This window comes from Kitasatospora sp. NPDC001309 (genome assembly GCF_042896295.1).
In the GTDB taxonomy this organism is placed as follows: domain Bacteria; phylum Actinomycetota; class Actinomycetes; order Streptomycetales; family Streptomycetaceae; genus Kitasatospora.
In genome coordinates this window covers 167060-210958 of the sequence record NZ_JBIAXC010000012.1, presented here as the reverse complement: position 1 = coordinate 210958, position 43899 = coordinate 167060, and the positions used below count along the sequence as shown (strand labels likewise).

The window sequence follows — 43899 nt, the reverse complement described above, 5'->3', positions numbered from 1 at the left end:
CCGCGCGGGGGCCGCCCCGCCCCCCCGGCCGGGGCCCGCCGCCCGGGGCCCCCCCCCCCCCCCCCGGGGCGCGGCCCCCCCCGCCGCGTCGACCTACCGGCCGCTCAGCGCCTCGCCCCGCAGGACGGGCAGAACGCCGCCCCGTCGGGCACGTCCTTGTGGCACTGCCCGCACTGGACGGGCTGCGCCAGCTTGAACCCGCAGCCGGGGCAGAACGGCGTGCCGTGGGTCTCCGTGTGGCACTGCGGGCAGACCAGTTGGCGCGGCGTCCGCACGTCGTACTCCGCGCCGGACTGCTGGCCGACCTGGTAGGCGCGGTCCGAGACCATGTCGTTGAGGCCGCGCCGCTGGGCCGCGGCCGCCTCGGCGGCGGTGTCCGGGGCGCAGTCGAAGCACAGGCCCTGCTCCGGGTTGAAGCAGCGGCCGCAGACGTAGCGGGTGCAGCGGGCACAACGGTTGAAGTGCGACTGGGCGTTGTCGATCGCGCGCTGGAACGCGGCGTCCCGCGAGGTGCCCCAGGTCTGGCCGGCCAGGCCGTCCGCGGCGTTGCTGATCGTGTTGGCGTTGCCGCCGATGAGGTTCCACGCCGCACTGACGCCCTTGCCCAGCCAGCCCGCCACCTGACCGGTGGTGAACCGCTCGAACGGCGAGCGCCAGGTGTCGGAGCAGCGGTAGCAGGAGAACTCGAACTGGAAGCCCGCGCCCGTCCCGTACTGCTCGCACAGGTCGCGGTAGTTGTTGTTGAAGTAGATCTCGGAACTCACGTCGTCCCCGGTTGCTGAAAGTGGCCTAGTCGGCGTTCGCTCCCAGGGACGACAGGGGTCCTCGAACGGTTCCGCCAAGAACTCCTGACACTCTCTTCACAACCCGGAGACCGGGAGCAGCCGTACCCGGTCGGGTTCGAACGGCCGCCAGTCGGCGGGCAGTCCGCTGCGGCCGACCCGCAGCCGGCACCAGTTCCGCCCGGTCGGGTCCTGCCACCAGCCGCTGATCCGGCCGGGCGCCCAGTGGCCGTCACCGAGGTCGACCTCGACCGGCTGGTACACCCACCGGACCTCCCGGTCCATCGGCGGCACGGGCACCTCGGTGGGCGCCGCGGGCACCGCGGACGACACGGCGGGCGCCGCGGGCCCGTTCGAACGCTCCACCACGGTCCCGCCTCCGATCCGACCGGTGCGACCGCGCCCGACGCCGCGGCCCGTCGCCGGAACTCTACAGCCGTGTAGAACACGGCGGGCGGAGTTCCGGCGGAGCGGTACCGCTCAGCGTCCGGTGCGCCGCGCCCGCCGGCGCCGCCACAGCGCGATCGGCACGACGCCCGCGAGGGCGAGCACCGCCGGCGCCGGGGGCGCCTCCACCGGGCTGCCCGCGGCCCGGGAGGGCACCTTGTCGAAGGTGTCCGGGACGGGCAGGGTGGACCAGTCGGAGATCGGCCACGCCACCACGAACGCCCGGCCGACCACGTTGTCCACCGGCACGAAGCCGTCCCCGGTGAGGTTCTGGTGCGGGCGGGAGTCCCGGGAGTTGTTCCGGTGGTCTCCCATCACCCAGAGCTTGCCCTTGGGCACGGTGACGGTGCCGACCGGGTCGTTGTCGCAGGGCGTCGCCCCGGGGAAGAGGTACGGCTCGACCAGCGCGACGCCGTTCACCTTCACCGGGCTGCCCGCGTTGCACTCGACGGTGTCGCCGCCGACCGCGATGACCCGCTTGATCAGGTCCTTCTCGTCCGCCGAGGGCATCAGGCCGACGGTGCTCAGCGCCTTCTGGACGGTGCCCATGACGCCGCCGGAGCTGGTCGTGGGGGTGTCCTCCAGCCAGCCGCCCGGGTCGCGGAAGACCACCACCTCGCCGCGCTCCGGCTCGGCGCCGAACCACGGGGTGAGCTTGTCGACCAGCACCCGGTCGCCGATCTGCAGGGTGTTCTCCATCGAACCGGAGGGGATCGAGAAGGCCTGCACGAAGAAGGTCTTGATGCCGAGCGAGAGCAGCAGGGCGATCACCAGCAGGATCGGCAGCTCCTGCCAGAACGGGCGCTTCTTGCGCGCGGGCTTCGCACCGGCCGCGGTGGACTCCTCCGGTCCGGCGGCCCGCCCGGCTTCCGGCTCCGGCGGCTCCTCCGTCCCGGCTCCGGAACGGGTTCCGGGGGCGGCGCCCGGCCCGGTGGCGGGCCCGGCACCGGGGCCTGCGCCGGGGCCTGCGCCGGGGCCGGTGCCGGCCCCCTCCGGCGCGGTCCCCGGCCTCTGCTCGGTTCCGCCGCTCTCACCGGACTCCGTGCTCTGCTGCACACTCATGTAATCGGCCCCTCCCGACGGCCTGCGGGGGAGCCCGAAGCGGAGACCCCCTGTCAGGGAACGAACCTACCGAACAGAGGTTCCCGGTCGCGCCCTGATGTGGATGCGTTCGCCCTGCGGACCGAACAGGCTGAGGAACTCCACCGGCTGCGAACCGGCGTTGCCGAAGCCGTGCGGGGTCCGGGTGTCGAACTCGGCGGCCTCACCGGCGGTCAGTTCCAGGTCGTGCGGGCCGAGCACCAGCCGCAGCCTCCCGGACAGCACGTACAGCCACTCGTAGCCCTCGTGGACCTTCAACTCCAGCTCCGGCCCGGCGTTCCGGCCCGGCGGCACGATGTGCTTGTACGCGTGCAGACCACCGAGGTGGCGGGTGAGCGGGACGACGGTCTGGCCGTTCCTGGTCACCGGGCGCGGGTGGATCCGCGGGTCCCCGGTGGCCGGGGCGCCGACCAGTTCGTCCAGCGGCACCCGGTACTCCCGGGCCAGCGGCAGCAGCAGCTCCAGGGTCGGCTTGCGCTGCCCGGACTCCAGACGGGACAGCGTGCTGAGCGAGATCCCGGTCGCCGCGGCCAGCTTGGCGAGCGTGGTGCCGCGCTCCCTGCGCAGGGCCCGCAGCCGCGGGCCCACCGTGGTGAGGACGTTCTCGAACTCTTCGTCGGCCATGCCTGCTATTCGCCGGGACGGCAAGGGTGCTTGTCAATCCGGCACACCGGTGACGGCCCGTCCCCACCTGCCGAGGGCCCGGTGGCGGTCCGCCGACCGCCACCGGGCCCCCTCCTCCGGCTTCCCGGATCACGGCCTTCCAGTCCTCCCCCGTCACCCGGTCGTCGGGCCGCGCGCCACCGGCACTCGCGCCACCGGTACGCGCGCCACCGGCACTCGCGCTACCGGTACTCGCGCAGCCGGGGCCGCACCCCCAGCGCGGTGAGCGCCACCGCCGCCGCCAGGACGACCCCGCCCAGGGCCGCCGAGGTGCCGTCGAGGTCGCCGTCGGTCGCCGCGAGGGCCGAGTCCATCGCCTTCTGGTTGACGTCGATGGTGTCCTGCATGGCCGCGCCCAACTGCCCGAACTGGTAGTTGGACTGCCCCTCGGCGAGGCCGGTGTTGAGCGTGATCGCGTCCTTGAGCTGCCCCGCGCCGCGCAGCACGCGCATCCGGTGGTCGATCGCCTGGTACTCCTGGAAGGCGCTCAGGACCCGCTCGGCGGCCGCCTGCTCGCCGGGGAAGGTGATGTTGTTCAGCTCGGCGCCCAGGTACCCGCCGAAGGGGACGGTGGAGCGGTCCTGGTGGTGGCGTTCGACGGCGGTCTGCAGCCGGGTGCCGTAGGTGTCCAGGGTCGCCCCGTCGAGGTGGACGATCGCCTGGCTCTGCTCCAGGTAGGCCTGCTCCCACACGGCCGCCCGGCTCGGGTCGATCAGGTAGCGGCTCTCGTCGGCGTTCATGTCGTACGCGACGGCCCGGGAGCGGCTGAGCGCGATCACCGAGTCATAGGCGTCGCTCTTGGCCGTCACCAGGTGGTCCGAGGTGCGGCCCACCAGGGCCAGACCGGTCACCAGCACCACGCCGGTCAGCAGGGTGACGCCGGCCAGCGCCGGGTTGAACACCCGGTGGTAGCGCACGAGCAGCGCGCGCTGGAGCCCGACCAGCGCGGCGAGGGCGAGCAGTCCGGCGCCGAACAGCCACCACCAGCCGGTGCCCAGGGCGTCGCGCTGCTCGCCGTAGACGCGGTCGACGGTCGCCTCGTTGGCGGCGGTGACCTGGTCGGCGGCGGGCAGCAGCTGGCTGCGCAGCAGGTCGGAGGCCTGCCGGTAGGCGTCCAGGGCGGCGGGCGAGGGCTGGCCGGCCGGGGCCTTGGCCTGCTCCTCCAGCAGCTGGGAGCGGGCCACCAGGGCCTCGTAGCTGCCGAGCCGGCCGAGCACCAGTTGGACGGCGCGCTGCCCGGCCGGGTCGGCGGCGGCCGCCTGGGCGGCCTGCTGGAGGTCGTCGTCGGCCTGGTTGCGGCGCTGCTCGTAGGTGTCCAGGGTCTGCTTGCGCAGCGCGGCGTAGTCCTGGTCGTCGCCGACCAGCAGCAGGTTGGCGGCCTGGGCGTCCATGTCGCTGAGCGCGAAGTAGAGGTCGGCGGCGCGGGTGGCCTGCGGGGCCGCCCGGTGGCCGATGGTGTCGGTGCCGTCCCGGGCGCCGCCGAGCACGGCGGTGGCGGTGGCGCCGAGGCCGATCAGGGCGGCCAGGCTCAGCGCGGTGAGCGCGCGGACCAGGCGCGGGGTGGTCCAGTAGGAGCGGCTGCCGACCGTCCGCAGGCCCTGCCCGAGCCGGGCCAGCGGCCCGGGCGGCAGCCACGGTCCGGTCGGCGGCCGCGGTCCGGCGGGTTCGCCGCTCCCGGCCGGTTCCGGGCCGTCGTCCCCTCCGGCGGCCGCCTCCTCCGAGGTGGCCGATCTGCCTGCTGTCGAGGTGGTCATGACCACACGTCCCTTTCCCCCGTGGCACGGTCCGCCGGGGCTCCCGGTGGGAACCGAACACAGAACCGTTTCTCTCCGCCGCGCGACGCTAGTGCCGCGCCACCGGCGGTGGGACGCTCCCTGACGGCTCCTTGACACCGGCGGACGGGGATCTTGACGCTTCCTTAGCACGGGGGTCGCCGGTGGCACCCGGACGGCCCGGAGCGGCGCCCGGCAGCTGCCCGGCCCGGGGCCGTCAGAGCCAGTCGCGGCGCTTGAACACCAGGTACAGCCCGGTGCAGACCAGCGCCATCAGCCCGACCGCGAACGGATAGCCGAAGGCCCACTTGAGCTCCGGCATGATCTCGAAGTTCATCCCGTAGACCGTGCCGATCAGGGTCGGCGCGAACAGGATGGCCGCCCAGGAGGAGATCTTCTTGATCTCGTCGTTCTGCGCGTGCCCGGCCTCGGCGAGCTGCTTCATCTCCTCGTTCTGCCGCTGCGAGACCAGCGTCGCGTTCACCGTCAGGATGTTCTGCAGCATCTGCCGGAAGCCGTCCACCCGCTCGGCCGCGTAGGTGGCGTGGTCGGCGACGTCCCGCAGGCGGCGCTGGAGCTCCTCGTCGGTGCCGTACTTGCCGAAGCCCGCCTCCAGGCTCCGCATGATCTCCAGCAGCGGCCGGGTGGCCCGCTGGAGCTCGATCACCTCGCGGGACAGCTCGTAGATCCGGCGGGAGACGTGCGGGTCCCCGCCGAACACCTCGGTCTCGATCTCGTCGATGTCGTGCTGGAGCCCGGCGATCACCGGCGCGTAGCCGTCCACCACGGCGTCCAGTACCCCGTACAGCACCGCCTCCGGACCGAGCGCCAGCAGCTCCGGGTCGTCCTCCAGGCGGCGGCGCACCGCGGAGAGGTCCGGGGCCTGCGAGTGGCGCACGGTGATGACGAACTCGGGGCCGACGAACAGGTGGATCTCGCCGAAGTCCACCTCCTCCGCCTCGTCCAGGTAGCGGGCGGCGCGCAGCACCACGAACAGGGTGTCGCCGTAGCGCTCCAGCTTCGGCCGCTGGTGGGCCACGATGGCGTCCTCGACGGCCAGTTCGTGCAGGTTGAACCGGTCCGCGGCCTCCAGAAGCTGCGCCTCCGCCGGGCGGAACAGCCCGATCCAGGCCATCGTGCCGGGCCGGTCGGGCAGTTCGCGGTAGATCGCGGCGAGGTCGGCGGGCGCGTCCGTGCGGCGGCCGTCGCGGTAGACCGCCGCGTCCACCAGGGAACGCTCCAGCGCCCCCGGCTCGACCGGCTGGTCCGGACGCGGGTCCATCGAGTGCTCGGGCGCGGACCGGGGGTCGACGGGCCGGCGCTCGGCCGTCGGACGGGAGAACGGACGCCTGCTCGCGCGCACGGCGCGCACACGCCAGTCGGACATGCGGGGAACCTCCACGGTGGGTGCCCGGCCACCGCCGTGCTCGGCACGGTGGGCCGGAGGCGCCCGGCCCGCCGCCACGCGCACGGCGCGACCGGCGGCGCGCCCCGCCGGTGGCGGGGTCAGCCCTGCGCGGGAGCCGTACGGGAGGAGGAGTGCCGGGGGCCGCGAATCCTGCGGGACAACCGGGGGCGGGGCCGACTTCGACCCGTACTACTGCACTCCACGGCTCTCACCTCCTCGAATCCGCGCGCCCCGGGGGACGCCGACGCAACCCCACCCGATGTTAGTACCCGCACGACCGACCCTCTCCACCGCCCCTGACCACCGCCCCTCTCCACCACCCTTCCGACCGGACACACCGGCGGCCCCGAGGCCGTCCGGACCGGGCCTCAACGGACTTACGCCGTCGGCCCGTTCGTCCAGCTGGAACGATTACGGTCCGACGCCGCCACCACTACGCTACGTCGCATGAATTCTTCGGAGACGGCCCCCGGGCGGGGCACGGCGGTGGTGATCGGCGGCGGGCTGGCCGGCGTGGTGGCGGCCTGGGCGCTGCGGGGGCGCGCCGAGCGGATCGTCGTGGTGGAGCGGGACCGGTACCCGGACACGCCGGCGTTCCGGGCCGGGGTGCCGCAGGGCCGGCACGCGCACCTGGTGCTGGAGGCGGGGCACCGCGCGCTGGAGGAGCTGATGCCCGGCATCAAGCAGGAGTTGACCGACGCGGGCGCGCACCGGGTCTCCACCTCGGGCGACCTCCGGTGGCTCAGCTCCGCCGGCTGGATGGCCGACTACCCGGCCCGACTGGCCTTCCTCTCCTGCACCCGGCCGGTGCTGGACAAGGTGGTGCTGGACCGGGTCCGCACCGAACCGTCGATCGAGTTCCTGGAGGGCACCGACGTGGTCGGCCTGCTCGGCTCGGCGCAGCGGGTCACCGGGGTGAAGGTCCGCGAGCGCGGCCGGGAGCGCGGGGACGTCCAGGGGCGCGGCGAAGTCCGGGAGATCCCGGCCGAGTTGGTGATCGACGCGGCCGGCCGCTCGACCTCGGTGCCGAAGTGGCTCGGCGAACTGGGCCGCCCGGTGCCGGAGGAGCGGGTGGACGCGGGCGTCGCGTACGCCTCCCGGCTGTTCCACCGACCGACCGGCGTCGACCTCGGCCACCAGGCCGTCTACCTCCAGACCAAGGCCCCGGACAAGCCCCGGATGGGCGTCCTGCTGCCGGTCGAGGGCGACCGCTGGATCGTGAGCCTGGCCGGGATGCGCGGCGCGGAGCCCGCGCCCGGCACCGAGGGCTTCACCGAGCACCTGTCCCGGCTGCGCGACCCGGCCCTCGCGGAGATGCTGCGGGGCGCCGAACCGGCGGGCGAGGTACGCGGCTTCCTGCCCGGCCCGGGCGTACGGCGGCACTACGAACGCGGCGCCCCGGACGGCCTGGTGGCGGTCGGCGACGCCGCGAGCACCTTCAATCCGGTGTACGGGCAGGGCATCACCGTGTCGCTGTTCTGCGCCCAGGTGCTGCGCCGCACGGCCGCCCGGCACGGCGGCGTCGGGCCCGCCACCGCCCGTGACGCGCGCCGGGAGATCGCGGCGGTGTCCAAGACCGCGTGGATGATGTCCAGCGCCGAGGACGTCCGCTTCGCCGCCACCACGGGCGGGCCCTCGGGCGCCCTGATCAGGCTCCAGCACCGCTACCTGGACAAGGTGCTCCGGGGCGCCACCCACAACCCCGAGATCACGGCGGCCTTCCACGAGGTACTGTCGCTGGTCGCGCCACCGACCCGGCTGTTCCACCCGGCAGTGGTGGCCGCCGTGCTGCGCGGCTGACGGCCCGCGCGGACGCACCCGCCAAGCGGACGCACCCGTTAATTCGGGTGCGTCCGGACCGGCCGCCCGTTACCCTGGCCGACATGTCTACGCCCCGCATCTCCTAGCTGACGGACCGCCTCCACGCCACCCGTCTGTCCGCTAGTCGTTTCGGAGCGTTACCCCATGATCACCACCCGTGGTGTCGACGTGCGCGTCGGCGCCCGTCTGCTGCTGTCCGACGTCACCCTGCACATCGCCCCCGGCGACCGGATCGGCCTGGTCGGCCGCAACGGCGCCGGCAAGACCACCCTGCTCTCCACCCTCGCCGGGCACCTGCCCCCCGCCGCCGGTACGGTCACCCGCACCGGACCGGTCGGCTACCTCGCGCAGGACTCCCGCGCCGCCGACCCGGCCGTCACCGTCACCGACCGCATCCTGTCCGCCCGCGGCCTGGACACCGCCCTCCGCGCGCTGCGCGACGCCGAGCGGGCCATGGCCGTGGCCGGCTCCGCCGCCGAGGAACGCCGGGCGATGGACGCCTACGCGCGCGCCGACGCCGCGTTCCAGTCCCGCGGCGGCTACCCGGCCGAGGCCGAGGCCGCCCGGGTCGCGGCCGGACTCGGGCTGCCCGCCCGGATGCTGGACGCCCCCGTCGGCACCCTCTCCGGCGGCCAGCGCCGCCGGGTCGAACTGGCCCGCATCCTGTTCGCCGACCACGGCACCCTGCTGCTGGACGAGCCCACCAACCACCTGGACGCCGACTCGGTCGGCTGGCTGCGCGGCTTCCTCGCCACCCACCGGGGCGGACTGGTGCTGATCAGCCACGACCTCGACCTGCTGGCGGAGACCGTCAACCGGGTCTTCCACCTGGACCCGCAGCGCGCCGCGCTCGACGTCCACAACACCGGCTGGCGGGCCTACCTGGCCCAGCGTGCGGCCGACGAGCGCCGCCGCACCCGGGAACGGGCCAACGCCGAACGCAAGGCCGCCGCCCTGCACGCCCAGGCCGACCGGATGCGGTCCAACGTCGCCACCGCGACCAGCGCCCGCAGCATGGCCCGGCGCGCCGACCGGATGCTCGCCGAGCTGGAACCCGTACGGCAGACCGAGCGCGCGGCACGCATCCGGCTGCCCGAGCCCGCGCCCTGCGGCCGGACCCCGCTCGGCGCGGTGAGCCTGGCCAAGGCCTACGGCGGCCGGACGGTGCTGAGCGGCCTGGACCTCGCCGTGGAGCGCGGCAGCCGGACGGTCGTGCTCGGCCTCAACGGCGCCGGCAAGACCACCCTGCTGCGCGTCCTGGCCGGGCGGGAACGCCCGGACTCCGGCCGGGTCGTCGCCGGCACCGGCCTGCGGCTCGGCTACTTCGCCCAGGAGCACGACACCCTGGACCCCGCGCTCAGCGTGCGCGACAACCTGGCCGCGGCCGCGCCCGAGCTGACCGACGGCGAACTGCGGACCGTCCTCGGCGCGTTCCTGTTCCGCGGGGACGACGCCGACAAGCCGGCCGGCGTGCTGTCCGGCGGCGAGAAGACCAGGCTGGCGCTGGCCGCCCTGGTCCACTCCGGCGCCAACGTGCTGCTGTTGGACGAGCCGACCAACAACCTCGATCCGGCCTCCCGGGCCGAGGTGCTGGCCTCGGTCGGCACCTACCCGGGCGCGATCGTGATGGTCACCCACGACCCCGGTGCCATCGAGGCGCTCCGGCCGGACCGGGTGCTGCTGCTGCCGGACGGCGACGAGGACCTCTGGCACGACGCGTACCTGGACCTGGTCACCCCGGCCTGCGCCACCACCCCCGCCCGTAGCGGTCCGCCGGTCCCCGGCGGACCGCTACGGCCCTCCGCGCCTCGGCCGACCTGAGAAAGGGAGGCGGTCGTGGCCATTGACGGCGGACCCGGCCACCCGGATCCTCTCCCCTACGGCCCGGCCGCCGGCCCGGCCGCACCGACGATCCGGGGGTGGTCACCGATGGCGAACCAGTTGGCGGACGAGCGGATGCCGACATCACTCAAGTGGGTGGTAGCGGGGGTCTGGCTGCACGCCGTCGGCAACAGCGCGGCTGGGATCTTCCTCCTCGCACTGATCCACGGCCAGCACGGTGAAGGCGTCGCCATGGTGACGTTCATCGCCTTCCTCTCGATCCTGATCGGCGTCCTGCTCGGCACCTGCGCGGCCCTGGCGCCGGGTGGGGCCCGGTGGACCCGGAGGACCGTACTGGTGATCGAGTGGCTCGCGATCGTCAGCGGCGTGATCCAGCTCTTCTCCGGCTCGATCATCTCGCTGGCCGGTATCGCGATCGCGGGCATCATCGTCCGGGCGTACAGCTCCGCCGAGGCCAAGGAGTGGTTCACGGTCTGAAGGGCCGATCGTCATCACCGGTCGCTGAGCGCGATCCTGCCGATCACGCGCAACAGCCGGCCGCGCTCCGGCCCGTCCGCTCCGACGGACCGCGGGCGTCTGGAGACGCATTGCGGAGTCCCTGAGACGCATTGCTGATTCCAAGGCAGGAACCCCGTCCTACCGTGGAAAGCACACGGGGAGCCCGCCCGGAACCATGAACGGTGCGGGAGGACCGATCCGTTCCTGACCCCCCTTCACCAAGAGGAGCATCATGCGAATCGGCACGCGCGTCATCGGAACCGCCCTGGCCGGAGCCCTCCTGGCCGTCGGAGGCGCATCCCAGGCCATGGCACAAGCGAAGTACAACGCGTCGACGTCGCTCTCCAACGGCCGCCTCAGCACGTCCATCTCCCAGGAGGACAAGACCCAGCCCGACGGGTCCGCCTTCTGGCAGCTGCAGGACGTCTACGAGAAGACCGGCGGCGGCACCATCACCGCACAGTTCGGGTTCAACTACCACGGCTACTCCTACAACCGCGACTGGAGCGACCAGTCCGTCAACCAGACCAAGGACGCGTGGTTCTGGGACCTCGGGTTCAACGACTGCCAGAACGTGATCGGCTGGATGGCCGTCAAGGGCCAGAACACGTTCTACAACGCGCCCGTCACCATCTGCTAGCAGCCGCCCGCCGTCACGATGGGCCCGCGCCCGAGGGCGTGGGCCCATCGCCGTGCCCACTGGAGTGCCACCAGCATGATCCGCGCGATCCTCCACCACGAGCCGGGACTGCTCTGGACCGTCCTGGCGGCTCTGATCGGCGCCGCCGCCCTCTCGGCGGCCGTCGCCGGACGGCGCTCGGCCCCGAGGCCGCTGTCCGCGCTCGCCGGAGCGTCCACCGCCCTGGTGCTCGTCGCCACCCTCTACCCCGTGCACCCCGACGCACCGGCCCCGCTCCGCTGCACCGCCGGGCTCGACCTGACGGGTGCGATGTCGGGCACCCAGGGCCTGATGAACATCGCCCTGTTCGTCCCGGCCGGCTTCTTCACCTCCCGCCTCGTTCGACGGCCCGTCAGCACCGGCATCGCCCTCACGCTGCTCTCCGCAGCCGTCGAGGCGACCCAGGCCCTGACCCCCGGCATCGGCCGCAGCTGCGATTCCGCCGACCTGTGGGACAACGCGCTCGGGGCCGTGCTCGGCTGTGGCCTCGCGTACCTGTGGAGCCGCCGGACGGGCGACCGACCGCTGGGCACCACCAGGCGCGAGCTCGCACGCGGGGCGGTCGCCCTCGTGGGCGGAGCCGCAGTGATCGCGGCCGTCCTGGTGCCCTCCGTGACGGTCGTCGCACCCGACCCCACGGAGAACACCGCGGCCGGACCGGCCCAGCGGGCCGCCGCCACCAAGGCGTTCCGGGAGTTCTTCGGGTCGGCCGCCGAGATCGCGTCCGTCCAGTACGTCGAAGGATCCTCCGGCCACCCCGGGACGGTCAGCGTCACCGGCCGGCAGGGCAGCCTCGAACTGGCGTGGCCGGGCGGCGAACCGGCCTCCGGGCTCGTCGGGCCGACCCCCGACCAGGCACCCGGCGAAGTCAGCGACGACGTCGCGGTCGACGCCGCCACCCGCTTCGCCCGGACCCACTTCCCCTGGGCCCTCACCGACAGCTACCCCAGCACCGACCCCCAGCCCAATTCCGGCGGCGCCAGGACCGTCCAGTGGCGTTCCCGCGTCGACGGCGTCCTCATGCCGATGCGACTCGACCTGCTCGTCACCGGCAACGGCCGGGTCAGTTCGTTCTCCGCCCGGCACGTCGACCCGCCCGCCCTCCCGAAGGCGACCGTCACCGAGGCGACCGCCCGGAGCACCGCGGCCACCGCCCACCCCGGCTTCACCACCAGCAGCACGATCCTCCTCGCCCAGGCGGACCGCGACGGCACCTGGCACCCGCGCTGGCTGGTCGGCATGAAGCCGCCGGAGGACCAGCAGAAGAAGGGCATCCTGGTGGTCACCATCGACGCCGCCACCGGCGCCTTCGTCACGACCTAGCCGGCAGCTGCGCCCCCGCCTCAAGCAAACCGGGCATCACGTCACGTGCCGCCCCCTCGAGCACCCGGCTGCCTCGGGGACAGCGTCACCGCCTCGGCAGGACCGGTGCCGGTGCCGGTGTCGAGGACACGGGCGCGGGGTGGGCGCCGGGCAGGGCCAGGGCCAGGGCGGCGCCGAGGAGGCAGACCGCGAGACCGACGGTGCAGGCGACGTGGAATCCGTGCATGAAGGAGCTCTGGACCGCCGCCCGCAGCGCCTCCCCGGAGCCCGGAGGCGTGGCCGCCGCGCTGCGCAGGGCCTCGGCCACCGAGCCCTCGGCCGCGCTGAGGGTGCCGGCCGGGAGGGTGGAGAAGGCGGTGGTCGCGAGGTGGGAGGCGTAGAGGGAGGTGAAGACGCTGCCGACGACGGCGACGCCGAGGGTCCCGCCGGCCTCCCGGGTCGCGTCGTTCACGGCCGATCCGACGCCCGCCTTGGCGGGCGGCAGGACACTGAGGATCGACTCGGTGGCCGGTGCGGTCGTCAGGCCGAGGCCCAGTCCCATCAGGATCATTTGACCGACGATCAGCCCGTAGGACTGGAAGGCGGGCGAGAGGGCGATCCACCCGAAGGAGGCCCCGAGCAGCAGGAGCCCGGAGGTCACGACCGCCCGGGTCCCGGCCCTGGCGGCGAGCGCGACCCCGCCGAGCGAGCCGAGCGCGATGGTGAGCGCGACCGGCAGGATCCGCACGCCGGTGGAGAGGGCGCCGTAGCCGCGGATGAACTGGAAGTACTGCGTCACCAGGAAGATGAAACCGAAGAGCGCGAAGAACGCGACGGTGACCGCTCCGCTGGCGGCGGAGAAGGCCGGGGTGCGGAACAGGGTGATGTCCACCATCGGGTGGCTGCGTCCGCGTTCGATCACCACGAAGAGGGCGGCGAGGGCGGTGGCGGCGGCGAAGCCCGCGAGGGTGGCGGGCCGGTCCCAGCCCCGGGTCGGCGCCTCGATGACCGTGAAGACCAGCAGGCCGACGGCGGCCGAGGCGGTGAGCAGGCCCGGGGGGTCCAGTCGGGCGCTCGACGGGTCCCTGGACTCCGGGACCCAGAACCAGGTGGCGGCGAGGGCGACCAGCGCCACCGGTACGAGCGCGAGGAAGACCGAGGGCCAGGCGAAGTGGGCCAGCAGGAGTCCGCCGGCGACCGGACCGACGGCGACGCCGAGGCCGGTGACCGCGCCCCACAGGCCGACCGCCTTGGCGCGTGCGCGGCGGTCGGGGAAGGCGTTGGTGATGACGGACAGGGTCGTGGGGAAGATGACCGCCGCGCAGGCGCCCATGGCGAAGCGGACGGCGATCAGCGCGCCGGACGACCCGGTGGCGGCTCCCAGCGCGCCGGTGAGCGCGAAGCCGCCGAGTCCGGTGAGCAGCGCGGGCCGTCGTCCGAACCGGTCGCCGAGCGAACCGGCGGTCAGGACGAGGGCCGCGAAGGCGAGGTTGTAGCCGTCGACGATCCACTGGAGGTCGCGGGTGGTGGCGTGCAGTTGGCGGCCGAGGTCCGGGAGGGCGACGTTGACGATCGTGGTGTCCAGGTTGATCGCGAAGGCCGCGAGGCAGACGGACGCGAGGGCCAGGGAGCGCCGGGGCGCGGGACGGTGGGGCATGGCCGCCTCCGACCAGGTGGGGCGGATGGTGCGGGCTAGGTCGACGGAGTGGATCCCGCGATGTTGACAGCGGGAACATGTGGACATCTGCCAGCATTCCACCGCAAAGTGGACACTGTCAACACCGGAAGGGACGGGAGGGCGGGAACGTGGCCACGAGCCGGCCGTACCACCACGGAAACCTGCGGGAAGCACTGGTCGCCGGCGGGGTCGACCTCGCCAGGACCGGCGGACCCGCCGCCGTCGTCCTGCGCGCGGTCAGCCGGAGGGCGGGCGTCTCGCACAACGCCGCGTACCGGCACTTCGCCGGCCACGAGGCCCTGCTGGCGGCGGTCGCGGCGAGCTGCATGAACCGCTTGGGGCGGCTCATGCTCGCCCGCTCCGCGGCCGTGGACCTGCCCGACGAGGTGGCGGCGGCCCGCGCGCGGCTGGACGCGATCGGCCGGGCGTACATCGACTTCGCCCTGACCGAGCCCGGCTGGTTCCGCACCGCCTTCTGCGGGACCAGCGCCGCCCCGCGCGGGGAACCGGATCCGGCATCGGGCCTGGCATCGGGCGGGGAACCGGGCCCGGAGGGCTCCTGCGGCGCGGACCCCTACGCCATCCTGTCCACCCACCTCGACGACCTGGTCCGGCTCGGCGCCTTCCCCACCGACCGCCGCCCGGGCGCCGAGTACGCGGCCTGGTCGGCGGTCCACGGCCTGTCGGACCTGCTGGTCGAGGGCCCACTGCGGGGCCTGTCCGGAGCCGAGCTGCGCACCGCCGTCGAGGCCGTCCTGTCGACCGTCGCCCGCGGCCTCTGAGTCCGTAGGTCGCGCGGCGCATCATTCAGTAGCAGGTCTACTTCGCAGGACCAGCTAACGGTGAGCGTGATCGTCTGATCGTCTGCACTGACCAGGATCCGGCCGGACGGGGAGGCGTCGTAGGTTCGCCACTTGGAGGGGAGCCACCAGGCCTCCAGGGCCAGTTCTGCGACCACGACGCAGAGCGCCGCGGCCACCGCTGTGGCAATGAGGCGCGCGCGTCTCGATAGACGCGGCATCTTGATGGCCTGTCTCACCGCTCCACGGCGCAGACGACGGCCGGGTAACCAGCCAGTCCGATGCACCCAGGCCGTCCGAGGGTGTCCGCTGAACGACTTGACCTACCCGGAGGGCATCTGGGACGGCCATGCGACAGAGCAGGCCTCAGCCCTTGAGTCCCCGTGGAATTCCGACTCCTTTTCGTAGCGGACTTCCGCCCCCCGGCCGCCCCCGATCGGCTGCACTCGATGCCCTGACCGCACGACCTTCGCCGAAATTCCTCGTAATAAGATGAGCGCACGTTGATCAGTCTGCGGGTGCCGTGCCCGTGCAACGGCTGAGCGGCATCACAGTTCGCTTACCCCCACGACCCTCGTCTGCGGTCCCGAGGGAGAGCGGGCGTATCGACATGATCGGACTCCGGCCAGTGCTCCACGAACCCACGTCACCGCCGACCCGCCTGCAGGCCCGGGATGGCCTTGCACGGGCAAGAGCCCTGACTGTAGGCCGTGGTCGGGGTGAGCCAGGAGCCCGGTTGGCCGTCGTCGACGGCATGCGGCTGCTCGCCGCGCTCGCCGTCACAGGATTCCACTACCTCAGCGCGATCTCGCCCACCCTGTGGGGACCGTCCGCGAAGGAGTTCGCCTACCCGCTGCACCACGCATCGATGTACGGCTGGCTCGGTGTCGAGGCCTTCTTCCTCATCAGCGGATTCGTCATCTGCATGAGCGCCTGGGGGCGCACCGCAGGACAGTTCGCCGCCTCACGGATATCCCGGCTCTACCCGGCCTACTGGTGCGCTCTCATCCTGATCGTGGCCAGGATCGCGCTGATTCCCATGGAGACCCACGACGTCGGCGCGGTGATCCACCCCCGGATCGTCCTGGCCAACCTGACCATGTTCCCTGACGCCCTCCACGCAACCCTCCTGGACGGCGTCGCCTGGACCCTCGCCGTCGAGGCCCACTTCTACCTCCTCATGGCCGTCCTCCTGGCCTTCGGCACCACTTACCACCGGGTCATGGGGTTCTGCGTGATCTGGCTGGCCGCCGGGATCATCACCTCGGAGACGAAGAGCAAGTTCCTGGACGACCTCGTCCTCAGCCAGTACGCCGGCCTGTTCGTCGCCGGCATCGCGGTCTACCTCATGTACCGCTTCGGGCAGAACCTCATGCTCTGGATACTCCTCGGCTTCGCCTGGTGCTACGAACTGACCATGCTCCCCGCCCGGTTGACCGGCCACTACCGGGAGTGGGGATCCCAAGCACTCTGCTCCTGGACCGTCGCCAGCGCCCTACTGACCGCCTTCCTGGCCCTGCTGCTCCTGGCCACCATCGGCCCCCTCGCCCGCATCCGCTGGCGCTGGCTGATGACGGCCGGTGCGCTCACCTACCCCTTCTACCTGATCCACCAGAGCCTCGGCCTGCCCATGGCCGCCGAACTCACCGCCCACGCCCACTGGCTCGGCCCCTGGGGCCGACTCGCCCTCACCACCGTCTCGATGCTCCTCCTCGCCGCAATCATCCACCGAGTGGTGGAGAAGCCCATCGGCCGTGCCCTCCGTCGCCGCCTCGACCAAGCCCTCGACCGACACCCGAGCAACCCACCGGCACCGCGCCCGGAACCCGCACAGTGACCCGCCACTGATCACCGCGTCGTGCCGGCCCAGCCGTAGCGCGAGAAGGCGGGCCCCCGAACGTGGTTAGACGACGAGCGCTTGTGCGGCCGTGGGGAACGCGGGTTCGGGAGGGCGGTCCGCGGGGATCCAGCGGGCGGTGAGGTGCTTGTCGGATCCGGTGTCGGAGAGGTCGCCGGTCCACACTCGCGGCAGCGAGGACGAACAGAACGGACTGTCCGGCCTGGTCCCTGCCCTCAATCGGTGATCTCGGTCGGCAGTACGTCGAGGTACGTGCTGACTCCGTTCCTGGCGGCGTGCAGGAGTGGTGCCCCGCCTCTGCCACAGTGCCGACCCACCAGGCGACGAGTGCACGCGTGGACCTGACGCCGATTCCCTCCGGCCTGACCACGCGCTACTGGGTCATCAGCGAGGCTTGCCTGCCCGATGTCGACAGCGGGTACTTCGTCCCACTCGACGGACCGCCAGCCAGCTCTGATCATCGGCCGGAGCACAGACCGCTCTGCTACTTCCCGTGAACGACGGCACCCCCGACGTCATGCGCGCGAACGTTCCTGGGAACGCGCTCGCGCGTTCTCGACGGTCACGCGGACCTGTGGCCGAACTGCGGTGACGGAGTTCGCGCAAGCCCCCGGCTCGTGGCGGCCGTTCGCGGGAACGCGGCCACGCGGAGCGGGCAGGTCAGACCAACGGTGCGTTCACGGTGCTGCCGCCTCTCATCCGCCGGCCCTCGCCCAGCCTCCGCCGGTCCTGGCGCGACCTCGACCGTCTCGACCCGGTGCAGCGTCGCCGCCTCAAGGCCCGCACCCGTAAGGACCCCGCCAGCACATACGGGCCGAACGCCGGACAACACCCCACGTCCAGCCAGGTCGGCGTGGCGCATCAGGCTTCCGTCGCGGGTTCGCGGTGGGGGCGGCCGGTCAAGTCGGCCGCGGTCCGGGTGAGGTGCTGGGTCAGTACCTCGGCCGCGGTGTCGGCGTCGCGGGCCAGCGCCGCCTCCTCCAGCCGGCGGTGCTCGCCGACGGCGTCCCGGCCGGGGTTGTGCTGCGCCGACCAGCGGCGAGCCAGTTCGCTCGCGGTCCACGTTCGGTCGAAGGTCTCCAGCAGGACGGGGTTGCCGCAGCCCTCCAGCAGGGTGCGGTGGAAGACCCGGTGGGCTTCGGACCATGCGGCGCTGTAGTACTCGCCCTCCTCCGGCACGTACGCCGGGGTGCGGGCCAGACGGTGGTGGGCGGCTCGTACGCGGGCCTCCCAGTCGACGTCCCCGCGCTCGATCGACATGCGCAGCACGACCGGTTCGATGGTCCTGCGGGCCTCCGCGATCTCCTGCCAGCGGCGGTCGGAGACGGCCGGGACGGCGAAGCCGCGGTTGGGCAGCCGGTCGGCGAGGCCCTCGCCGACCAGCCGCACGAGCGCCTCACGCACGACGGCCAGGCTCACGCCCTGTTCCTTGGCGAGGTCCTGCGGTTTGAGGGCGTCGCCGGGGGCGTGGTCCCCGCGCATGATCGCGTCCCGCAGGTGTGCGTAGACCTGCTCGGAGAGCATCAGCTTCCCCGGTGAGGTCGAGGTGTGGGCCGTCTGAGTCATGCCTCCAGCATAGACGATCCCGCAGATAATCGATTATTAGTGTTATGGTCGATTCATCGACCGAGGGAGCGCGGCGGTGCAGCCACGCGAAGCCGTGGGCTCCGTCCGCCGCACCACCACCGCCCCACAGCACACACCGAAAGGAACGACGCGATGAGCGCCAACGACCCCTTCGCCCGCCTCCCCGAGGCGGACTTCTTCACCGTCACCAGCACCGCCGTCACCGACGGCGCCGCCTGGCCTCCCGAGCAGCACTCCTCCGGCGTCCCCGGCGGGAAGGACGTCTCCCCGCAGCTGTCCTGGAGCGGCGCCCCGGACGGCACCAAGAGCTACGCCGTCACCGTCTACGACCCCGACGCCCCCACCGGGTCCGGGTTCTGGCACTGGGCGGTCGCCGACATCCCCGCCACCGTCACCGAGCTGCCCGAGGGCGCCGGCGACGACACCGGCTCAGGCCTGCCCGAGGGCGCCTTCCAACTGCCCAACGACGCCCGCGCGGCCCGCTTCATCGGCGCCGCACCGCCGGCCGGGCACGGCCCGCACCGCTACTTCGTCGTGGTGCACGCCCTCGACGTCGAGTCCATCGGCGTCCCGGTCGACTCCACCCCGGCCGTCCTCGGCTTCACCATGGCCGGCCACATCCTCGGCCGAGCGGTCCTGACCGCCACAGCCGAAACCCCCGCCTGACGAACACCATGTCCGGACTCATCGACACCACGGAGATGTACCTCCGCACGGTCCTGGAGCTCGAGGAGGAAGGCGTGGTCCCCATGCGCGCCCGCATCGCCGAACGCCTGGACCAGAGCGGCCCCACCGTCAGCCAGACCGTCGCCCGCATGGAACGCAACGGTCTGCTGCACGTCGCCGACGACCGGCACCTGGAGCTGACGGAGGAGGGCCGGCGGACCGCCACGCGCGTGATGCGCAAACACCGGCTCGCGGAGTGCCTGCTCGTCGAGGTGATCGGACTGGAATGGGAGCAGGCCCACGCCGAAGCCTGCCGCTGGGAGCACGTGATGAGCGAGGCCGTCGAACGCCGCGTCCTCGTGCTGCTGCGGCACCCCACCACGTCGCCCTACGGCAACCCGATCCCGGGCCTGGAGGAACTCGGGGGGCAGAGCACCGTGGATCCGTTCCCTGCCGAGAGCATGGTCAGCCTCAGCGACCTCCAACCCGGGCCGAACGGCGCGACCGCGGTCGTACGGTGCATCAGGGAGCTGGTCCAGACCGACCCCCGACTGATGCACACCCTCAGGCACGCCGGGGTGCGGCCCGGCGCGGTCGTGAGCGTGACGTCCTCGTCCGGCGGTGTGACGGTCAGCAGCGGCGGGGCGGCCACCGAACTCCCCACGCAGACCGCCGCGCACGTCTTCGTGGCCGAGCGCTGAGCCCACCCGGGTGCCGGCCCATGCCGTAAGGCCCGTGCACCCGACGAGGACGGCCCTCGACCACGACGGCGGGTTCCAGCGATCCCCGCAACACCCCGACCCCAGGGAGTTGCGGGGATCGTGGATGTTGAGGGCTTGAAGGCGGGTTCTTCGAGCCACGCCACGACGGGGAGCCGTTGCCCCGCAGGTCGCGGGACTTCGATGAGAAGGCTCTCATCAGCCCGTGTCACCGTAGGACGCCCCGGCGGAGGCCGGACGGGAGCGAGGAGACCCCGATGGCGGGCGGTGACGGCACCGGGACGGTGCTGGTGGTGGACGACGACGACATCATCCGCAGGTCGCTGGAGCGCGGCCTGCGGCTCAGCGGGTTCACGGTACGCACGGCCGACGGCGGGCGGACGGCGCTGGGCCTGGTGGCCGACGAGCCGCCGGACGTGCTGGTCCTCGACGTCTCGATGCCCGACCTGGACGGCAGCGAAGTCTGCCGCCGGCTGCGGGAGCAGGGCATCGACACGCCCGTGCTGATGCTCTCCGCACTGGACGAGCTGGCCGACCGGGTGGCCGGCCTCCAGGCGGGCGCCGACGACTACCTGGTCAAGCCGTTCGCGCTGGAGGAACTGGTGCTGCGCCTGCACGCCCTGCTGCGCCGCCGAACCCGGGCCGGCGCGTACGGCCGGCCCGCCGGGCCGGGTGGTGAGGTGCTGCGGGTCGGGCCGCTGGAGATCGAACCCGCCGCCCGCGAGGCCCGCCGGGACGGGCAACCGCTGCGGTTGACGCGCCGCGAGTTCGAGTTGCTGGAGTACCTGGCCCGCAACGCCGGGCTGGTGCTGACCCGCGACCAGGTGCTGGACCGGGTGTGGGGCTACGACTTCGAGGTCCGCACCGATGCCGTCGACACGTTCGTCAGCTACCTGCGCCGCAAGCTGGAGGAGGGCGGCCGTTCACGGTTGATCCACACGGTGCGGGGCGTCGGCTTCGTGCTGCGGACTCCGGAGGCCCACCGGTGAGCGGCACCGCCTCCGCCCGGCGCTCGATCAGCCTGGCCACCCGGATCGCGACCGGTGCGGCCCTGCTCGTCCCGCTGCTCGTCCTGGGCACCGGCGCACTGGTGCTCGGGCTCGTCACCCACGATCTGCGCGCCCAGCAGGACACCAGGCTGCGCGACCGCGCCGCCGCCGTGCTCCCCGCCGCCAAGGCACTGCTGAGCGCCACCCGGCAGGACCGGCCCCGGGTCGAGCAGAACCAGCGCCGCAACCTGCTCGACGACGCACTGGACGTCGGCATCCGGGTGGCGGACGCGAACGGCGACCGGGTCACCGAGGGCGGCCCCGTGCCGGGCCCGGCCGCGGTACTCCCGCACCCCGCCCCCGCGGGCACCGGCGGGCCGGTCACCGTACGGGCGCAGGGCCGGGCCTGGCGGGTGCTGGCCCGGCCGGTGGCGGGCGCCGACCCCGGCACGCTCTGGGTCACCGCACCGGTGTCGGCGACCGACCCGCAGGTGGACGCGGTGCGCGGGCGGATCCTGTGGGCCGCAGCGCTGGCCGCACCGCTCTCCGGACTGCTCGCCTACGGCCTCGCCCGGCGGGCCACCGCGCCGCTCAGCCGCCTGGGCCGACGCGCCGCCGCGCTCGACCCGCGGGCCGGCGCCGTGGGCTTCACCCACCGGCACAGCGGGGTCCGCGAGGTGGACGAGCTCGCGCTCGCGCTGGAGAGCGCGCTGGCCCGGTACGACCAGCAGGTCGCACGGACCGGCCAGGCACTGGAAACCGCCCGCTCGTTCTCCGCCGCCGCCTCCCACGAACTGCGCACACCGCTGATGAGCCTGCGGACCAACCTGGACGTCCTCGGCGCGCACCCGGACCTGCCGCCGACGGACCGCGCGGAGATCCTCTCCGACCTCCGCGACGACCACCGGCGACTCCTCGACCTGCTCACCGCACTGCGGACGCTGGCCCGTGGCGACCTGGTCGAGGAGGAGGCGTTCACGGTCCTCGACCCGGCCGACCCGGCCGCGGCCGCCGTCGCGGAGCTGCGCCGGCGGCGGCCGGAGGTGACCGTCGACCTGGCCGGTCCCGGCCTCACCGGGCCGGACACCGGCGGGCCGGACGTCGGGCCTGGCACCGGCGGGCCGGACGTCGGGCCTGGCACCGGCGGGCTACGGGTGCACGGGTGGGAGGCCGGGCTGCGGATCGTCTGCGACAACCTGCTCGCCAACGCGGCCGTGCACGGTCACCGGCCCGGGGAACCGGCCCGGATCGCGGTCGGACTGCGCCGGGACGCCGGACAGGCGGTGCTGACCGTGGACGACGACGGGCCGGGCATCCCGGTGGCGGACCGGGCGGCGGTCTTCGACCGCTTCCGCCGGCGCCGGGACAGCCCCGGCTCGGGACTGGGACTGACCCTGGTCGCCCAGCAGGTGGCCCTGCACCGCGGCACCGTCACGGTCACCGAGCCGCCGGGCGGGACCGGCTGCCGCGTCGAGGTCCGGCTGCCCCTGGTCGGCGAGGACGCCCCGACCCCGCCCCTGCCGGCCCGCCGCGAATGGATCAGCTCCACGGGTGCGAGCGCCTGACGCGCCACGGGCGTCGGAGCACCCGCGAAGCGGTGGGCCGGCTCGTCGGCTCACAAGGAATCCACAAAGAGGGTCCTTATCGTCCTGCTCAGCCGGACCGCCCGACGCTCCGGCCGGACCTGCCACCCGTGGCAACTGGAGGACTTCGCCATGCACCCGCACCGCAAGGCCGCTGCCGTGATCGGCGCTCTCGCCCTGGGCACCACCCTGGTCGCCCTCACCGGACCGGCTCAGGCCGCCACGCCCAGTGCCACCCCGGTGGCCTCCCGGACCCCGAAGGTGCTGCCGACGCCCGAGGGCGACGGAGCGAAGGGCATCTGCAAGCGGCTGCCGAAGGCCGACCAGCGGATCAAGAACGCCCTGGACCGCCTGAACGGTCCGGTCACCGAGGCCGGCTCGATCGCCCGTCTGCAGCAGCGGGTGAACAACGCCAAGGCCGCCGGCCACACCGCGATCTACAACGACCTCAACGACCGGCTGACGTACCGCAAGAGCCTGGTGCCGACGCTGACCCAGCGCCAGAGCGACCTGAACGCCGTCGCCACCTGGTGCTCCTCGCAGGGCCTCGGCACCCCGACCGCACAGTGACCGACCGCGCAGTGACCGCCGGCGCAGTGACCATTCCCGGCACGGCGTCCGACCCGGTCGGCGGCAGGTCGGTGGCTGCACCGGTACCAGCCGCCCGGCTGTCGCGGCGAACCGCTGCCGTCACGGCCGCCCTGCTCGCCACGCTCGCCCTGACGGCGTGCGGCACGAACGGGACCGGCCCCGGCCGGACCGGTGCACCCGCCGCCGGGTCACCGTCCGCCGGCGCGAGCGGGTCGGCGGCGAGCGGGTCGGCGGCGAGCGGTGACCGACTCGGCGAGATGCGGAAGAAGGTGGACGCCGCCGACAGCGCCGCCGCCGCTGCCGAATCGGACGCCGCCAAGGACACCCAGGACACCTCGACTCCCTGACCCCACAAGCTCTCCGGCTGTTCCCCGTCGAAGCAACGGGGAACAGCCGAAGCCGCCTGTGAAGCCTGTGAGATCGAACGAAAGGGCTCCGGGCGTGCTCTCCGGCACACGAGCACCGCCTTCGCCGGGACCGGCGGGGAGCACCGACAGCATCCGCAGACCGGGCCCGGCACGGGTCCCGGCGTCGGCCCGGCTGCGGACTGGCGCCCGTTCGTCGCACGGGCCGGACCTGTGTCCCTACCGGGCCCGCCGGCGGGGAGGGTCAGGAGGTGGGCATCAGGACGGTGTCGACGATGTACACGGTGGCGTTGGCGGTCTGGACGTTGCCGCACAGGACCTTGGCGTCGCCGTTGACGGTGAAGTCGGGGCTGGCACCGGTGACCGTGACGTTGCCGGTCTCCAGGGTCTTGTGCGCGCCGGTGAGGTCGCCGGGGGCGAGGCGCTGGGGGGCGACGTGGTAGGTGAGGATCTTGGTGAGCTTCTCCTTGTCGGCGAGGACGGCGTCCAGGGTGGCCTTGGGGATCTTGGCGAAGGCGTCGTTGGTCGGCGCGAACACCGTGATGTTCTGCGCGGAGTTGAGGGTGTCGACGAGCCCGGCCTGCTTGACGGCGGTCACCAGGGTGGACAGCAGCGGGTTGTTGGAGGCGGCGGTGGCGACCGGGTCCTTGGCCATGCCGGTGAAGGACCCGGCGCCGTCCTTGGGCACGGCGGCGCAGGCCGTCCCGAACGGCTGGTCACTCATGGCGGCACCGGCCGCCGTCGCGGGGGCGGCGGCCGAGGACGGCGCGGCGGCGGGGGCCTTGGAGGCGGAGGACGATCCGGAGCCGCTGCTGCAGGCCCCGAGGCTGAGGGCGAGCGCGGTCACGGCGAGGAGCGCGGTGACCGCGTTGCGGCGCGGGGCGGTGACGTTCATGGAAGGAATCTCCTTGTGAGGATGGAACGGTCAGCCCCTGGGGCGGACCGCACCGGCTGGTGCCGGTGTCATGAAGGTGGTCTGGTGGTCTGGTGGTCTGGTGGTTTCCGGGCGGGCCGGTCGGGGCCCTCAGGTGACGGTGACGACGACGCTGTGCCAGCCGGTGGCCCCGGACGGGAAGGGGGCGGCCCGCTCCTCGGTCTGGACGGCGCCACCGGCATCGGTCGCTCGGACCTCGATCCGGTGGGTGCCGGGAGTGGCACCGGCCCATGTGCAGGTCCATTGCCGCCAGAGATCGGGGCCGGCGTCGGTGGCGAGCAGCGCGCGCTGCCAGGGGCCGCCGTCGACGCGGACCTCGACGGCGGCGATCCCCCGGTGCGTCGCCCAGGCGGTTCCGGCCACCGTGACCTCCCCCGCGGGAACACGGGCGAACGGCGCCGGGACCTCGATCCGCGAGGCGGTGCGGACCGCGCCGGTGCGGTCCCAGCCCCGGCGCACCCAGTACGGGTCGTACGCGGCGAAGGTGGTGACGTCCAGGTCGACGAGCCATTTGGTGGCGGAGGTGTAGCCGTAGAAGCCGGGGACGACGCTGCGGCAGGGGAAGCCGTGGGCGACGGGCAGGGCTTCGCCGTTCATCGCGACCGCCAGCAGCGCGCGCCGGCCGTCGAGTACCAACTCCAACGGTGTGCCGATGGTCATGCCGTCCTGGGAGTGGCCGACCAGTTGGTCGGCTCCGGGACGCACCCCGGCACGGCGCAGCAGGGCCGGGAGGGAGGCGCCGAGCCAGCGGGTGGTGCCGGCGTAGGGGCCGCCCACCTCGTTGGAGACGCAGGTCAGCGTGTGGTCCAGTTCCTCCAGCGGTTCGTGCAGGAGGTCGTCGAAGGTCAGCAGGAGCGGGTGGTCGACGAGGCCGCGGATGCGCAGGGCCCAGTGTCGGGGATCGATGCGGGGAAGGGTGAGCGCGGTGTCGACGCGGTAGAAGTCCGTGTTCGGGGTGACGAACGGGGACAGGCCCGGGACCTTGGGCCGCACCGCGGCGGGCGGTGGGGGCAGGGGTTGGGCGGCGGGTGGGATCCGAACGGCCGCGCGCAGTGCCCCGGTGTCGTAGCGGCGGTCCGCCAGGATCCGGCCGCCGACACCGGCGAGTGCGCCGACGGCGATCGTCGCGCCGGTGGCGGCCAGCACGGCCCGGCGGCTGGTGTCCTGGGTCGGGGCGGGTTGCTCCTGCTGCGCCGGGTCGTCGTCCGAATTCGCGGTCGGCGCGGTCGACGCGGTCGTACGCGCCGGGGGCGCGGCCGCTCGGCGCAGTCGTGACAGGCCGAGGACGGTGAGCGCGCCGACCGCGCCCGACGCGAGGGCCGGTGCGGCGTCCGCGGCGCCCGCACCCGACCGGGAGAGAGCGGCCCAGGCGCCCAGGAGTCCGAAGGCCCCGAAGACACCTGCTCCGCTCTTCGGACGGCGGGCGGACAGCCATCCGGTGAACGCGGCCAGCAGAGCCGTCGTCAGGAGGATCCCGCCGAGCAGCACCGCCTTGTCCTGGGTGCCGAAGGTGCGGACGGCGTACTCCTTCAACGGAGTCGGCGTCAGGTCGATCGCCGCCGAGCCGACCGCGATGGCCGGCGCGGTACCGGGGCCGGTCGCCGCGGCGACCAGTTCGCCCACCCCGAGCGCGGCCACCGCCGCGGCCACCCCGGCCGCGGCGGCCGCACCCGCACGCACCGCCCGCGTCCGACGTCGGACCGAAGGGGGCGGGGGCGGGGCTGCGTCGGTGTTCACACCCGCCATTCGGCGGCCGCCAGGGCCCGGATGGGTGCCAATTCCGGAACACCCTCAGGGGTGAACCCAGCCGAACGAACTGACGAGGTGGGCACGGGTGCCGGAGGGCGGCGTCCGGCCGGTACGGCAGGTCGCCGTCGACGAGGTGTGGTCGGCCCTGCGGTTCCGCCCGGCCTGCCCCGGATACCGGCGGCCGGTGCCGCCACGGACCCTCGCGTATGGAACGACGGGGGCTCGAACCTTGGATCGGAGGAACCTCCGCCGTCCAGGTGCCGGCGCCGTCAGGGTCAGAGGCATCCGCGGGTACGCGGGGGGCTGGAGACGGTGCGCGGATCATCTCGCCGTAGTCTCCCCCGCACACCCGCGCCGCCCGGGCCCGCGTCGAGCGGCCGGACGCCGCAGCGTCGGCCGGAACGTGACTATCCGGTGGTGACGTGGACGGCGTCGCCGCCGAGTGCGGTGTAGAGCTCGGTCCAGTGGCGGTCGGTGTCCGTGGGCGGTCTGCCGTCGCAGTACGTCTTCGTGCCGTTGGCGGTGTAGAAGCGCATCATCTCCAGCACCGACTTCGGGTCGGACTTCTCCCGGCCCGTGTACGCGCTGCCGGGGTCCTGGCTCTGGTGCTGGATGCAGCTGGGGGACGGGGTGCCCGCCTGGGCGTCGAACCTGCCGTCCGGCTCGCCGCCGCAGCCGGCCAGGGCGGTGACGGCGGCCAGGGCGGGTACGAGAAGGCGAACTGCTCTGCGTGGGGTGAGGGCGTTCACGGTGGCGGGCCTCCGAGGTGGGACGTCAGATGGTGGCGGGCAGGCTGCGGACGGCCAGTCCGATTCCCACCGTGAGGATGAGCAGGGCGGTCAGCAGTGAGCTGTAGGGGGTGAGGCGGCGCAGGCGGCCGAGGAGCGGCCCGTCGGTGGCGGCGGCGAGTCGGTCGCCCAGACGGACCAGGAGCAGGCCGACCGCGGTGAGGGTGGCGGCCATGCCCAGGCCGTAGGCGACCACGAGGGCCGCGCCGAACAGGGTCCGGCCGAGCGCGATGGCTCCGAGGAGGACGACGAGCGCCGACGGGCTGGGGACCAGGCCTCCGGCGATGCCCAGGCCGATCAGCCCGCGGCGGCCGGGCGGGGCGTGGTGATGGTGGTGACCGCCGCCGAAGAGGCCGTGGCGGTGCCCGTGGTCGTGATGGTGCCGAGCCGCGTGGTCGTAATGGTGTCCACCGGCATGATCGTGGCCGTGGCCCTGGTCGTGGCCGTGGCCGTGGCCCTGGTCGTGGTCGTGGCCCTGGTCGTGGCCGTGGCCCTGGCCCTGGTCGTGGCCGTGGCCGTGGCCCTGGTCGTGGCCGTGGCCCTGGTCGTGGCCCTGGCCCTGGTCGTGGCCGTGGTGCTCGGCGTGGCCGTCGTGGGCGTGGCCGTGCGGGTGGGCGTGGCCGTGGTGCTGGGCCGGGGAGGGGGCCGCCGCCGAGTGGGCGAGTTCCCTGGCCCGCTCCGCCCCGGGCTCACCCGTGTCGTGCGCGTGGTCCGGGAGGGGGTCGGGGTGCGGACCGCCGCGCGCGCGGCGGGTCGCGTCCCGCAGCAGGCCGAGGCCGACGACCGCGACCAGGGCTCCGCTGGCAACGCCGAGCCAGCCCAGGACGACGTCGCCGGCCAGCGAAGCGGACGCGGTCAGGGCCAGGCCGATCACGAGGACGCCGGCGGTGTGGGTGAGGGTGACGGTGGCTCCGACCGCGACCGCGTCCCGGGTGCTCCCGCGCCGGCCGGCCAGGTAGGCGGCCATCACGGTCTTGCCGTGCCCGGGCAGCAGCGCGTGCCCGGCCCCGAGTACGATCGAGAGCAGGACGGCCAACAGGCCGATGGGAACGGTGAGTTGACGGGCCGCCCCGAGGCCGGCGAGTCGGCTGTCGAGGCCGGCGAGCCAGGCGGTGAGGCCCGAGCCGTCGTTTCGGGAGACGGTCCCCGCCCCGGCGGCCGGGCCGCCGCCCGGCAGGGCGCGGAACTGTGCGCGGGTGACGCCGCTGGGGCTGTTGAGGAGGTCGCGGGGGTAGTCCCGCAGCTCCTTGGACACCGACTCGGCCGGCACGTCCGTCGGGTCGAGCCGGGTGTCCTCGCCCCGCGCGGTGATCTCGTTCCAGCCGACCCGGCCGGGGTCGCTCCCGCTGGAGACCCGCACGGTGGTTCCGCCGGCCGGAACGCTCAGGGCCGCGTCCAGCACGCACTCCAGCCGGCTCGTGGGCAGACCGGCGGAGCCGTCCTCGTACCGGAACCGCGCGGACCGGGTCGTCCAGCGCAGCGCCGTGGACGCCTGCTCCGTCGTCACCTCGAGGCGCTGGGCGGTCTGTGCGCACTGCTCGGCCGCCCAGGCGGAAAGCTCCCCGTCGTCGATCGCGCCGTCGCCGTTGCGGTCGACCCTCGGCCGTTCCTGGAGGGTGGGGATCTCGGCGGCGTCGGTGACGGCCAGGGCCTCGATCCGGTCGGGGTGGACGGTGAACCCGAGGTAGTGGTTGACGGAGAAGTTCCCCAGCGGGTGCGCGTGAGCGGGCGCCGCGAGGCCGAGCAGACACAGCGCGCCCACCGCCCCCGCGCCCGTCCGAACCACGCGTCGCGGCAGCACCACGTCATTGCCTCCGGGGAGAACGACCCGCCACCACGGCCGAGAGGGCCGACGGCCGGGATGAGGATGAGGGCGAGCGCCCGAGCGGTAACCCTGGTGGCCTCGTCCGGCGGACGGCACGTCACCACTCCGGCGAAGTCCACGGGATCACTCGCACGGGGCACCCGCCCCGAATGCACAGCCCCCTCCCGAACGCGAGTGCCCTCACTGCACCCCCGGCGCTCTCCCTGCCCCGGACCGTTGCCGCTCAGAGCACGGACGGGTTCCACCGACCAGGTGGTCCGGCTGGGCCGGGCGGGTGAGGCGACCAAACCTCACCCGCCCGGCGCGCGAAGCACGAACAGGATCCGGTTCACAGTGCCCCTTGCGGCTGCCCAGCCGGACCTGCGCCGGGGCCGGACGGGCCCCGGGCGGACATCGACCGTCACGGAAGCGAGAACCCGACCCCCAATGAACGTCACGCGCCGACCTTCCCGCAGAACCCGGATCGCGCGCAGCGCGGCCATCCTCACCAGCATGAGCCTGGCCATCGCCAGCACCGCGCTCATCGGCCCCGGAGCCGGAACCGGCAACGCCTCCAGCCACCGCGAAGCGCCCCTGATCGCCGCCGACCCGCAGGTCGACAACACCGACGTCTACGCCTTCACCAGCCCCGACAACCCCGACACCGTCACCCTCATCGCCAACTGGCTGCCCTTCCAGGAGCCCAACGGCGGCCCCAACTTCTACCCCTGGGCCGACGGCGCGCACTACGACGTCAACATCGACTCCCAGGGCACCGGAAAGCCCGACATCACCTACCGCTGGACGTTCCACACGGACGACCAGCGCGGCACCAACACCTTCCTCTACAACAACGGCGTGGTGAACAACCTCACCGATCCCACCCTCCTGTTCCGCCAGTACTACACGCTCCAGGAGCTGCGCCCGGGCTGCGAGCCCGTGACGCTGGTCGAGCACGGCCAGGTCGCCCCCTCGGACACCGGCAAGGCCTCCATGCCCGACTACGGCCGGCTCCGCAACCAGGCGACCGTCCAACTCCCCGGCGGCGGGCAGACGGTGGCCACTCAGGCCGCCGACCCGTTCTTCCTCGACCTGCGGGTCTTCGACCTGCTCTACGGCGGCAACCTCTCCGAGGTCGGCCAGAACACCCTCGCCGGCTACAACGTCAACACCGTCGCCCTGCAGATCCCCAAGAGCCGCCTCGCCTTCAAGGGCGACCCCGGCCGCAACCCCGTCATCGGCGTCTGGTCGAGCACCGAGAAGCAGACCCTCAAGCTCAGCCCCGGCAAGGCGGACCCGACCGGCCGGCACGTCCAGGTCTCGCGCCTGGGCAACCCGCTGGTCAACGAGGTCGTCGTCCCGGCAGGTCTCAAGGACACCTTCAACTCCCTGCCGCCGTCCCAGGACCACAACCAGCCCGCGCTGGTGAACAAGGTCCTGAACCCGGAGGTGCCGCAGCTCGTCCAGGCCATCTACGGCATCCCGGCCCCCGCCACCCCCCGCACCGACCTCCAGGAGATCTTCCTCACCGGCATCGCCAAGGCCACCAACGGGCCCCTCGCCGTCGACCTCAACTCCCAGCTCATGAACCAGGACATCGACGCGTCCAAGTTCGTGCCCGCCGAGGAGCTGCGCCTGAACATGTCGACGCCCGTCACCGCGAATCCCGACCGGCTCGGCGTCCTCGACGGCGACTTCCAGGGCTACCCCAACGGGCGCCGCCTGACCGACGACGTCGTCGACATCGAACTCCAGGCGCTGGAAGGCGCGACCCCCGGCCACCTCATCCCCGCGCTCGCCGCCGGCGACAAGGTCGACCACGCCGACAAGCCGTTCTCCGCCGCGTTCCCGTACGTCGCGCTGCCCTACGCCAAGGCTGTCAACCAGCCCAACTAGCAGCATGGTTGCGGGTGGTCGGCAACGACACCGTCGGCCACCCGCCGCCCCTCCCCCTCCGCCACCACCAGAGGACCCCGATGCGCCGCCTGCCGCTCCTGCTCACCACCGCCGCCCTCTGCGGCGCCCTGGCGACGGCCGGGGCACTGCACCACCCGACGGCGGACCACACCGGGTCCTCGGGCGACGACGCGGCGCACGCCGCAGGCCCGCGCACCGCGGGCAGCTCCCTCACCCGGGCGATCACCGCCGAACAGCAGCGGCTCAAGGCACTGCCGAACGACGCCCCCGGCTGGGCCCGGCTGGGCGCGGAGTACGTCGAACAGGCCCGGCTGACGGCCGACCCGTCCTACTACCCGAAGGCCGACGAAGCCCTGCACCGCTCCCTCACGCTCGCACCCGACGCCAACACCGAGGCCCTCACCGGCCTGGGAGCCCTCGCCAACGCCCGCCACCTCTTCGACCGGGCACGTGACTTCGCCGAACAGGCCATCGCCGCCTCGCCCGCGCACTGGCCCGCCTACGCCGTCCTCGCCGACGCCCGCACCCAACTCGGCGACGACACCGGCGCCACCGACGCCGTCCAGCAACTCCTCGACCGCCGACCCGGCACCGCCTCCTTCACCCGCGCCGCCTACGACCTCGAACAGCACGGCCACCCCGACCAGGCCCGCGCCGCCCTCGACAGCGCCCTCGCCTCGGCCTTCGACCCCGCCGACAAAGCCTTCTGCCGCTTCCAGATCGCCGAACTCGACCGCAACGCCGGCCACCCCGACCAGGCCCTGACCGGCTACCGCGAAGCCCTCGCCGACGACGCCGGCCACACCCCCGCACTCGCCGGGCAGGCCCGGGCCGAAGCCGCCCTCGGCAACACCGAGGCCGCCGTCCGGGACTACGACGCCGCCATCGCCAAGGTCCCGCTCCCCCAGTACCTCCTCGAACTCGGAGAACTCCACGAATCCCTCGGCCACCCCCAACTGGCTCAGGAGCAGTACCGCCTGCTGGAAGCCGAGCAGCGCCTGGCCGCCGCCAACGGCGTCGTCGACGACCTCACCCTCGGCCAGTACCAGGCCGACCACGGCGACCCCGCCGAAGCAGTACGCCTGCTGCGGGCCGAATGGCAGCGGCGGCACAACGTCCTGGTCGCCGACGCCCTCGCCTGGGCCCTGCACCGCCAAGGCGCGGACCAGGAAGCACTGGACCTGGCCGAACAGGCCGAGAACCACGGCTGGCACAACGCCGTGTTCCTCTACCACCACGGCGAGATCGAACGCGCCCTCGGACACACCGAGGCCGCCCGCACCCACCTCACCCAGGCCCTCACCACCGACCCCTCCTTCAACCCCCTCCACGCACCCCGCGCCCGCGCAGACCTCGCCGCCCTCACCGACACCCGCTGACCCGGCGAACCCGCCGTCCCTTCCCCGACCGGGGCCGGGAACTGGCCGACTGGACGCAGTGCACCGTCAGCGCCCGCACAGACGCCGGCCTCGAGTTCCCCGACAACAAGGCGCGCATCGAGAAGGTCCGCGCCTTCCGCCTTCGCAAGCTGCCGGTCCACACCGAGGCGTACGACAGCTGACTCGCCGCCGCGATCACCGGCCGAACCGTCCGCCTCGACGCCCTTCCGCCCGGCGGCGGCTTCCCTCCCGGCCTGTCCTCGCCCGAAGAAGGCGGTGCTCGCACCGGCACGAACGGCGAGCCGGGTCTTCCAGAATGCCCCAACTCGTTCATACCGATGCAATGCGGACACCGGATCAGTCGATGTGCTTGCGCGCCTCGATCAGGAAGCGCGCCGAATGGGCGACGAACGGGCCCTCGGCCCGGATCCGGGCGTCCAGCTCGCGCAGCCGGTCGAGGTGGCCCTCGACGGTGAAGCCCGGAACCATCCAGATCACCTTCCGCAGGAAGTACACCACCGCGCCGATGTCGTGGAACTCCATCCGCAACCGCTCCGAGCGCAGGTCCACCACCTCCAGCCCGGCCGCCCGGGCCTCGGCGCCCTCCACCTCGGGGCGGCGGCCCTCGCGTGCCTCGGGCTGCGGTCCGAGGAAGTACTCGACCAGCTCGAAGACCGAGGCCGGGCCGACGTGCTGGGCGAAGTACGCACCGCCGGGCCGCAGCACCCGGGCGATCTCCGACCACCAGGCCTTCACCGGGTGCCGGCTGCTGACCAGGTCGAAGGCCCCGTCCGCGAACGGCAGCGGCGGCTCGTCCTGGTCGGCGACCACCACCGCGCCCAGCGGGTGCAGCAGCCGGGTCGCCTGGGCCAGGTTGGGCGGCCAGGACTCGGTGGCGGCCAGGACGGGCGGGCCGCCGCCCTGGCGCAGGGCACCGGCCAGGACTTCCCCGCCGCCGGTCTGGATGTCCAGGGCCGCCGACGCCGACGCCAGCCGCCCGGCCAGCAGCCGCTGGTAGCCCCAGGAGGGGCGTTGCTCGGTGGCCCGGCCGTCCAGCCAGGAGAAGTCCCAGCCGTCCACGGAGACGGACCCGGCCTCGGCGATCAGCTCTTCGAAGGTGCGCATGCCTCGCATCATCGCGGCGCCGACGCCGCGCTGCCAGCGGATTCACCGCCGACCGGGTACCTGCGCACCCACTCGACCCGCACCTCCAGCCCCCCGGCGGCGATCAGCCCGGCCACCGGCTCCGCCCCGCCGCCATCCGCCTCGAAGGCGAGCAGCACGCCCGGTGCCTCGCCGCACTGCCGCTCGACGAGCCGCCGCTCCTCGGCGCCCGGCTCGCGGAACACCGGGTCCTGGAAGGACCCCGGGCAGCGGACGTAGAGCGGGTCGGTGAGGACCAGTTCCAGACCGTGGTGGTAGCAGAGGTCGTGACCGGCGGCCAGGATCAGCTCGCCGGGGCGCCAGGAGTACACGTCCCAGTCCCACCAGGACCCTTCCGGCAGCTCGATCACCCCGGCCACCGGGCCGCGCCGTCCGCGATCTCCGCGATGCTCGGGTGCCGGACGGCCTCCAGGCCCGGGTCGGCGAGCAGGTCCGCGATCAGGGCGGGCGGGCCGAAGACCTCGGTGGCGCTGAGGTCCCAGTTGGTGAGGACGAACCAGGAGCGGTCCGCGGACCACCAGTGCGCGGGGAACTGGGCGTACCCCGGCCGGGCGTCGTAGTGGGCGAGCACCTCGTCCAGCCGGCCGCGGTGGGCCGTCACCGGTCGCAGCAGGTCCTCGATCGCGGCCGAGGCGAGGCGGCAGTCGGTCGCCGGCCCGTCGGCGCTGTGCCGGGCCAGCACCTCCACCAGCCGCGCGAGGCAGTCGCGGTCCGGCTCGCCGATCAGCGGGACGTCGACCTCGCCCGACAGCGCGGCCCGGTCGTCGAACACCAGGTACGACAGGGTGCAGGGCCAGTCGGCGAGGCGCCGCCCGGCGCCCGCCAGCGCCTCGGCCCAGCGCACCGGCCGCCCGTCCACCCGCAGCGTGTGCAGCACCCAGCAACGGTCGGCGTAACCTGGCGCCTGCCCGGAGCCGGACCAGGGGCCGTCCGGCTCGTAGCCGAGGACCGCCTCCCCCGCCTCCAGCAGCGGCCGGAGCCCGTCCAGCGGGTCCTCGTCGGGTATCCGTTCCACGGCCCGTTCCTTCCCCTCGTTCCGGAACCGCGGCCTCGAAAACCGTTACCCCGTGTCGATCCGTCTGCGCGAGGATAGCGGCCATGACGAAGGAACAGGACGGCGAGCCGTTCGGCTACGGAGTCGTCGCCAACGTCTCCCGGGAGACGGCGCACGGCGTGGGCGGGCTGGAGATCCGCCAGGGGCTCAAGCACTTCGCCCCGGGTACCAAGGTGTGGATCGCCCCGACGCGCTGGGGCGTGTTCGACGAGGTCGTGGTGGCCGGGCGCCACCGGGGCCACGGTCGGCGCTACGTCACGCTCGCCACCAAGCTCCGCTTCCTGGAGAACTTCCGGGTCAGCGGCGTCCACAGCCCCGCCTTGTTGCGTGCCCTGTCCCGCCCGGGACCGGGCGTCGACCGGGACGGCGGGCTGTGGACGGCGGAGCAGGCCGAGGCGTACGCCGCGTTCAACAACGCCCACCGACTGGAGGTACGGACCGACGGGCCGGACGGGATCCGTGCGTGGGTATCCGACCCGCCGCCGATGGAACTGGTCCACCAGGACACCACCTACCACCTCGCCCACTTCAACGCTTACTACGCCCGCTACTCCTCCCAGCCGCCGCCCGTGGAGGCCCCGACGCCATGAGACGGACACCGCGGTCCGACCCCGGCCGCTTCTACGACGACCTCGCCGAGGACTACCACCTGCTCTACGGCGACTGGAACGCCTCGCTCGCCCGGCAGGGCGCCGCCTTGGACGCCCTGGTCCGGGAGCACCTGGGCGAGGGCCCGGCCGAGGTGCTCGACTGTGCCTGCGGCATCGGGACCCAGGCGATCGGCCTGGCCGCGCTCGGCCACCGGGTGACCGGCACCGACCTCAGCCCGGTCGCCGCCGCCCGGGCCGCCGCGGAGGCCGCCGCTCGCGGGCTCCGACTGCCGGCGGCGGCCGCCGACATGCGCGAACTCCCCTTCCCGGACGGCCGGTTCGACGTGGTGGTGTGCGCCGACAACGCGCTCCCCCACCTGCTCGCGGCCGAGGACGTCCGCGCCGCGCTGACCGAGATGCGCCGGGTCCTGCGCCCGGGCGGGCTGCTCCTGCTCTCCACCCGCCCGTACGACGAGCTGCGCCGGGACCGCCCGGCCTCCACCCCGCCGCAGACCGCCGAACTGGACGGCCGGCGCTCGGTGCTGTTCCAGCTCTGGCAGTGGCACGAGGACGGCGAGCGCTACGACCTGGAGCTCTTCCGGCTCCTGCCGGACGACACCGGGCAGTGGCGCACCACGGTCCGCCGCTCCAGCTACTGGGCCCTCACCCAGGACCAGCTGAGCGCCTTCGCCGCCGAGGCGGGCCTCACCGCCACCGACTGGCGCCGGCCGGCCGACACCGGCTTCTTCCAGCCCGTCCTGCTCGCCCGGACCCCCTGACCTCCCGGTCCTCCGCCACGTCGCCCCGCCGCCTCCCCCACCGGAGGCGGCGGGGCTCTTTCACGCCCGCACTTCTGCCGACGCATGTTACTTTTTACTCATGCGAGTAAATCCTCAGGACCCCACGGCTCCGGAGAGCGGCCGGAGCTTCGTCACGGACGCCCGACGCGCCCAGATCGTCACCGCCGCCATCGAGGTCGTCGCCGAACTCGGTTACGGCCGGGCCTCGTTCGCGCAGATCGCCAAGCGCGCCGGGCTGTCCAGCGTGCGGCTGATCTCGTACCACTTCGACGACAAGGAAGACCTCTTCCAGGCCCTGGTCGACACCGTCCAGGAACAGGCTCGCACCGCCATGCAGCCGCGGATCCGCGCCCAGCACGAGCCGGCCGCGATGCTGGCCGCCTACATCGAGGCGAACCTCGACTTCCTCGCCGAACACCCCGTCGCGGTCCGGGCGTTGGTGGACGTCCTCGCCAACGCCCGCCGGGAGGACGGCAGTCCGCTGGTCAGCCCGGCCGGCTTCGACACCCCCGTCGCCCTGCTGGTGCAGCACCTGCGGGACGGCCAGCGCACCGGCGCCTTCCGCCCCTTCGACCCCGAGGCGATGGCCACCGCGATCCGCGCCTCGATCGACGCGGCCGCCAACCGGCTCGCCGCCGGGGCCGACTTCGACCCGCGCGCCTACGGCCGTGAACTGGTCACCCTGTTCGACCTCGCCACCAGGAACGGCGGCGCGTCATGACCGTCCACGCCGCTCCCCGGGAGGGACGGACCCGCCGGAGCACCGCCGCCTTACCCCTGCTGCTCGACCTCCTCCTGCCGCTCGGCGCCTACTACGGGCTGCGCCTCGCAGGCGTGGACCAGTGGTGGTCGCTGCTCTGGTCGGCCGCGATCCCGGCGGTCGCCGTCGTCGTCCGACTGGTCCGCACCCGGCGCCTCGACTTCCTCGCCCTGCTGATCCTCACCATGATCGGACTCGGGCTCGTCCTCTCCTCGCTCACCGGCGACCCCCGCGCCCTGCTGATCCGCGAGGCCTGGACCGGCATGCTCGGCGGGCTGATCGGCGTCTGGCTGCTCGCCTCCGTCGGCTTCGGACGCCCGGCGCTGATGCTCCTGTTCCGCTCCTTCGTCCAGGTCAAGGCGGGCGAGGCCGGGCTGCGCGCCTGGGAGGAGCGGTGGGAGGAGGACGCGGCCTTCCGCCGCGGCGTCCGGGTGCTCACCGCGGTCTGGGGCGCGGCCAGCCTGCTCAACGCCTTCGCCCAACTCGCCTTCGCCTACCTGCTGCCGGTCGACGCCGCGCCCGCCGCGATGCACGCCTGCTGGCCGGTCATCGCCGTACCGCTCTTCCTGTTCCACCTCGCCTACACCAAGCGCCGCGGCCTGCGGGCCTGAGGCGGGGGCGCCGCCCCGCCCGGTTGCTCCGTCCAGGTCATGCCGCGTGACCGGGGCGGGTGCCGGTCGTTCCCCAGGGCGACCGTCGAGCGGGGGACTCCGGGTCCGGCGAGCCCGATCGGGTGCGGCGGATGCACAGTGAGAGAGCACAACTGCATGACTGATGCGACCACTTGTCCGACCGCTGCGCCACAGGCCGAGGCACCACCGGCCGCTCGGATCACCGGGACAGAACCCGAAACCGACGCCGTCACGTCCGCGCGGGCAGCGGGCGCACGTCGACCCCGGCGGCGCGCGACGGCGGTCGCCGAGGCCGTCGTCGGCCTGGTCACCGGCGTCGGCTTCCTGCTCTGGGCCCGCAGCATCGACGTGAACCCGCTGGTCCGGATCGGCCAGGTGAGCGGCCTCGCCGGTCTCCAACTGCACGCCGCGGTGGTCGCCGTGCCCGTCCTCGCGGTGCTGCTGTACGTCGCGCACCGCGCCGGCCCCGACCGCTACCGTCCGGCGCTGCGGCTCGGATGCGCGGTGATCGCGGGGCTGAGCACCGGCCTGGTCGCCGGCGGTATCGCGGTGGCGCTGCACGGAACCCCGTGGGGGCTCGGCGGGCAGGAGGGCGACCCGGGCAATGTGATGGGCATGGCCGACGACATGATCCGCGGCCAGGGCCTGCCCGGGGTCTACCCGCCGCTGTTCCCGGCGCTGTTGGCCGTGTGGGCCGAGCTGTTCCACGGCGCCCACGGTGCCGTCGCGGGCGTCGGATTCGCCATGCAGGACCTGCAACTGCTGTGCACCGCCGTCGCCGGCCCGCTGGCCTACCTGGCCTGGCGGCTGTTGCTCCGGCCCTTCTGGGCCCTGCTGATCGCGGCGCCCGCCGCGGTGCTCTTCATCGACCCCATCCGCCCCTACAGCCACAGCGCCATGCTGGTCATGGTGCCGCTGCTGGCCGCCTGCCTGCGCGACCTGCGCCGGGCGCACCGGCTGCCGACCCGCACCGCCGTCCGGCGGGCGGTCGCGTACGGTTCCGCGATGGGCGTGGTGTTCCTCTGGTACTCCGGCTGGTTCGTCTGGGCCGCTCCCGGTGTCCTCGTCCTGAGCGGGTTCTCGATCCCCTGGCGGGCGGGGACGGCGCGCCTGCGGCGGACGCTGCTGTTCCTGGGGGTGACGGTGGCGAGCGCCGCGGTGGTCGGCGCGCCGCTGCTCTACCAGCTGGTCCGGTTCGGTGCGACGACCAAGGACCGCTACGCGATGATCACGGTCTACGCCGATCCCGCCTACGTGATGGGATGGGCGTCCGACCGCGCCGGCACGCAGACCTACCACAACTGGCCGGTCGGCGGTGAGCTGGCCGGGCAGAGCGCGTTCACCCTGCTGCTCCTCGCGGCGGCGGCACTCGCGATCGGCCTCGGTTCGGGAGGCGTCCTGGTGCGGACCGTCGCCACCGTCCTGGTCAGCTCCTGGCTGCTCCGGTTCTGGTTCGCCGCGCAGATGGAACGCACCCAGGCCGTGCAGCTCTACCCGCGGACGACGTGGATCATCATGTACTGCCTGATCGTCCTGGCGGTGCTCGGACTGATGCTGGCCGTCCGGCGCACGGCGGCCTGGAGCCGCACGCTGTCCCGGCCCGGCGGCGGCCCGGCCACCGGGCGGAACCTCCTGGCGGTCCGCCGGGTCACCGCGGCCGGGGTCTGCGCGATCGCGCTGTTCACCGCCATGGCCGGCTCGTGGTCGGCCAACCGGTACATGCCGACCACCGCCTCGGGAGTCCTGGACATGGGCCTGGACGCCTGGCGCGCCCACGTGCTCAAGGACGCCACCGGCCAGTGCCCCCGGTACTCGCCCGTCGCCACCTGTGCCGGCGTCAACCAGGACCTGACCGCACGGAGGGAGGCCTCCGACGACCCCGCGCTGTGGTGCGCCGGCGTCCCCGCCGCCGAGTGGCCGGTGACCTGCGGCCGCCGGGCCCCGTGGGCCTGACGGGCGTGGGCCGGAGCATCAGGTCTCGCGCTGCGGGTGGTAGGCCGTCTCCGGTATGCCGAACGTCCAGGCGACTCCGGCCCGGGCCGTCCGGGTGCTCGGCGGGACGCGCAGCCAGTAGGTGCGGGAGGTGCCGTCGGGCTCGGGCGTGGAGTTGACCACCTCGACCATCACCACCGGTTCGTCGTCCGGCAGGACGATCCGCCACAGCACTCCCGTCTCGTCGCGGTGGACGGGCTCCGCGCCGGAGTCGGCGAGGTACCGCTCGTAGCCGTAGTGCTCCAGCAGCACGCGGCGCAGCTCGGCGTTCTCCTCGGTGCGGATCCGCTCGGCCGTCACCTCGGCGAGGCCCGCCAGGAACTCGGCGGGGACGGGCATCCCGCGCCAGGCGTGCAGCGCGAAGCCGTCCGGGTACTCCAGGGCGGGGCCGTCCGCCCGGTCGAGCCGGCCGGCCTCGTCGCGGTGCAGGACGACGGGCCGTTCGGAGACCAGCGCCACCTCCTGGTACGGCCACCACCAGCCGGCTCCCCGCCCCACCTCGGCGAGCGGTGCGACGGCCTCGACGCCCGCGCCGGCGGCCTCCAGGGCGGCGAACCAGGGTGCGTCGTGCTGGCCGCGCACCGCGTCCAGCAGGGCGAGACGGACGGTGGTGCGCCGGCTCCGGGCGGCGGCGGCCCCGGCGCCGGTGGCCGGGGCACCGGCGGAGGCCCGGTCGCTGCCGGAGGCCCGGTCGCGATCGGCCTCGGGCGCGAGCCGGTCGAGCACGGCGTTGCGCACCCGCTCGGCCAGCGGCGTGCTGACCGGGCCGAGTTCACCGCCGGTCAGCGCCCAGTGCGCGGCCCAGCCGGCCGGGCCGACCTGCTCGACGGCGCGCCGCCGGGCCTCCTCCCAGGGCCGGGTGCGGACCTCCTCGCGCACGCTCACCGCGCCGGCGGCCCGCAGCTCCAGCGCCGCCTCGGCGGCCGCGAGCGGCGAGCCGAACCAGCGCACGGCCGCCGGTTCGGGCAGCCCGGCGGCCCGGTAGGCGGCCCGCACCGCGCGTTCGACCGCCGCCCGGTCGGCCGGCCCGGTGGCGGCCGAAGCGGCCCGCCAGCGCGCCGTGGCCCCGGCCGCGCCGACCGCCCCGCCGGGCCCACCGGCCTCGCCGCGTCCGCCCGCGCCCGCATCGGTCGGGTTGGCCCGGATCACCGTCTCCGTCGTCATCGTCTGCTCCGTTCCCCGGCCGGGCTCCCCACCCGGCCGTCCGTTCCCGTTCGCTTCCCCGTGCCGCGTCGGCACCTGCGCCGGCACCCGCTCCCGCGCCCGCTCCTACTCCCGCAGCTCAGTCCGCGACCACCCGCACCGCACCCGGCACGTACTCGCGCTGGCGGACCACCCGGTACCACCCCTTGGGCAGCGGTATCGCCGCGTGCTCCTCGTGCACCACCCGGCCGCCCTCCGGCAGGTGCAGCCAGGCCTCGCCGAAGGGCCCGGCCTCCCGGCGCAGTTCACCGGGGCCGACCACGGCGTGGGCATGGCCGGTGACCTCGCCGAGCGCGAGCACCATCCGGCCCCGCGCGTCCCGGGGCTGCACGGCCAGCCCGGACACCCGCAGCGGCACCACGACCTCCGCGACCGGCACGATCAACACATCACCCTGGCGGTACATCAGTCCTCCCACGCCGTACGGCCGGACCCCGGCGGGCGCCGGAACCCACGGCTCCGCCCGACCGGACACGGTCACGCTCCGGAGCCATGACCAGAACGTAGAGCAAGGGTCTGACAACGCGCCCGGGCCGCCACCCGGCCACCGGTCTGTCGGACCCGCCTGGTAGACAGTCGTTCGGTCCGATTCCCCGGAGGAGCAGCGCATGACCGTCAACCACCACCTCGAACAGTTCCACGGTCTCCCGGTCTTCGACTTCGTCCAGGCCCTGGAGGCGGCGGAGGCGGCCGGGCCGACCGACGGCGCCGGGCCCGCCCCGCTGCCGGACGCGGCCGCGGTCGCCTGGCGGATCCGGCTCGACTACGAGTCCGAGCGGACGTGGCCCGAACGCTGGCAGCAGTTCCTCGAGGCCGTCGACACCGAGCGGGTCGCCGCCCTGGTGATCGGCCAGTGGGCACCGGACGAGCCGGACTCCTTCCGGGAGCCGCTGGAGGCGGTGGTCGCCGCCGCGCCCCGACTGCCCGCCCTGCGCGCGCTGTTCGCCGGGGACGTCACGTACGAGGAGTGCGAGATCTCCTGGATCCAGCAGTGCGACGTGACGCCGCTGTTGACGGCCTTCCCGGCACTGGCCGAGCTGGTGGTGCGCGGCGCCTCGGAGGGCTGGGAGGGTCAGGGCGGCCTCGCCCTCCAGCCGCTGCGGCACGAGGCGCTCAAGGCGCTGCGCTTCGAGGCGGGCGGCCTGCCGGCCACGGTGGTCCGCGCGGTGGCCGGCTGCGAGTTCCCCGCGCTGGAGCGGCTGGAGCTCTGGCTGGGGGTGGACAACTACGGCGGCGACGCCACGATCGGCGATCTGACGCCCTTCCTGGACGGCACCGGGCTGCCCGCGCTGCGCCACCTCGGCCTGCAGAACTGCGTGTTCCAGGACGAGATCGCCGCCGCCCTCGCCCACGCCCCCGTGGTCGCCCGGCTGGAGTCGCTCAACCTCTCCATGGGCGTGCTGACCGACCAGGGCGCGGCCGCCCTCCTGGAGGGCCAGCCGCTCACCCACCTGCGCGCACTCGACCTCCACCACCACTACCTCACCGAGGAGATGCAACAGCGCCTGCGCCAGGCCCTGCCCGGCGTCGACCTCGACCTCACCGAGGCGGGCAAGCCGGACGACCGGTGGCGCTACGTCGCCGTCGCCGAATAGTCCGCACCGCCCCCTCCGGCTCCACCTGTCCCGCACCCGCCCGAGCACACCCGCCAGGATCCGACATGACGGTCTCGCACCACCTCAAGCACTTCCACGAGCTGCCGATCCACGAGTTCGCCCCCGACGACACCCGACACCGGCCCGCCGCCGGCGAGGTCGCCTGGCGGCTGGCCCTGGAGTACGACGCCAAGCACGGCTTCGAGGAGCTCTGGCGGTCCTTCCTCCAGTCCGTCGACCCGGCCGGGGTCCGCGCCCTGGTGATCGGCCCCTGGTGGCAGGGCGGCTACTCCCCCGTGCGGGTCGCGGTCGAGGCGATGGCGGCCGCGGCCGACCGCCTGCCCGCGCTGGAGGCGGTCTTCCTCGGCGACGTCACCTTCGACGAGTGCGAGATCTCCTGGCTGGAGATGGGCGACGTCACCCCGCTGCTGACGGCCTTCCCCCGGCTGGCCTCGCTGACCGTGCGCGGCAGCATGGACCTCTGCCTCCTCCCGGTGCGGCACGACCGGCTGACGTCCCTGTGCTTCGAGTCCGGCGGTCTGCCGGCCACCGTGGTCCGCGCGGTGTCCGGCTCCGAACTGCCCGCGCTGGAGCGGCTGGAGCTCTGGCTCGGCGTCGACGAGTACGGCGGCGACACCACGCTGGACGACCTGGCACCCTTCCTGGACGGCTCGCGCCTGCCGCGGCTGCGCCACCTCGGCCTGCAGAACAGCGAGTTCCAGGACGAGATCGCCGCCGCCCTCGCCCACGCCCCCGTGGTCGCCCGGCTGGAGTCGCTCAACCTCTCCATGGGCGTGCTCTCCGACGAGGGCGCGGCCGCCCTGCTGGAGGGCCAGCCGCTCACCCACCTGCGCGCACTCGACCTCCACCACCACTACCTCACCGAGGAGATGGGACAACGCCTGCGCCAGGCCCTGCCCGGCGTCGACCTCGACCTCACCGAGGCGGAGGACGCGGGCGAGGACGACGAGGACCGTTACGTCGCGGTCGCCGAGTAGGCGCAGGCGCAGGCGCAGGCCGGAAACGGACAGGGACACGGACGCGAACACGGCAACGGCAACGGCAACGGCAACGGCAACGGCAACGGAGAGAGGAGACGGCACGATGACCCAGCGGTTGACCGTCCTCGGCAACCCCGGGCACCGGCGGGTGACGCTGTTCACCGCCGCCGCCCGGGCCGCCGGCCTGCCCGAGCCCTCGGTGCTGCCCTGGCTGGACGTCCTGCGCGGCGGGTACCGGCTGCCGGAGGGCACCCTGCTGCGCATCGAGTCGCCCGGCGAGGAGCCGCTGGTCGACGAGCTGCTCCGCGGCCCGGCGCTCGGCTCCGGCTACGCGCCGACCAGGGTCGAGGGCACGGCCGCCTGGTACACCGGGATGCTGACCGCTCTGCGCGGGCTGGCCGCACACCCCGGCGTGCGGCTGCTCGGCGATCCGGAGGAGATCGCCGTGATGTTCGACAAGCGCCGGGCGCACGCACTGCTCGCCGCGGCCGGCGTGCCGGTGCCCCGGGCGCTCCCCGGCCCGGCTCCCGGCGGCGAGCTCTCCGGCTGGGAACAGCTGCGCTCGCGGCTCGCCGCGGCCGGTCTGCACCGGGTCTTCGTCAAGCCCGCGCACGGCTCCTCCGCCTCCGGGGTGATCGCCCTGGAGTTCGGCCCGCGCGGACGACTCCTGGCCACCACCTCGGTCGAGCTGGCCGACGGCCGACTGCACAACTCGCTGCGGGTGCGCCGCTACCGCGACGAGCGGGAGGTCGCCGAGATCGTCGACCGCCTGGCGCCGGACGGGCTGCACGTCGAGCAGTGGATCCCGAAGGCCTCCCAGTCCGGCCACTCGGCGGACCTGCGCGTCGTGGTGGTCGAGGGCCGGGCCACCCACGCGGTGGTGCGCACCAGCTCCCAGCCGATGACCAACCTGCACCTCGGCGGCGCCCGGGGCAGCCTCGACCTGGCCCGGGAGGCGGCCGGCCCGGCCTGGCCCACGCTGCTGGAGACGGCCGAGCGGGCAGCGGCCTGCTTCCCCGGCTCCCCGATGGTCGGGGTGGACGTCCTGCCCACCGCGGGCTGGCGCCGCGCCCTGGTCGGCGAGGTGAACGCCTTCGGCGACCTGCTGCCCGGGCTGACCGGCCTGCCCGGAGGCCCGGCCGAGGGCCTCGACACCTACGGCGCCCAGCTCGCCGCCCTCGCCCGGCGCCCCGACCCCACCACCCGTACCGACCGCACAGAGCCCCGCTCCCCCGCCCCGACGCACCACCAGAGCATGGAACCCTCCCGATGAACCACCAGCCCACGCCCGAGACGGCCGCCCCGAACCCCGACATGAACGCGGTGGTCGGCAGCCACGACCTGCTGCTCGTCACCCTCGACACGCTGCGCTTCGACGTCGCCGAG

General features: G+C 73.8%; 40 protein-coding genes (1 of these 40 running past the window's edge). 23 read left to right on the top strand and 17 right to left on the bottom strand.

Annotated elements, in window-relative coordinates; translation table 11 throughout:
- Window positions 1–104: 104 nt before the first annotated feature.
- The 6 genes from ACFY2K_RS15670 to ACFY2K_RS15645 all read right to left on the bottom strand — a co-directional run bounded on the left by ACFY2K_RS15670 (window position 105) and on the right by ACFY2K_RS15645 (window position 6152).
- Window positions 105–764, bottom strand: coding sequence for a zinc ribbon domain-containing protein (locus ACFY2K_RS15670; RefSeq protein ID WP_380589137.1), 660 nt, complete (start codon window positions 762–764; stop codon window positions 105–107).
- 96 nt (window positions 765–860) lie between these two features.
- Window positions 861–1151, bottom strand: a complete 291-nt coding sequence (locus ACFY2K_RS15665) for a hypothetical protein (protein ID WP_380589134.1) — start codon at window positions 1149–1151, stop codon at window positions 861–863.
- Between the two features lie 111 nt (window positions 1152–1262).
- Entirely contained in the window at window positions 1263–2291 is a 1029-nt protein-coding gene (gene lepB / locus ACFY2K_RS15660; RefSeq protein ID WP_387711772.1) for a signal peptidase I, read from the bottom strand.
- Between the two features lie 66 nt (window positions 2292–2357).
- Complete coding sequence (locus ACFY2K_RS15655) at window positions 2358–2954, bottom strand: helix-turn-helix domain-containing protein (RefSeq protein ID WP_375890955.1); 597 nt, start codon at window positions 2952–2954, stop codon at window positions 2358–2360.
- Between the two features lie 221 nt (window positions 2955–3175).
- On the bottom strand, window positions 3176–4747 hold the full coding sequence (locus ACFY2K_RS15650) for a hypothetical protein (protein WP_387711770.1): 1572 nt from the start codon (window positions 4745–4747) through the stop codon (window positions 3176–3178).
- A 235-nt stretch (window positions 4748–4982) separates the two neighbouring features.
- Entirely contained in the window at window positions 4983–6152 is a 1170-nt protein-coding gene (locus tag ACFY2K_RS15645) for a magnesium and cobalt transport protein CorA (RefSeq protein WP_375889442.1), read from the bottom strand.
- 468 nt (window positions 6153–6620) lie between these two features.
- Between ACFY2K_RS15645 and ACFY2K_RS15640 the strand changes: the two genes are divergently transcribed.
- The 5 genes from ACFY2K_RS15640 to ACFY2K_RS15620 all read left to right on the top strand — a co-directional run bounded on the left by ACFY2K_RS15640 (window position 6621) and on the right by ACFY2K_RS15620 (window position 12336).
- On the top strand, window positions 6621–7973 hold the full coding sequence (locus ACFY2K_RS15640; protein ID WP_380531909.1) for an NAD(P)/FAD-dependent oxidoreductase: 1353 nt from the start codon (window positions 6621–6623) through the stop codon (window positions 7971–7973).
- Window positions 7974–8138: 165 nt separating this feature from the next.
- Window positions 8139–9815, top strand: coding sequence for an ABC-F family ATP-binding cassette domain-containing protein (locus tag ACFY2K_RS15635; protein WP_387711768.1), 1677 nt, complete (start codon window positions 8139–8141; stop codon window positions 9813–9815).
- A 108-nt stretch (window positions 9816–9923) separates the two neighbouring features.
- Window positions 9924–10313, top strand: coding sequence for a hypothetical protein (locus ACFY2K_RS15630; protein ID WP_375889434.1), 390 nt, complete (start codon window positions 9924–9926; stop codon window positions 10311–10313).
- A gap of 253 nt (window positions 10314–10566) precedes the next feature.
- The gene (locus ACFY2K_RS15625; protein ID WP_375889433.1) at window positions 10567–10974 is read left to right on the top strand and encodes a hypothetical protein; all 408 of its coding nucleotides are present in this window, start codon (window positions 10567–10569) and stop codon (window positions 10972–10974) included.
- Window positions 10975–11049: 75 nt separating this feature from the next.
- Window positions 11050–12336 carry a VanZ family protein gene (locus ACFY2K_RS15620; protein ID WP_387711765.1) on the top strand — a complete coding sequence of 429 codons (1287 nt, stop codon included), beginning with the start codon at window positions 11050–11052 and terminating at the stop codon, window positions 12334–12336.
- A gap of 85 nt (window positions 12337–12421) precedes the next feature.
- Here the strand turns inward: ACFY2K_RS15620 and ACFY2K_RS15615 are convergent, their stop codons facing one another.
- Window positions 12422–13972: an MFS transporter gene (locus ACFY2K_RS15615; protein ID WP_380531900.1), complete on the bottom strand. Its 1551-nt coding sequence runs from the start codon at window positions 13970–13972 to the stop codon at window positions 12422–12424.
- A 149-nt stretch (window positions 13973–14121) separates the two neighbouring features.
- On the opposite strand from ACFY2K_RS15615, the gene ACFY2K_RS15610 reads away from it, so the two are divergent.
- Together ACFY2K_RS15610 and ACFY2K_RS15605 are read left to right on the top strand one after the other, a co-directional pair.
- Entirely contained in the window at window positions 14122–14775 is a 654-nt protein-coding gene (locus ACFY2K_RS15610; RefSeq protein WP_380594103.1) for a TetR/AcrR family transcriptional regulator, read from the top strand.
- Window positions 14776–15529: 754 nt separating this feature from the next.
- On the top strand, window positions 15530–16630 hold the full coding sequence (locus ACFY2K_RS15605) for an acyltransferase family protein (protein ID WP_380644105.1): 1101 nt from the start codon (window positions 15530–15532) through the stop codon (window positions 16628–16630).
- Between the two features lie 882 nt (window positions 16631–17512).
- On the opposite strand, the gene ACFY2K_RS15600 is transcribed toward ACFY2K_RS15605, so the two are convergent.
- On the bottom strand, window positions 17513–18217 hold the full coding sequence (locus ACFY2K_RS15600; protein ID WP_380594099.1) for a GntR family transcriptional regulator: 705 nt from the start codon (window positions 18215–18217) through the stop codon (window positions 17513–17515).
- A gap of 153 nt (window positions 18218–18370) precedes the next feature.
- Here ACFY2K_RS15600 and ACFY2K_RS15595 point away from each other — a divergent pair, with 153 nt between their 5' ends.
- The 5 genes from ACFY2K_RS15595 (at window position 18371) to ACFY2K_RS15575 (ending at window position 22765) form a co-directional block, all read left to right on the top strand.
- Window positions 18371–18904 carry a YbhB/YbcL family Raf kinase inhibitor-like protein gene (locus ACFY2K_RS15595; RefSeq protein WP_375896466.1) on the top strand — a complete coding sequence of 178 codons (534 nt, stop codon included), beginning with the start codon at window positions 18371–18373 and terminating at the stop codon, window positions 18902–18904.
- Between the two features lie 8 nt (window positions 18905–18912).
- Complete coding sequence (locus tag ACFY2K_RS15590; protein WP_387711761.1) at window positions 18913–19605, top strand: metal-dependent transcriptional regulator; 693 nt, start codon at window positions 18913–18915, stop codon at window positions 19603–19605.
- Window positions 19606–19880: 275 nt separating this feature from the next.
- Entirely contained in the window at window positions 19881–20612 is a 732-nt protein-coding gene (locus tag ACFY2K_RS15585) for a response regulator transcription factor (protein WP_380528923.1), read from the top strand.
- Window positions 20609–22177 (top strand): sensor histidine kinase, encoded by a 1569-nt coding sequence (locus ACFY2K_RS15580; protein WP_387711759.1) that lies wholly within the window; start codon window positions 20609–20611, stop codon window positions 22175–22177. Before ACFY2K_RS15585 ends, ACFY2K_RS15580 begins: the two co-directional genes overlap by 4 nt.
- A gap of 150 nt (window positions 22178–22327) precedes the next feature.
- Window positions 22328–22765 carry a hypothetical protein gene (locus ACFY2K_RS15575; RefSeq protein WP_380644102.1) on the top strand — a complete coding sequence of 146 codons (438 nt, stop codon included), beginning with the start codon at window positions 22328–22330 and terminating at the stop codon, window positions 22763–22765.
- 630 nt (window positions 22766–23395) lie between these two features.
- Here the strand turns inward: ACFY2K_RS15575 and ACFY2K_RS15570 are convergent.
- The 4 genes from ACFY2K_RS15570 to ACFY2K_RS15555 form a co-directional block, all read right to left on the bottom strand.
- Window positions 23396–24046, bottom strand: coding sequence for a fasciclin domain-containing protein (locus ACFY2K_RS15570; RefSeq protein WP_375896479.1), 651 nt, complete (start codon window positions 24044–24046; stop codon window positions 23396–23398).
- Window positions 24047–24175: 129 nt separating this feature from the next.
- Window positions 24176–25765, bottom strand: a complete 1590-nt coding sequence (locus ACFY2K_RS15565; RefSeq protein ID WP_387711757.1) for a molybdopterin-dependent oxidoreductase — start codon at window positions 25763–25765, stop codon at window positions 24176–24178.
- 476 nt (window positions 25766–26241) lie between these two features.
- Window positions 26242–26583 (bottom strand): hypothetical protein, encoded by a 342-nt coding sequence (locus ACFY2K_RS15560; protein WP_380644100.1) that lies wholly within the window; start codon window positions 26581–26583, stop codon window positions 26242–26244.
- A 25-nt stretch (window positions 26584–26608) separates the two neighbouring features.
- Window positions 26609–28426, bottom strand: coding sequence for a high frequency lysogenization protein HflD (locus ACFY2K_RS15555; RefSeq protein WP_380644099.1), 1818 nt, complete (start codon window positions 28424–28426; stop codon window positions 26609–26611).
- A 513-nt stretch (window positions 28427–28939) separates the two neighbouring features.
- Here ACFY2K_RS15555 and ACFY2K_RS15550 point away from each other — a divergent pair.
- Complete coding sequence (locus ACFY2K_RS15550) at window positions 28940–30322, top strand: DUF4331 domain-containing protein (protein ID WP_380644098.1); 1383 nt, start codon at window positions 28940–28942, stop codon at window positions 30320–30322.
- Window positions 30323–30336: 14 nt separating this feature from the next.
- Window positions 30337–31722: a tetratricopeptide repeat protein gene (locus tag ACFY2K_RS15545; RefSeq protein WP_380644097.1), complete on the top strand. Its 1386-nt coding sequence runs from the start codon at window positions 30337–30339 to the stop codon at window positions 31720–31722.
- Between the two features lie 357 nt (window positions 31723–32079).
- Here the strand turns inward: ACFY2K_RS15545 and ACFY2K_RS15540 are convergent, their stop codons facing one another.
- Genes ACFY2K_RS15540 through ACFY2K_RS15530 form a run of 3 tightly spaced genes read right to left on the bottom strand, consistent with a single transcriptional unit; the run spans window position 32080 to window position 33901 of the window.
- On the bottom strand, window positions 32080–32847 hold the full coding sequence (locus tag ACFY2K_RS15540; RefSeq protein WP_375897174.1) for a class I SAM-dependent methyltransferase: 768 nt from the start codon (window positions 32845–32847) through the stop codon (window positions 32080–32082).
- A gap of 8 nt (window positions 32848–32855) precedes the next feature.
- Entirely contained in the window at window positions 32856–33236 is a 381-nt protein-coding gene (locus ACFY2K_RS15535; protein ID WP_387711754.1) for a hypothetical protein, read from the bottom strand.
- Window positions 33233–33901, bottom strand: coding sequence for a hypothetical protein (locus tag ACFY2K_RS15530; RefSeq protein WP_387711752.1), 669 nt, complete (start codon window positions 33899–33901; stop codon window positions 33233–33235). The genes ACFY2K_RS15535 and ACFY2K_RS15530 overlap by 4 nt, the downstream gene beginning before the upstream one ends.
- An 83-nt stretch (window positions 33902–33984) precedes the next feature.
- On the opposite strand from ACFY2K_RS15530, the gene ACFY2K_RS15525 reads away from it, so the two are divergent.
- The 5 genes from ACFY2K_RS15525 to ACFY2K_RS15505 all read left to right on the top strand — a co-directional run bounded on the left by ACFY2K_RS15525 (window position 33985) and on the right by ACFY2K_RS15505 (window position 38675).
- Window positions 33985–34530, top strand: a complete 546-nt coding sequence (locus ACFY2K_RS15525; RefSeq protein ID WP_387711751.1) for a hypothetical protein — start codon at window positions 33985–33987, stop codon at window positions 34528–34530.
- Window positions 34527–35309, top strand: coding sequence for a methyltransferase domain-containing protein (locus tag ACFY2K_RS15520; protein WP_387711749.1), 783 nt, complete (start codon window positions 34527–34529; stop codon window positions 35307–35309). Before ACFY2K_RS15525 ends, ACFY2K_RS15520 begins: the two co-directional genes overlap by 4 nt.
- A 100-nt stretch (window positions 35310–35409) precedes the next feature.
- Window positions 35410–36051, top strand: a complete 642-nt coding sequence (locus ACFY2K_RS15515; RefSeq protein ID WP_380528896.1) for a TetR/AcrR family transcriptional regulator — start codon at window positions 35410–35412, stop codon at window positions 36049–36051.
- Window positions 36048–36701, top strand: coding sequence for a VC0807 family protein (locus ACFY2K_RS15510; RefSeq protein ID WP_380594749.1), 654 nt, complete (start codon window positions 36048–36050; stop codon window positions 36699–36701). The genes ACFY2K_RS15515 and ACFY2K_RS15510 overlap by 4 nt, the downstream gene beginning before the upstream one ends.
- Before the next feature lie 156 nt (window positions 36702–36857).
- Window positions 36858–38675 carry a hypothetical protein gene (locus tag ACFY2K_RS15505; protein ID WP_380594751.1) on the top strand — a complete coding sequence of 606 codons (1818 nt, stop codon included), beginning with the start codon at window positions 36858–36860 and terminating at the stop codon, window positions 38673–38675.
- Window positions 38676–38693: 18 nt separating this feature from the next.
- On the opposite strand, the gene ACFY2K_RS15500 is transcribed toward ACFY2K_RS15505, so the two are convergent.
- Both ACFY2K_RS15500 and ACFY2K_RS15495 read right to left on the bottom strand, forming a co-directional pair.
- On the bottom strand, window positions 38694–39878 hold the full coding sequence (locus ACFY2K_RS15500; RefSeq protein WP_380594753.1) for a DUF6745 domain-containing protein: 1185 nt from the start codon (window positions 39876–39878) through the stop codon (window positions 38694–38696).
- A gap of 118 nt (window positions 39879–39996) precedes the next feature.
- Complete coding sequence (locus tag ACFY2K_RS15495) at window positions 39997–40323, bottom strand: hypothetical protein (protein ID WP_375896837.1); 327 nt, start codon at window positions 40321–40323, stop codon at window positions 39997–39999.
- A 202-nt stretch (window positions 40324–40525) separates the two neighbouring features.
- On the opposite strand from ACFY2K_RS15495, the gene ACFY2K_RS15490 reads away from it, so the two are divergent.
- The 4 genes from ACFY2K_RS15490 to ACFY2K_RS15475 all read left to right on the top strand — a co-directional run.
- Window positions 40526–41512 carry an STM4015 family protein gene (locus ACFY2K_RS15490; protein WP_387711746.1) on the top strand — a complete coding sequence of 329 codons (987 nt, stop codon included), beginning with the start codon at window positions 40526–40528 and terminating at the stop codon, window positions 41510–41512.
- Window positions 41513–41577: 65 nt separating this feature from the next.
- On the top strand, window positions 41578–42510 hold the full coding sequence (locus ACFY2K_RS15485) for an STM4015 family protein (protein ID WP_380594755.1): 933 nt from the start codon (window positions 41578–41580) through the stop codon (window positions 42508–42510).
- A gap of 106 nt (window positions 42511–42616) precedes the next feature.
- Window positions 42617–43786 carry an STM4014 family protein gene (locus tag ACFY2K_RS15480; protein WP_387711744.1) on the top strand — a complete coding sequence of 390 codons (1170 nt, stop codon included), beginning with the start codon at window positions 42617–42619 and terminating at the stop codon, window positions 43784–43786.
- Window positions 43787–43827: 41 nt separating this feature from the next.
- Window positions 43828–43899, top strand: the start of a protein-coding gene (locus ACFY2K_RS15475; protein WP_387711780.1) for an STM4013/SEN3800 family hydrolase. 804 nt of this gene lie beyond the right edge of the window; only the first 72 of its 876 coding nucleotides appear in the window; it begins with the start codon at window positions 43828–43830; the stop codon falls past the right edge of the window.

What these genes read in the sequence shown, in the direction of transcription:
- ACFY2K_RS15490 (WP_387711746.1), top strand. Translation starts at nt 40,526, where the DNA reads ATGACCGTCAACCACCACCTCGAACAGTTCCACGGTCTCCCGGTCTTC.
- ACFY2K_RS15485 (WP_380594755.1), top strand. Translation starts at nt 41,578, where the DNA reads ATGACGGTCTCGCACCACCTCAAGCACTTCCACGAGCTGCCGATCCAC.
- ACFY2K_RS15520 (WP_387711749.1), top strand. Translation starts at nt 34,527, where the DNA reads ATGAGACGGACACCGCGGTCCGACCCCGGCCGCTTCTACGACGACCTC.
- ACFY2K_RS15540 (WP_375897174.1), bottom strand. Translation starts at nt 32,847, where the DNA reads ATGCGCACCTTCGAAGAGCTGATCGCCGAGGCCGGGTCCGTCTCCGTG.
- ACFY2K_RS15640 (WP_380531909.1), top strand. Translation starts at nt 6,621, where the DNA reads ATGAATTCTTCGGAGACGGCCCCCGGGCGGGGCACGGCGGTGGTGATC.
- ACFY2K_RS15630 (WP_375889434.1), top strand. Translation starts at nt 9,924, where the DNA reads ATGGCGAACCAGTTGGCGGACGAGCGGATGCCGACATCACTCAAGTGG.
- ACFY2K_RS15575 (WP_380644102.1), top strand. Translation starts at nt 22,328, where the DNA reads ATGCACCCGCACCGCAAGGCCGCTGCCGTGATCGGCGCTCTCGCCCTG.
- ACFY2K_RS15600 (WP_380594099.1), bottom strand. Translation starts at nt 18,217, where the DNA reads ATGACTCAGACGGCCCACACCTCGACCTCACCGGGGAAGCTGATGCTC.
- ACFY2K_RS15655 (WP_375890955.1), bottom strand. Translation starts at nt 2,954, where the DNA reads ATGGCCGACGAAGAGTTCGAGAACGTCCTCACCACGGTGGGCCCGCGG.
- ACFY2K_RS15625 (WP_375889433.1), top strand. Translation starts at nt 10,567, where the DNA reads ATGCGAATCGGCACGCGCGTCATCGGAACCGCCCTGGCCGGAGCCCTC.
- ACFY2K_RS15645 (WP_375889442.1), bottom strand. Translation starts at nt 6,152, where the DNA reads ATGTCCGACTGGCGTGTGCGCGCCGTGCGCGCGAGCAGGCGTCCGTTC.
- ACFY2K_RS15500 (WP_380594753.1), bottom strand. Translation starts at nt 39,878, where the DNA reads ATGACGACGGAGACGGTGATCCGGGCCAACCCGACCGATGCGGGCGCG.
- ACFY2K_RS15570 (WP_375896479.1), bottom strand. Translation starts at nt 24,046, where the DNA reads ATGAACGTCACCGCCCCGCGCCGCAACGCGGTCACCGCGCTCCTCGCC.
- ACFY2K_RS15590 (WP_387711761.1), top strand. Translation starts at nt 18,913, where the DNA reads ATGTCCGGACTCATCGACACCACGGAGATGTACCTCCGCACGGTCCTG.
- ACFY2K_RS15525 (WP_387711751.1), top strand. Translation starts at nt 33,985, where the DNA reads ATGACGAAGGAACAGGACGGCGAGCCGTTCGGCTACGGAGTCGTCGCC.
- ACFY2K_RS15650 (WP_387711770.1), bottom strand. Translation starts at nt 4,747, where the DNA reads ATGACCACCTCGACAGCAGGCAGATCGGCCACCTCGGAGGAGGCGGCC.
- ACFY2K_RS15550 (WP_380644098.1), top strand. Translation starts at nt 28,940, where the DNA reads ATGAGCCTGGCCATCGCCAGCACCGCGCTCATCGGCCCCGGAGCCGGA.
- ACFY2K_RS15505 (WP_380594751.1), top strand. Translation starts at nt 36,858, where the DNA reads ATGACTGATGCGACCACTTGTCCGACCGCTGCGCCACAGGCCGAGGCA.
- ACFY2K_RS15635 (WP_387711768.1), top strand. Translation starts at nt 8,139, where the DNA reads ATGATCACCACCCGTGGTGTCGACGTGCGCGTCGGCGCCCGTCTGCTG.
- lepB (WP_387711772.1), bottom strand. Translation starts at nt 2,291, where the DNA reads ATGAGTGTGCAGCAGAGCACGGAGTCCGGTGAGAGCGGCGGAACCGAG.
- ACFY2K_RS15620 (WP_387711765.1), top strand. Translation starts at nt 11,050, where the DNA reads ATGATCCGCGCGATCCTCCACCACGAGCCGGGACTGCTCTGGACCGTC.
- ACFY2K_RS15510 (WP_380594749.1), top strand. Translation starts at nt 36,048, where the DNA reads ATGACCGTCCACGCCGCTCCCCGGGAGGGACGGACCCGCCGGAGCACC.
- ACFY2K_RS15480 (WP_387711744.1), top strand. Translation starts at nt 42,617, where the DNA reads ATGACCCAGCGGTTGACCGTCCTCGGCAACCCCGGGCACCGGCGGGTG.
- ACFY2K_RS15595 (WP_375896466.1), top strand. Translation starts at nt 18,371, where the DNA reads ATGAGCGCCAACGACCCCTTCGCCCGCCTCCCCGAGGCGGACTTCTTC.
- ACFY2K_RS15585 (WP_380528923.1), top strand. Translation starts at nt 19,881, where the DNA reads ATGGCGGGCGGTGACGGCACCGGGACGGTGCTGGTGGTGGACGACGAC.
- ACFY2K_RS15515 (WP_380528896.1), top strand. Translation starts at nt 35,410, where the DNA reads ATGCGAGTAAATCCTCAGGACCCCACGGCTCCGGAGAGCGGCCGGAGC.
- ACFY2K_RS15495 (WP_375896837.1), bottom strand. Translation starts at nt 40,323, where the DNA reads ATGTACCGCCAGGGTGATGTGTTGATCGTGCCGGTCGCGGAGGTCGTG.
- ACFY2K_RS15615 (WP_380531900.1), bottom strand. Translation starts at nt 13,972, where the DNA reads ATGCCCCACCGTCCCGCGCCCCGGCGCTCCCTGGCCCTCGCGTCCGTC.